51 protein-coding genes and 1 other RNA gene (2 of these 52 only partly in view) are annotated in these 57671 nt (G+C 65.4%); 12 read left to right on the top strand and 40 right to left on the bottom strand.

Annotated elements, in window-relative coordinates; genetic code table 11:
- Both FY036_RS11380 and FY036_RS11375 read right to left on the bottom strand, forming a co-directional pair.
- Positions 1-2179: the 5' portion of an AsmA family protein gene (locus tag FY036_RS11380; RefSeq protein WP_268932172.1), read on the bottom strand. It extends 1802 nt beyond the left edge of the window; 2179 of the gene's 3981 nt are visible here — the first part of the coding sequence; it begins with the start codon at positions 2177-2179; its stop codon lies off the left edge, out of view.
- Between the two features lie 77 nt (positions 2180-2256).
- Positions 2257-3675 carry an FAD-binding oxidoreductase gene (locus tag FY036_RS11375; RefSeq protein ID WP_148914846.1) on the bottom strand — a complete coding sequence of 473 codons (1419 nt, stop codon included), beginning with the start codon at positions 3673-3675 and terminating at the stop codon, positions 2257-2259.
- Positions 3676-3811: 136 nt separating this feature from the next.
- Between FY036_RS11375 and FY036_RS11370 the strand changes: the two genes are divergently transcribed.
- The 4 genes from FY036_RS11370 (at position 3812) to FY036_RS11355 (ending at position 8769) form a co-directional block, all read left to right on the top strand.
- Positions 3812-4297 (top strand): thioesterase family protein, encoded by a 486-nt coding sequence (locus FY036_RS11370; protein ID WP_148914845.1) that lies wholly within the window; start codon positions 3812-3814, stop codon positions 4295-4297.
- 144 nt (positions 4298-4441) lie between these two features.
- Complete coding sequence (locus FY036_RS11365; RefSeq protein WP_235897638.1) at positions 4442-4672, top strand: hypothetical protein; 231 nt, start codon at positions 4442-4444, stop codon at positions 4670-4672.
- Between the two features lie 119 nt (positions 4673-4791).
- Positions 4792-7401, top strand: coding sequence for an ATP-dependent helicase (locus FY036_RS11360; protein WP_148914844.1), 2610 nt, complete (start codon positions 4792-4794; stop codon positions 7399-7401).
- A 294-nt stretch (positions 7402-7695) separates the two neighbouring features.
- The gene (locus FY036_RS11355; protein ID WP_148914843.1) at positions 7696-8769 is read left to right on the top strand and encodes a hypothetical protein; all 1074 of its coding nucleotides are present in this window, start codon (positions 7696-7698) and stop codon (positions 8767-8769) included.
- 39 nt (positions 8770-8808) lie between these two features.
- Here the strand turns inward: FY036_RS11355 and FY036_RS11350 are convergent, their stop codons facing one another.
- From FY036_RS11350 to FY036_RS11340, 3 genes are all read right to left on the bottom strand, one after another.
- On the bottom strand, positions 8809-9123 hold the full coding sequence (locus FY036_RS11350; RefSeq protein ID WP_148914842.1) for a hypothetical protein: 315 nt from the start codon (positions 9121-9123) through the stop codon (positions 8809-8811).
- A gap of 200 nt (positions 9124-9323) precedes the next feature.
- Positions 9324-9944: a DapH/DapD/GlmU-related protein gene (locus FY036_RS11345; protein WP_235897637.1), complete on the bottom strand. Its 621-nt coding sequence runs from the start codon at positions 9942-9944 to the stop codon at positions 9324-9326.
- Positions 9945-9975: 31 nt separating this feature from the next.
- Positions 9976-10479 carry a cytochrome b gene (locus tag FY036_RS11340; RefSeq protein WP_148914841.1) on the bottom strand — a complete coding sequence of 168 codons (504 nt, stop codon included), beginning with the start codon at positions 10477-10479 and terminating at the stop codon, positions 9976-9978.
- A 91-nt stretch (positions 10480-10570) separates the two neighbouring features.
- On the opposite strand from FY036_RS11340, the gene FY036_RS23920 reads away from it, so the two are divergent.
- From FY036_RS23920 to FY036_RS11330, 3 genes are read left to right on the top strand one after another with little or no spacing between them, the layout of a single operon-like run.
- Positions 10571-10729, top strand: coding sequence for a hypothetical protein (locus FY036_RS23920; protein ID WP_201744745.1), 159 nt, complete (start codon positions 10571-10573; stop codon positions 10727-10729).
- Positions 10730-10771: 42 nt separating this feature from the next.
- The gene (locus tag FY036_RS11335) at positions 10772-11347 is read left to right on the top strand and encodes an SCO family protein (RefSeq protein WP_148914840.1); all 576 of its coding nucleotides are present in this window, start codon (positions 10772-10774) and stop codon (positions 11345-11347) included.
- A 17-nt stretch (positions 11348-11364) separates the two neighbouring features.
- Positions 11365-12240, top strand: coding sequence for a 50S ribosomal protein L11 methyltransferase (locus FY036_RS11330; protein WP_148914839.1), 876 nt, complete (start codon positions 11365-11367; stop codon positions 12238-12240).
- 66 nt (positions 12241-12306) lie between these two features.
- On the opposite strand, the gene FY036_RS11325 is transcribed toward FY036_RS11330, so the two are convergent.
- Positions 12307-12495, bottom strand: coding sequence for a hypothetical protein (locus FY036_RS11325; RefSeq protein ID WP_148914838.1), 189 nt, complete (start codon positions 12493-12495; stop codon positions 12307-12309).
- Between the two features lie 216 nt (positions 12496-12711).
- On the opposite strand from FY036_RS11325, the gene FY036_RS11320 reads away from it, so the two are divergent.
- A complete protein-coding gene (locus FY036_RS11320; protein WP_148914837.1) occupies positions 12712-14538 on the top strand; it encodes an aminopeptidase P family protein in 1827 nt (608 codons plus the stop codon).
- Here FY036_RS11320 and FY036_RS11315 read toward each other — a convergent pair.
- The 22 genes from FY036_RS11315 to mraZ form a co-directional block, all read right to left on the bottom strand.
- Positions 14533-14826 (bottom strand): AzlD family protein, encoded by a 294-nt coding sequence (locus FY036_RS11315; protein WP_148914836.1) that lies wholly within the window; start codon positions 14824-14826, stop codon positions 14533-14535. The two genes, FY036_RS11320 and FY036_RS11315, sit on opposite strands and share 6 nt — an antisense overlap.
- A complete protein-coding gene (locus tag FY036_RS11310; RefSeq protein WP_148914835.1) occupies positions 14823-15548 on the bottom strand; it encodes an AzlC family ABC transporter permease in 726 nt (241 codons plus the stop codon). Before FY036_RS11310 ends, FY036_RS11315 begins: the two co-directional genes overlap by 4 nt.
- A gap of 87 nt (positions 15549-15635) precedes the next feature.
- Positions 15636-17810, bottom strand: a complete 2175-nt coding sequence (ligA, locus tag FY036_RS11305) for an NAD-dependent DNA ligase LigA (protein ID WP_148914834.1) — start codon at positions 17808-17810, stop codon at positions 15636-15638.
- A 68-nt stretch (positions 17811-17878) separates the two neighbouring features.
- On the bottom strand, positions 17879-19564 hold the full coding sequence (gene recN, locus FY036_RS11300; RefSeq protein WP_148914833.1) for a DNA repair protein RecN: 1686 nt from the start codon (positions 19562-19564) through the stop codon (positions 17879-17881).
- A gap of 11 nt (positions 19565-19575) precedes the next feature.
- Positions 19576-20442 (bottom strand): outer membrane protein assembly factor BamD, encoded by an 867-nt coding sequence (locus tag FY036_RS11295; protein WP_148914832.1) that lies wholly within the window; start codon positions 20440-20442, stop codon positions 19576-19578.
- A gap of 207 nt (positions 20443-20649) precedes the next feature.
- Positions 20650-21600 carry a UDP-3-O-acyl-N-acetylglucosamine deacetylase gene (gene lpxC, locus FY036_RS11290; RefSeq protein ID WP_148914831.1) on the bottom strand — a complete coding sequence of 317 codons (951 nt, stop codon included), beginning with the start codon at positions 21598-21600 and terminating at the stop codon, positions 20650-20652.
- 335 nt (positions 21601-21935) lie between these two features.
- Positions 21936-23612 carry a cell division protein FtsZ gene (gene ftsZ / locus FY036_RS11285; protein WP_148914830.1) on the bottom strand — a complete coding sequence of 559 codons (1677 nt, stop codon included), beginning with the start codon at positions 23610-23612 and terminating at the stop codon, positions 21936-21938.
- A 67-nt stretch (positions 23613-23679) separates the two neighbouring features.
- Positions 23680-24993: a cell division protein FtsA gene (gene ftsA / locus FY036_RS11280; protein WP_148914829.1), complete on the bottom strand. Its 1314-nt coding sequence runs from the start codon at positions 24991-24993 to the stop codon at positions 23680-23682.
- A complete protein-coding gene (locus FY036_RS11275) occupies positions 24990-25925 on the bottom strand; it encodes a cell division protein FtsQ/DivIB (RefSeq protein WP_148914828.1) in 936 nt (311 codons plus the stop codon). The genes ftsA and FY036_RS11275 overlap by 4 nt, the downstream gene beginning before the upstream one ends.
- On the bottom strand, positions 25913-26842 hold the full coding sequence (locus FY036_RS11270; protein ID WP_148914827.1) for a D-alanine--D-alanine ligase: 930 nt from the start codon (positions 26840-26842) through the stop codon (positions 25913-25915). The genes FY036_RS11275 and FY036_RS11270 overlap by 13 nt, the downstream gene beginning before the upstream one ends.
- A 224-nt stretch (positions 26843-27066) precedes the next feature.
- Positions 27067-28032, bottom strand: a complete 966-nt coding sequence (murB, locus tag FY036_RS11265) for a UDP-N-acetylmuramate dehydrogenase (protein WP_148914826.1) — start codon at positions 28030-28032, stop codon at positions 27067-27069.
- Complete coding sequence (gene murC / locus FY036_RS11260) at positions 28029-29429, bottom strand: UDP-N-acetylmuramate--L-alanine ligase (protein WP_148914825.1); 1401 nt, start codon at positions 29427-29429, stop codon at positions 28029-28031. Before murC ends, murB begins: the two co-directional genes overlap by 4 nt.
- On the bottom strand, positions 29426-30550 hold the full coding sequence (gene murG, locus FY036_RS11255; protein WP_148914824.1) for an undecaprenyldiphospho-muramoylpentapeptide beta-N-acetylglucosaminyltransferase: 1125 nt from the start codon (positions 30548-30550) through the stop codon (positions 29426-29428). The genes murC and murG overlap by 4 nt, the downstream gene beginning before the upstream one ends.
- 1 nt (position 30551) lies before the next feature.
- Positions 30552-31706, bottom strand: coding sequence for a putative lipid II flippase FtsW (gene ftsW / locus FY036_RS11250; protein ID WP_148914823.1), 1155 nt, complete (start codon positions 31704-31706; stop codon positions 30552-30554).
- Entirely contained in the window at positions 31706-33106 is a 1401-nt protein-coding gene (gene murD / locus FY036_RS11245; RefSeq protein ID WP_148914822.1) for a UDP-N-acetylmuramoyl-L-alanine--D-glutamate ligase, read from the bottom strand. The genes ftsW and murD overlap by 1 nt, the downstream gene beginning before the upstream one ends.
- Before the next feature lie 4 nt (positions 33107-33110).
- Positions 33111-34193 (bottom strand): phospho-N-acetylmuramoyl-pentapeptide-transferase, encoded by a 1083-nt coding sequence (gene mraY / locus FY036_RS11240; RefSeq protein ID WP_148914821.1) that lies wholly within the window; start codon positions 34191-34193, stop codon positions 33111-33113.
- 18 nt (positions 34194-34211) lie between these two features.
- Positions 34212-35657 (bottom strand): UDP-N-acetylmuramoylalanyl-D-glutamyl-2,6-diaminopimelate--D-alanyl-D-alanine ligase, encoded by a 1446-nt coding sequence (locus FY036_RS11235; RefSeq protein ID WP_148914820.1) that lies wholly within the window; start codon positions 35655-35657, stop codon positions 34212-34214.
- The gene (locus tag FY036_RS11230) at positions 35654-37105 is read right to left on the bottom strand and encodes a UDP-N-acetylmuramoyl-L-alanyl-D-glutamate--2,6-diaminopimelate ligase (protein WP_148914819.1); all 1452 of its coding nucleotides are present in this window, start codon (positions 37103-37105) and stop codon (positions 35654-35656) included. The genes FY036_RS11235 and FY036_RS11230 overlap by 4 nt, the downstream gene beginning before the upstream one ends.
- 42 nt (positions 37106-37147) lie before the next feature.
- Positions 37148-38860 carry a peptidoglycan D,D-transpeptidase FtsI family protein gene (locus FY036_RS11225; protein WP_148914818.1) on the bottom strand — a complete coding sequence of 571 codons (1713 nt, stop codon included), beginning with the start codon at positions 38858-38860 and terminating at the stop codon, positions 37148-37150.
- Positions 38857-39231, bottom strand: a complete 375-nt coding sequence (gene ftsL, locus FY036_RS11220) for a cell division protein FtsL (RefSeq protein ID WP_148914817.1) — start codon at positions 39229-39231, stop codon at positions 38857-38859. Before ftsL ends, FY036_RS11225 begins: the two co-directional genes overlap by 4 nt.
- Before the next feature lie 5 nt (positions 39232-39236).
- Positions 39237-40253: a 16S rRNA (cytosine(1402)-N(4))-methyltransferase RsmH gene (gene rsmH, locus FY036_RS11215; RefSeq protein ID WP_148914816.1), complete on the bottom strand. Its 1017-nt coding sequence runs from the start codon at positions 40251-40253 to the stop codon at positions 39237-39239.
- A complete protein-coding gene (gene mraZ / locus FY036_RS11210) occupies positions 40250-40717 on the bottom strand; it encodes a division/cell wall cluster transcriptional repressor MraZ (RefSeq protein WP_148914815.1) in 468 nt (155 codons plus the stop codon). The genes rsmH and mraZ overlap by 4 nt, the downstream gene beginning before the upstream one ends.
- A gap of 396 nt (positions 40718-41113) precedes the next feature.
- Between mraZ and FY036_RS11205 the strand changes: the two genes are divergently transcribed.
- Complete coding sequence (locus tag FY036_RS11205; protein ID WP_148914814.1) at positions 41114-42226, top strand: cystathionine gamma-lyase; 1113 nt, start codon at positions 41114-41116, stop codon at positions 42224-42226.
- Positions 42227-42229: 3 nt separating this feature from the next.
- Here FY036_RS11205 and rnpB read toward each other — a convergent pair.
- The 10 genes from rnpB to FY036_RS11160 all read right to left on the bottom strand — a co-directional run bounded on the left by rnpB (position 42230) and on the right by FY036_RS11160 (position 49804).
- An RNA gene (gene rnpB / locus FY036_RS11200) (RNase P RNA component class A) lies at positions 42230-42633 on the bottom strand.
- A gap of 51 nt (positions 42634-42684) precedes the next feature.
- Positions 42685-43302: a lytic transglycosylase domain-containing protein gene (locus FY036_RS11195; protein ID WP_148914813.1), complete on the bottom strand. Its 618-nt coding sequence runs from the start codon at positions 43300-43302 to the stop codon at positions 42685-42687.
- A 184-nt stretch (positions 43303-43486) separates the two neighbouring features.
- A complete protein-coding gene (locus FY036_RS11190; protein WP_148914812.1) occupies positions 43487-44251 on the bottom strand; it encodes an N-acetylmuramoyl-L-alanine amidase in 765 nt (254 codons plus the stop codon).
- Entirely contained in the window at positions 44248-44958 is a 711-nt protein-coding gene (locus FY036_RS11185) for a J domain-containing protein (RefSeq protein WP_148914811.1), read from the bottom strand. The genes FY036_RS11190 and FY036_RS11185 overlap by 4 nt, the downstream gene beginning before the upstream one ends.
- A 192-nt stretch (positions 44959-45150) precedes the next feature.
- The gene (locus FY036_RS23915; protein WP_201744744.1) at positions 45151-45315 is read right to left on the bottom strand and encodes a hypothetical protein; all 165 of its coding nucleotides are present in this window, start codon (positions 45313-45315) and stop codon (positions 45151-45153) included.
- Positions 45316-45427: 112 nt separating this feature from the next.
- Entirely contained in the window at positions 45428-46348 is a 921-nt protein-coding gene (locus FY036_RS11180) for a hypothetical protein (RefSeq protein WP_148914810.1), read from the bottom strand.
- A 13-nt stretch (positions 46349-46361) separates the two neighbouring features.
- Positions 46362-46880, bottom strand: coding sequence for a winged helix DNA-binding protein (locus FY036_RS11175; RefSeq protein WP_148914809.1), 519 nt, complete (start codon positions 46878-46880; stop codon positions 46362-46364).
- Positions 46881-46906: 26 nt separating this feature from the next.
- The gene (locus FY036_RS11170; protein ID WP_148914808.1) at positions 46907-48211 is read right to left on the bottom strand and encodes a TRAP transporter large permease; all 1305 of its coding nucleotides are present in this window, start codon (positions 48209-48211) and stop codon (positions 46907-46909) included.
- A gap of 3 nt (positions 48212-48214) precedes the next feature.
- Positions 48215-48745, bottom strand: coding sequence for a TRAP transporter small permease (locus FY036_RS11165; protein ID WP_148914807.1), 531 nt, complete (start codon positions 48743-48745; stop codon positions 48215-48217).
- A 78-nt stretch (positions 48746-48823) separates the two neighbouring features.
- Positions 48824-49804: a TRAP transporter substrate-binding protein gene (locus tag FY036_RS11160; RefSeq protein WP_148914806.1), complete on the bottom strand. Its 981-nt coding sequence runs from the start codon at positions 49802-49804 to the stop codon at positions 48824-48826.
- Between the two features lie 169 nt (positions 49805-49973).
- Here FY036_RS11160 and FY036_RS11155 point away from each other — a divergent pair, with 169 nt between their 5' ends.
- A complete protein-coding gene (locus FY036_RS11155) occupies positions 49974-53675 on the top strand; it encodes a hydantoinase B/oxoprolinase family protein (RefSeq protein WP_148914805.1) in 3702 nt (1233 codons plus the stop codon).
- A 50-nt stretch (positions 53676-53725) separates the two neighbouring features.
- Here the strand turns inward: FY036_RS11155 and FY036_RS11150 are convergent, their stop codons facing one another.
- Positions 53726-55087, bottom strand: coding sequence for a serine hydrolase domain-containing protein (locus FY036_RS11150; protein WP_148914804.1), 1362 nt, complete (start codon positions 55085-55087; stop codon positions 53726-53728).
- 212 nt (positions 55088-55299) lie between these two features.
- Between FY036_RS11150 and FY036_RS11145 the strand changes: the two genes are divergently transcribed.
- Together FY036_RS11145 and FY036_RS11140 are read left to right on the top strand one after the other, a co-directional pair.
- Positions 55300-56133 carry a glycoside hydrolase family 25 protein gene (locus FY036_RS11145; protein WP_148914803.1) on the top strand — a complete coding sequence of 278 codons (834 nt, stop codon included), beginning with the start codon at positions 55300-55302 and terminating at the stop codon, positions 56131-56133.
- Between the two features lie 69 nt (positions 56134-56202).
- Complete coding sequence (locus FY036_RS11140) at positions 56203-57375, top strand: lytic murein transglycosylase (protein ID WP_148914802.1); 1173 nt, start codon at positions 56203-56205, stop codon at positions 57373-57375.
- Positions 57376-57393: 18 nt separating this feature from the next.
- Here FY036_RS11140 and FY036_RS11135 read toward each other — a convergent pair whose 3' ends face one another.
- Positions 57394-57671, bottom strand: partial view of an alanine racemase gene (locus FY036_RS11135; RefSeq protein WP_148914801.1) — the 3' end only. The gene runs 943 nt beyond the window's last position; only the last 278 of its 1221 coding nucleotides appear in the window; its start codon lies off the right edge, out of view — the gene reads right to left on this strand; its stop codon occupies positions 57394-57396.

Raw genomic sequence — 57671 nt, 5'->3', positions numbered from 1 at the left:
ACAAGCGCGCGGCGCCGCCGTCCTGCGGCACGCCTTCGAACGCAAGCTCCAGTTCGCCAGCCCCAAGCATTCCCAGCGGCAGCACCGGAAGGCCCATAAGAGCGTAGAGCGCCTCGGCCTCTTCGTTGCGCGCAGACAGCTCCAGCGTAACGGGCGTCGTGGCAAGCGCGCTGCTTCCGTCTTCAGCGCTGCCGGTCAGCGTGAAGCTCGTGCCGCCTGCCTCGCCGGTCGCGCTCAGCGCAAGGCCGCTCGTCCCGTCGCCATTGGCGGCCGCGCTGGTGACGACCCGTATCGAGGCCTCCTCCAGCAGGCCCGGATAAAGCGCGGCACGACGGGCCATCTCCTGCGCGAGCCGGTTTTCGGGGAAACGCTCTGCAAGTGTCGCGGCCAGCGGTTCAAGGTCCGTCGCGATCACCGTTGCGTCGAGATTGCCCGTCGGCCGGCTGTCGAAGTCCTTGATCGAGCCCGTCGCGCTGATGTTTGCGCCCGCAAGCCCGCCGATCGAAAGCCTGTCGATCTCGAGCTGACCATCCTTGAGCCGAAGCGCGGTGTCCAGCGTCTCCGCCGCAAGCCCCTCCGCCGTCACCGGGCCGGCCGTGATTTCGAAGGCAATGTCGCGATCCTGCAACCGCGTCTCGCCGCTGTCACTAACGAACAGCGAGGCGAACGCCGTCATGCCTTCGACATCCAGCCTGTCGCCGTCGAGCTTCAGCGTCATGGAAGGTTCTTCACCCGCCGGCGTCCGGCTGTCGATCTCGCCGCGAAAGCGAGCCGAGCCCAGCACCAGTTCGAGGTCGCGGAATGCCTGCCGCTGGCTACTCAATTCCACCTGCGCGCTAAAGCCGGCAGCAGGGAGCCGGCGTATGGCGTTGTCTACGTCGCGCGCCAGCCACGTCGCGAAGCCCGAGGGCTGCCCCACCGCCAGCAGCAGCGACCCTGTAAAGCCGAGTTCGTCGGCGACGGCCAGTTCGCCACTTGCTTCAAGCGTCGTTCGGCCGGGCAGCGTGGCGCCGAGCGAGGCAACCGTCCAGCCGGCCTCGGACGGCTCGGCCGCCAGATGAATGTCGCGCACCGTCGTGTCGCCCGCCACGATCGCCGGCAGGTTGACGGCGACGCGGCCGGGAATGGCCGGGCGCGGCATGTCGAGCAGGAACTCGCGCACCGCCGCCAAGCGCTGGTCGAGCGCGGCACCCGCGCCGGCCTCGCCGCCGGCAGCATCCTCGAAACGTATCTGCGCGCCATCCGCCCTTATGTCGAAGCGGGGCTCCGCGCCGAGCACGAACTGCGCACTTCCGTCGGCCGTGTAGGGGTCCTCCAGCGTGCCGGTCTCGAACCGGAACTCGGTGATGTCGAGCATCCTGTGGTCGAAATCGAACCCACCGCTCACCCTGTAGGCGGGTGGCTGCTGCGCGCCCTGCTGCTGTGCCTGCTGAAGCTGCGCGGCAGTGGATGCGTTGACCCGGAACTGGCCGGCATAGCGTGCGCCGCCTTCCTCGATCCGCGCCGCGCCGTCGGTTTCCAGCACGAACGGGAATCGCTCGGGCTCGGCCCGCACGCGAAGCCGCATACGGCCGCTCTCGTCCACCGCGCCCGTCGAGACCTGCAACGCCGTGCGCATCCCGTCCAGCCGCAGCGATCCGTCCATCCGCCACGGGCCGGTCAGGGCGCGCGCCGATATGTCCGCATTGATTTCGGTGAGTTGGTGCGTACGGCCGCTCTCTGCATGCTCTATCGAAACCCGGCCTTCGGTGATGGTCAGCTTCTCGAGCGAGATGTGGCTGGCGCCGATGGGTGCCGAAGGCCGCATCGACCAGTCGACTGCCCCGTCGTCGCCGACGCCGATGCGGATGTCCGGGCGCACCAGACGCATGTCGAAGATATGCAGATCACCTTGCATGAAGGGAGCCAACTCCGCATCCATCGAGAAGGTCTCGACGGTCATCGCGGTTTCGCCGGGATTCACTCCGGCGACCACCACGTCCGTGAACGTGACCGATGGAAACGGCAGCAGGCGGGCATTCGCACTACCCTGCACCTTGACGTCACGACCGAGAATACGGCTGGCCTCGCGCTCGAAGTCGGCGCGATATGAAGTCCAGTCGATGAAGTAGGGTGCGACCAGCGCCACGGTCAGCGCCAGTACGATGAACCCTCCAATGACGACGAATAGCCGGGCCAGTCTCTTTCTCCCGCCTGAATCCCCAAGCTCCCCCGCACTTTAGCGGCAATACGGTGACGATAAAGTGGCAATCGGCCCTATGTCACAGCCGCAGGGAGAACCTTGCCGGGGTTCATGATGTTGTGAGGGTCCAGCGCCTGCTTGATTGAACGCATGATGTCCACCCCCACGCCAAGCTCGTGCGGCAGGAAGGCGATCTTGCCCTGCCCGACGCCGTGCTCGCCCGTGCAGGTTCCTTCCATGGAGATTGCGCGCATGTTGAGGCGCCCCACGAAAGCCTCCGTCGCCTCGATCTCTTTCGGGTCGTCGGGGTCCATCAGTACCAGCACATGGAAGTTGCCGTCGCCCACATGCCCGACGATCGGCGCGATCAGGCCCGAGCGGGCGATGTCTTCTTCCGTCTCGTTGATGCATTCGGCGAGCCGCGAGATCGGCACACACACATCCGTCGACAGCGCCTTGCAGCCCGGCCGCAGCGAGAGCCCGGCCCAGTAGGCGTCGTGCCGCGCCTTCCACAGCTTTGCGCGCTCCTCGGCGACGTTGGTCCACCGGAAAGGCCCGCCGCCGAACTCGGCGACGATCTCGCCGAACGTCTCGGCCTGTTCCTTCACGCCCGCCTCGCTGCCGTGAAACTCGACGAACAGGCACGGCGTCTCGGGATAGCCAAGCTGCGAATAGTTGTTGAGCGAGCGCATGCCGAGCCCGTTGATGAGTTCTATGCGCGCGACCGGCAGGCCCATCTGGATGGTCATGATGACGGCGTTGCACGCCGCATCCACGCTGGGGAACGGGCAGACCCCGCCCGATATCGCCTGCGGGATGCCGTAGAGCTTCAGCGTCAGCCCCGTGATCACGCCCAGCGTGCCCTCCGAGCCGACGAGCAGTCGCGTCAGGTCGTAACCGGCGGAGGACTTTCTGGCGCGTTTGGCCGTGGTGACGGCGCGGCCGTCGGCCATCACGGCGGTCAGCGACAGGACGTTCTCGCGCATGGTGCCGTAGCGCACGGCATTGGTGCCCGACGCGCGCGTTGCGGCCATGCCCCCGAGGCTGGCGTTCGCGCCGGGGTCGATCGGGAAGAACAGGCCCGTGTCGCGCAGATGCGTGTTCAGATCCTCGCGCGTCACCCCCGGCTCGATGGTGCAATCGAGGTCTTCCGCGTGGACGGCGAGCACACGGTTCATTTGGGTGAGGTCGATCGAGATGCCGCCGCCCGGTGCATTCACATGGCCCTCGAGCGACGTACCTGTCCCGAACGGGATCACAGGCACCCGATGCTCGGCGCAGGCGCGCACGATCTCCTGCACTTCCTCGGTGGAATGGGCGAACGCCACGCCGTCCGGCAGCTGCGAGGGAATGTAGGTCGTGGTATGCGCATGCTGGCCGCGAATGGCATGGCCGGTCTGGAAACGGTCGCCGAAACGCTGCTTGAGAATGCCGAGCACCAGCGCGATGCCCGCATCGTTCCTTTCCACCGGCTGCAGATCGGCCAGAGCCATGACATTCCTCCGTGGATCGGCCGCCGCACGTCTTGTGCACGCAGACCCTTTGGTTTTCTCTGTCGGCAGACAGCAAATGGCGCACGGTTTGTCCAGCGATCCGCCGCGACCGCCCGTTCAAAAACAGGAAACCGCAATGTCCAGCCCCGCCCCCTTCGTCTCGCGCGTCCTCGAGATCGAGAAGGATTGGATCGACTATAACGGCCACCTCAACATGGCCTACTACAACGTCCTGTTCGACCGCTGCGCCGACGAGGCGTTCGAGCTTCTGGGCATGGGGCCGAAATATGCCGAAGAGCGCCGGCTGACCACCTACACCGCAGAGGTCCACGTCTGCTACGTGCGCGAACTGCATCTGGGCGACAAGGTGACATGCACCTTCCAGTTGCTCGATCACGACGAGAAGCGCTTCCACGTTTTCCAGGAACTGCACCATGCCGAAGGCTGGCTTGCCGCGACCTCCGAGGTGCTGACGCTGCATGTCGACATGGCGGGCCCGAAAGTCTGCCCCTTCCCGCCCGATGTGCTCGCCAACCTTCAGGCGATGCGCGCCGCCCATGCAGCCCTGCCCGTGCCGGAACGGGCCGGCCGCTCCATCGGCATCCGCCGCAAGCCGGGCTGAAAACAGGGCTTTTCGGCCTCGTTCGTCCGGTTTTGCACAGCTTGATGCCCCGTTCGCCTTGATCGGCGTCCCCCTCTCCCGACAATCGCCGATGAAACGACTCACCGAAACGAGTCCCTCGAAGACCCGGCTCGGAGGCATGCAATGACGAACGGCGAAACCAGCGACGTCGCCAACCTGTCGAGCACGCTCGCGCTCGATACCGCCTACAGCGACTATGACCTGTGGCGGGCGCACAAATCGCTGGACGACGAGCTCTACAAGCTGGAACGCGAGCATCGGCCGATCCCCATCGACGTACTGTACGCGCGGCGCATTCTCAGCGTCGCGCGCACCAAGCGCGCCGAGGGACACGCGACGGGCCGGCATTCCTGACGTACACGGCATTCAGCGCGGTTGGAGAACAGCGCCGAAGCGCAGTCACGTCAGTTGATCTTGGATGAACGTTACGGGAACGCTGGTCTTTCCGTCCCGAATCACTACATTCCCTCGAAATGTCCGGATTCCCAGACGACATCCCGTTCTTCGACGAGGACGATGCACCGCGCCCAAACAGCCAGCCCGCCCCTCGACCGGCCGGCGGCGGCATCGCCGCGCGCGCCATGGCGGCACGTGGAGGCAACCGCGCGCCCGACTATCTGGCGGGCCTGAACCCCGAGCAGCGGCTGGCCGTCGAGACGACCGAAGGCCCGGTGCTGGTGCTCGCCGGCGCCGGCACGGGCAAGACCCGCGTGCTCACCACCCGCATCGCCCACATTCTGGCGACTGGCCGTGCCTACCCCTCGCAAATCCTCGCGGTGACCTTCACCAACAAGGCCGCGCGCGAGATGAAGCACCGCATCGGCGTGCTTGTCGGCGAGGCGGTGGAGGGCATGCCGTGGCTCGGCACGTTCCACTCCATCGGCGTCAAGCTGCTGCGCCGCCATGCCGAACTGGCCGGCCTGCGCTCGGACTTCACCATCCTCGATACGGACGATGTGATCCGCCTCATCAAGCAGTTGATCCAGGCCGAAGGGCTGGACGACAAGCGCTGGCCCGCCCGCCAGTTCGCGCAGATCATCGATGGCTGGAAGAACAAGGGCCTCGGCCCCTCTGAAATCCCCGAAGGCGATGCGCGCGCTTTCGCCAACGGCAAGGGCCGCGAGCTCTACAAGGCCTATCAGGACCGGCTGACCACGCTGAACGCGTGTGATTTCGGCGACCTGCTGTGCCACCCGATCCGCATCTTCCGCGCCCATCCCGACGTGCTGAAGGAATACCACCGCAAGTTCAAATACATTCTCGTCGACGAGTACCAGGACACCAATACCGCCCAGTACATGTGGTTGCGGCTTCTGGCGCAAAGGCCGGAAGCCAGAGGTCACGTTCCGGCCGGTCAGACCGCCGTCGCGGAGGGCCAGTCGCCGCAGGCGGCTGTGCGGCCCGTGAGTGAAAACCAGGTCAACATCTGCTGCGTGGGCGACGACGACCAGTCGATCTATGGCTGGCGCGGCGCGGAGGTCGACAACATCCTCCGCTTCGACAAGGATTTCCCCGGCGCGACCGTCATCCGGCTCGAGCGCAACTACCGCTCCACAGCGCATATACTCGGCGCCGCCTCGCATCTCATCGCTCACAATGAGGGGCGATTGGGCAAGACGCTGTTCACCGAAAAGGCCGACCCCGACGACGCCAAGGTGATGGTCCACGCGGCGTGGGATTCGGAAGAGGAAGCCCGCGCCGTCGGCGAGGAAATCGAGGCGCTCCAGAGTCGCAGGCACAACCTCAACGACATGGCGATCCTCGTGCGCGCCTCGTTCCAGATGCGCGAGTTCGAGGACCGGTTCGTCACGCTGGGGCTGAACTACCGCGTCATCGGCGGTCCCCGCTTCTACGAGCGGCAGGAAATCCGCGACGCGATGGCCTATTTCCGCGTCGTCGCGCAAGGCGCGGACGACCTCGCCTTCGAGCGCATCGTCAACGTGCCCAAGCGTGGTCTGGGCGAAGCAGCGATCCGGCAGGTGCACGACACCGCCCGCGCGATGCGCGTGCCGATGCTGGAGGCTGCCGGCAAGCTTGCCGAGAGCGACGAGATGAAACCCAAGCCGCGCGCCGCTTTGCGCGAAGTCGCGGCCAATTTCGCACGCTGGCAGGGCCTCATCGACACGACGCCGCATACCGAACTGGCCGAGATCATTCTGGAAGAATCCGGCTACACCGAGATGTGGAAGAACGACAAGTCGGCGGACGCCCCGACGCGGCTCGAAAACCTCAAGGAGCTTATCCGCTCCATGGAGGAGTACGAGTCCCTGCGAGGTTTCCTCGAACACGTCGCGCTGGTGATGGATGCCGAGCAGAACGAGAATCTCGACGCCGTTTCCATCATGACGCTTCATTCGGCCAAGGGGCTGGAGTTCGACACCGTCTTCCTGCCCGGCTGGGAGGAAGGCCTGTTCCCGCACCAGCGCGCGCTGGACGAAGGCGGCCGCTCCGGCCTGGAGGAAGAGCGCCGGCTTGCCTATGTCGGGCTCACACGCGCCAAGAAGAACCTGCACCTGTGGTTCACGTCCAACCGCCGCATCCACGGCCTGTGGCAGTCGACCATTCCGTCCCGCTTTCTCGACGAGTTGCCAGAGGCGCATGTCGAGGTGGCAGAGGCCGGCTCATCCTATGGCGGCTACGGCATGGGCGGGTTCGGCGAGCGGCAGGCCGGGCGCCAGAACCCGTACGGTGCGTCGCGCTTCGACAATGTCGGCAGTGGTGCGGGGTCGTTCTCCAACACCTACGCTACGCCCGGCTGGCAGCGCGCGCAGCAGAACCGCACCGAAGCGACAGACCGCAACTGGGGCTCGCGCTCCGGCCACTCGGTCGAGCGCATCGGCTATGGCGAGGTCGATTCCGGCTACGGAGCAGGTCGTGGCTCGGTCAAGGGCCGCACCATCGAGGGCGAGCTTGTCGCCAAGTCGGTCTCCGACAGCCCTTCCCCCTTCAAGGTCGGCGACCGCGTGTTCCACCAGAAATTCGGCAACGGCAACATCGCCGCCGTCGAGGGCAACAAGCTGACGATCGACTTCGACAAGGCCGGCCAGAAGCGCGTGCTCGACGGGTTCGTCACTACCGCTTAGGCAACGTTCGAGACATACAACCGGACACACCTCAAAATTGCTCATGCACGTAAAGCAACCTTTGCGTGTATCGCTGTAGCTTGTTCGTGCAGGCAATGGTGCCTGTACCTTCCGCTTCCGAGCGGTTTACCTCCGGGCCCCTTCCGTTTCACCCACCCCCGCGACGGAAGGGGCGCCTTTGCCGCTCAGGAGGTCGCGCTGCATCCCGTTCGTATCACCATTGCGACCGTCGTTCTGGGGCTCCTTGCGACGGACGCGCGCGCGGGCGAAGCCGAAGGCTCCCACAAGGCCACGGTGACGCTCGCGCGCCACTACACCACGAATGCCCTGGACAGCGACCTCCCCTTCGAGGACTGGTACACCGCTCTGCGCGGCTCGCTGGAAAGCGCCGTCGGGCACGAGCTGAGCACGACGAAGCTGACCGCAGACTTCGAGCTGCGCCGGTACGACACCTACGACATCGAGGACGACAGGGCATTCGGCATTGCGGCCGAGACGACCATGAGGCCCTCAGCGACGACCGAGCTGCGGGGAACGCTTTCCCTGCGCACCATCTCCGACGGCGACGACTTTCCGATAGAAGATTTCATCCTCGGCACCCGCACGCGCAAGACAATACTTGGCGGCGCATTGCAGGCCGGCTTTCTGGTCGGGGCTGATACGACACTGGTGCTGGAAGGCGCGGCATCGCGCGAATTTGCGGGTCGCACCCATTTCCAGCTCGGCGCGATCGAACCAACAAAGCTCGAACCCGACCGTGACCTTCTGCGCGTTGGAACAACCCTGATCCGGACGACCGCACCCTACAGCTACGGGGGTTCGGTGGTCGCAGGCTTGCGCCGCTCCCATGCGGTCCAGCCGCTGCCGGAACTCCTGCTGTCGGAATACTCGGCAAAGCTTCAGGCCGCCGCCAGTTTCTCCAGTGAAGCGACGATCAGCGGTGCGGTCGGCCTGCAGGTGCTTCACCTGCTCAACGGCACGTTCACCGAAATTCGACCGACCGTCGAGCTGGCGGCCGCAATGCCTCTGGGTGAAAAATTCTCGCTGCGCGGATCGTTCCGGGCTGCCTACGACACGACGTCTACCGACGACCCGCTGGCCGTATGGGTGCGCCGCGCCGAGGCGGAGCTCGGCTACCGGGCTAGCCCCACCGTCACCCTCGCTCTGGGCGCGTTCGACGAGCGTCGTGACAACGTCGCCATAGGAAACCGGGACACGGTGTACGGTCTCTATGCGCAGACCGGCTGGCAGGCGAACGAGAGCACCGCCGTCATTCTCCGCATCGACGCCCGACGGCGGCTCATCTCCGTCTTCGACATCGAAAAGCGCACCATTGATGCGCAGATCGCCGTAACCAGGAGCCTGTAGCGAAGGGGCAGGAGGCGCGACCCGCCTGCCCCCGCAATATCAGCGGCGATGGCCGCGACGGCTGTTGCTTTCGGGCACGGCAATCACGTTGTTGAGAAGGCCGGTGCCGGAGCCGAGGATGCCCAGGCCCAGATTGTTGCCCGACAGGATCGGCGAGTTGTTGAGGATGCCGATGCCGCTGAGGACATTCAGATTGCCGGTACGAACCGTCGGCGAGACGTTGACCAGCCCGCTCGAATAGTTGTTGCCGTTATGGTTGCTTGTCGTATTGGACCGCCAGCCATTGGCTTCCGCCGACACGACGGAAAACGAGAACGCGGTAGCGATTGCTGCGAGAGCGGCGAGTTTCTTCATGAGACTTCTCCCTTGTCATGAAGTCCCTCCGCTTCCTTTCGGTCTATCTCCGCGAACCAGAAAGCCACCTATGCGAGAGAATTGCAACCTGCAATCGCAGTATTTCGTTAAGCAGAACCGAAAACGGTACGTTAAGGATAAGCTTTTTCCTTAATTCATAAAACAAGGATAAAATTGTAATGAGATCAGCGGCTGGATGATTACTCCCATTTGGCGAGAAAATCACCGATCGCCAGCGTCTGCATGTCCGGTATCGCTTGAGCGAGCTTTTCAGCGGGCCAGTCCCACCATGCCAGAGCCTGCAACCGGGCGGCGACTTCTTCCGCAAACCGCATCCTGAGGCGTCTGGCGGGCATCCCCGCCACGATCTCGTAGGGTGCGACGTCTTTGGTCACCACCGCGTTCGCGCCCACCACCGCGCCGTCGCCCACGTTAACGCCGGGCATGATTACGGCACCGTGCCCGATCCAGACATCGTTGCCGATACGCACCTGCTTCGCCCGCCGCCTCTCGCGGAACGTCTGGTCGACGCCGAGAAACTTGAAATATTCGTTCGGCCGGTACGTCACCTTGTGCGTCGTCACGCGCTCCATCGGATGCTCCAGCGCATTGATGCGCACATTGGCTGCTATGGAGCAGAACTTGCCGATGGAGGTGTAGATCGCCTCGCCATGGCGCTCGAAATAGGAATAGTCGTCGACCGTCACCTCGCGCAGGATGACCCGCTCACCGATGGAAACGTGGCGGCCGAGCCTGCACGACTTGAGATCGGCGGTCGTGTGGATGCGCGGGTCGCTGTCGGTGGGCAGGAAATCGGCCATGCGCAGCCCATACCTTGCCGTTCGCCGCCGCTCAATCCTTCGTCATCAGCATCCGCGTCAGCGCATCGGATTTGAAGACGAACACCTGCACCAGCGCGCCGATTATGTGCAGCACCGCCAGAATGAACAGCAGCGCGCGAAAGACGCCATGTGCGGCCGACGCCGCCTCGCTGGCCAGAAACCAGGCCGCCGCGCCCGAAAGCGGCGTCAGCACGATCAGCGCATAGAGCGCGATATGCGTCCCCTCGGCAACCTTGCGCAGGATCGGCGGTTCGTTACCCGGCGCCGGCGGGACGCCGCGCGAAAAGCGCAGCGCGATGCGCCAGAGCGCCAGCACCAGAATGGTCATCCCGATGATGATGTGCACGTTGGCCGCCGCCATCTCATCAGCCTCGACGCCCTCGCCACGCATGAAACCGCGAAAGGCATCCTCGATCCCGTCATTGATGAAGAACTGGAACACCACCAGCGTGGCTACGCTCCAGTGCAGCATGATCTGCGTTGCCGAATAGCCCTGCGGTCTTGTCGCGCTCATCGTTCCCCCGGACGTTCACATTCGCGTTGATGCTCTCTCCAGCGTCAAGATGCCATCTTTCGCGCGCTGGCGCGAGGCGGTACAAGCGGACATGTTCACTGCGCGCCACTCCATCGCCCAGCTTGCCGCATTCGCCCTCGTGGCGCTCGCGCTTTCGGCGACGACAGGCCTCGCCTTTGCAGGCTGGATGGAGCACGCGCCCGGCATCTTCACCACGCTCATCGAATCCGGCCTGTCGTGGTGCTTCTGACAAACCTGGCCGCCTGACGCTCACCCACGCTGGATCTCCATCATGATGCGCTCCATCCTCGTCGGAATTCTGCTTGCCATGGTCGCCGGCGTCGGCTGGCTCACCTTCGACTGGTATCGCACGCAAAACAGCGCACGCGCGTTCGGCGAGCCCTTCACATTGGTCCAGGGCGACGGCTCGGAAATCACCGAGACGGCCTTCCGCGGCTCGCCAACCGCCGTCTTCTTCGGCTTCACCCATTGCCCGGAAGTGTGCCCCACCACCCTCTTCGAGCTGGACGGCTGGCTCGCCCAACTCGGCCCCGAGGGAGAGAAGATCAAGGCGTATTTCGTCACCATCGACCCGGAGCGCGACACGCCGGAAATGGTCGACACCTATGTCGGCAACGTGTCGGAACGCATCACCGGCATCTCCGGCGAGCCCGACAAGGTGTTCGCCATGGCCAAATCCTTCGGCATCTACTGGAAGAAGGTCGATCTGGAGACGGGCGACTACACGATGGACCACACCGCCTCGATCCTTCTGCTCGATCGCGCAGGTGATTTCTGGGGCACCATCGCCTATGGAGAGAATCCCGACAACGCGCTGGCGAAGCTGAAGAGGCTGGCCGCCGGCTGATCCACCGGAACCCTCTCTTGTCACAGACCCGTCTGCACTTCATCGCGACCCGGCCGGCCTCGACCGGGTTGTTTGCCGCCCTCGAGACCGAGTTCGAGGACGACGGACTGCCGATCGCCATTATGGAACTCGATGAAGATGCGGGCACCGACGAGATTTCCGTCTATGCGGACGACGGCACGACGCAGGAGGTCGAGCGACGCATCCTCGCCATTGCCGCCCGTCACGATCTCTCGCCTTCGCTCGAGCAAGAGGTGCTGCCCGACATCGACTGGGTGACGAAATCGCTCGAGGGGCTGAAGCCAGTCCGGGCCGGGCGCTTCCTCGTCCACGGATCGCATGATCGCGACCGGCGCCGCACCGGCGATATAGGCATCGAGATCGAAGCGGGGCTGGCCTTCGGCACGGGCCACCACGGCACGACGGCAGGGTGCCTCGAGGTGCTGACCCAGGTGGTGCGCCGCGAATCTCCGCGCAACGCGCTGGATCTGGGCACCGGCAGCGCCGTTTTGGCGATCGCGCTGGCCAAGATGGCGCGCATCAGCGTGCTGGCGACCGACATTGACGCGGTGGCGACTGCCGTGGCGAAGGAGAACGTCAGGCTCAACGCCGTTTCGGCCTATGTCGAAACCGCAACGGCCGCCGGCTTCCAGAACCCGGTCTTTGCCCGGCGCGGCCCGTTCGACCTGATCGTGGCAAATATACTGGCGCGGCCATTAATGAAGCTGGCGCCGCAGATGGCAGCCCATCTGCTGCCGGGCGGCTCGCTCGTGCTTTCGGGCATACTGGATCGCCAGCGCGATGCGGTAGTGGCGGCCTATGCCGGCCAGCGCTTCCGCCATGTCCGCACGCTTCACCGCGAAGGCTGGGTGACCATCCACCTCAAGCGCTGATACGAAAAAGGCGGCCCGTCTCCGGACCGCCTTTTTGTTGTTCCGTATCGCGTCACCCCACGCAACTCAGAACAGATGAGGAATTCCACCGGTGCGCTTCAGTTCGGCGCGGCTGAACCCGCTCGCCTTGAGCGTCTCGTCGTCCAGCGCCAGCAGCGCGTTGGCCACATAACGCTGGGCCTGCTTCTCGCGGGCGGCAACCATGGCGTCGAGGGCATTGCGGAAAAAACCACGCTTTGCAGAGTTGTGTCCCATTTCACGTCTCCAATGAGCAAGTTGTCCTCCACGCTCAAAAGGTAAGCAATGTTGACCTAATCTACCAGCGCCGTTTCCGCATGGGAACCATGCGTTTTCGCATATGCGAAATGGAATGCTGCAATGCACTAGACGACCGGGCAGCCGGCTGCGCGTTGCAACCGCCCTTTGGCAGGGCTACAGCAGCATGCGGCAAGTTACGAAAGCGAGGAAATCATGTTCCAGTCGTTCGACGCGCGTACCGATCCCGCCCAGGGCATCGAGAGGGTGGCGCGATTGCGCGAACGTCTGGCAGCAGACGGCCTCGACGGCTTCCTCGTGCCGCGTGCCGACGAGCATCAAGTCGAATATGTCGCTGCCCGGTCGGAGCGGCTGCAGTGGCTGACCGGCTTTACGGGTTCTGCGGGCGCAGCGCTCGTGCTGGCCGATCGCGCCTTGCTGTTCGTCGATGGCCGCTACACGCTTCAGGGCCGCACGCAGGTGGATGCGAACACTTTCGAGATCGACAGTCTTGTCGAGAACCCGCCGGCCAAGTGGCTGGCCGCCAACGCGCGTGCAGGCATGAAGATCGGCTTCGACCCGTGGCTGCACACCGTTTCCGAGGCCGCAGCACTACGACAGGCGCTGGAAAAGGCCGGCGCGGCGCTCGTGGCGGTGTTCAACAATCCCGTCGACGCCATCTGGGCTGACCAGCCGGCGGCACCGTCCGAAAAGATAGAAATCCAGCCCATCGGTTTTGCGGGCGAACTGGCGAAGGACAAGATCGTCCGGCTAGCGGATGCCCTGCGTGCGCAGGGCGCAACCCATGCCGTGCTGACCGATCCCTCGTCGCTGGCGTGGGTGTTCAACATCAGAGGCCGCGACGTGCCTCACACGCCGCTGGCTCTCGGCTTTGCGCTGCTTTCCGCCGAAGGTTTGCCGAAACTGTTCCTGTCGCGCGACAAGCTGACCATCGAGACCGACGCCTACCTGACCCAACTGGCCGACGTGATGGAGCCCGATGCGCTGGAAGGCGAGCTTGCCCGCATCGCCACCGCCGGCGCCCGCGTAGCGCTGGACCCGGTGCTGGCCGCTGAAAAGCTGCGCATGATCGTGGATGCGGCCGGCGGCACCGTGCTTCACTTTGCCGACCCCGCCCGCCTGCCCCGCGCCACCAAGAACGCCGCCGAGCTTCAGGGCAGCCGTGCCGCGCACCGCCGCGATGGCGCGGCGATGGCGAAGTTCCTGTGCTGGCTGGATGCGCAGCGGGCCGGTTCGGTGGATGAGATCGCCGCCGTCGAGGCGCTGGAGCGCTTCCGCGCCTCCACCGGCGAGGAGGTACAGATGCCGTTGCGCGACATCTCGTTCGACACCATCTCCGGCGCCGGGCCCAACGGCGCGATCATCCACTATCGCGTCACGACGAAGACCAATCGTCCGCTTGGAGCGGGAGAGCTCTATCTGGTTGATTCGGGCGGCCAGTATCAAGACGGCACCACCGACATCACCCGCACGGTAGCCATCGGCAAGCCGACCCGGGAGATGTGCGAGCGCTACACCATCGTGCTCAAGGGAATGATCGACATTTCCATGCTGCGGTTCCCGTCGGGCACGCGCGGCATGGACATCGACGCGGTCGCAAGGCTCGCCCACTGGAAGGCCGGCCTCGACTATGCCCACGGCACCGGCCACGGTGTCGGCTCGTTCCTCTCGGTGCACGAGGGCCCTCAGCGTATCGCCAAGACGGGGACGCAGGCCCTGCTGCCCGGCATGATCCTGTCCAACGAGCCCGGCTACTACAAGGAAGGCGCATACGGCATCCGGCTGGAAAACCTGATCGTGGTGACGGAGCCCGAAGCGATCGCGGGCGGCGATATGCCGATGCACGCCTTCGAAACGCTGACGCTCGCCCCCTTCGACCGCAGGCTGATCGTGACGGACATGCTCAGCCCCGACGAGCGCGCCTGGCTGGACGCTTATCACGCGCGCGTCAAGGCCGAGATCGGTTCGATGGTGGATGGCGAGGTGCAGGGCTGGCTGGAAGCCGCCACCGCGCCTCTATAGCGTATTGCGCAGCACGATCAGCACGACCGCCCCGGCCACGAACATCGCCGACAGCCCGCCGCGCAGCGCGACGATGCCGGCAACGATCAGTGCGGCCCATTCAGCCGGCCCTCCGGTCGTCGCCACAGGCGCGACCAGCGTGGTCAGAACCGCTGCCGGCACCGCGTTCAGCCCGGCCTCGACGCGCGGATGGATGCGCTCGAACCGCGACAGCACGAGATGCCCGCCGATGCGCGACAGATAGGTCGCGACCGCGCCGGCGAGGATGATCCAGACGGTCGCGCTCATAGGCTAGCACCCCTTTTCGCAGGCGTCAGCGCGGCGGCCAGCGCGATGCCTGCGGCCGCACCGATGGAGACATGCCACGGCGAACCGACGAGATAGAACGCCGCAATCGACACCGCCGCGCTGATCGCCACGACAGGCAGCCACAGCGGCCGCTTGCGGAAATCCATCACGAGACCGAGGAAATAGATCGGCAGCAGGAAGTCGAAGCCCAGCGCGTGCGGGTTGGGCACGAGGTTGCCGAAAGCCGCGCCGATGCCGGCTTCCACCACCCAGAAGATATAGATCGGCGTGGCCATTCCCATGAACCACGCGAACGAAAGCCCGCCATTCAGCGCCTTCTTCTCACCCTCCGCATATTGCGGATCGGTCAGGAAGAAGAAGCCGAACGCCCGCTGGAACGGCGTCCAGTGCGTGACGCGTCGTCCTAGCGCTGCGGAATAGAGCACGTGGCGGAAGTTGACCGCGAAGATCGAAAGCACGATCAGCCACGGCGCGATCGTCTGGCCGAAGAGTTCGAGGCCCACCATCTGGCTCGCGCCGGCAAACACCGTCGCGCTCATCAGCACCGCCTCGCCGACGCTCATGCCGTTCTGCGCCGCAAGCGCACCGAACAGCAGGCCGAACGGCATGGAAGCCAGCAGCACGGGCAAGCCGTAACGCATGCCGTCGAGAAATTCCCTCCGCCGGTCGGGTTGCGTTTCGGTCAGTTCTGCTGTGGACATGGGGCCTCGCGATGCGCCTGTTTAGGTCAGCATCGCTGCCCTGTCACATCAATTCGGTTGAGCCAAGGGATCAGCGGGACGGATGCGCTACTGGCCCACCCGGACGAACCAGGCATCCTCATCGATCACCTCGATGCCCAGTTCGGTCGCCTGCTTGAGTTTCGAGCCGGCCCCCGGCCCCGCCACGACGAGATCGGTTTTCTTGGACACGGACCCCGCGACCTTCGCGCCGAGCCGTTCGGCCATCGCCTTGGCCTCGTCGCGCGACATGCGCTCCAGCGCGCCGGTGAATACCACCGTCTTGCCTGCAACCGGCGACGAAACATCGCCAACCGGCTCTTCATTGATGGGTGTCACTTCTTCCAGCAGGGCATCCAGCGCCTTGACGTTGTGCTCTTCGGCAAAGAACTCCACCAGCGCCTCGGCGACCACGGACCCGATCCCGTTGATGCCGACGAGTTCCTGCCATGCGGCGTTGCCCGGATCGCCCTTGCCTTTTGGCATCACGGCCTCGCTCGCCCCTTCGCGCAGCTTTGCAAAGGACAGATAGTGCCGCGCCAGCCGTTTCGCGTTCGTCTCGCCGATATGGCGAATGCCCAGCGCAAACAGGAAGCGCGAGACGGCTACTTCGCGGCGGCTGTCGATGGCGGCAAACAGCTTGTTGACCGAGGTTTCGCCGAACCCTTCGACTTTTTCCAACCTGTCCAGCGAGCCTTCCAGCGTGGCCGGCAACGCTTCCTGACGCTTCTTCAGCGTAAAGATTTCGGCCGGCGACCTGATCTGCTGCGCAGCCTTTTCGTTGTTGAAAAAGAACTCGATCTGCTTCTCGCCCAGCCCCTCAATGTCCATCGCGTTGCGCGAGACGAAATGGCGGATGCGCTCCACCGCCTGTGCCGGGCAGATGAGGCCGCCGGTGCAGCGCCGCACCGCCTCGCCCTCTTCGCGCACCGCGTGGCTTCCGCAGGCCGGGCAAGTCTCGGGAAATTTGTAAGGCTCGGCCCCGGCCGGACGCTTTTCGGGCACGATGTCCAGGATTTGCGGGATCACGTCTCCGGCGCGCTGAACCAGCACCGTGTCGCCGACCCGGATATCCCTGCCCTCGCGGATCGGCTGGCCGTCGTTCCCGATACCCTTGATGTAGTCCTCGTTATGCAGCGTGGCGTTGGTCACTACCACCCCGCCCACCGTCACCGGCTCCAGCCGCGCTACTGGCGTCAGCGCGCCGGTACGCCCCACCTGTATCTCGATGGCGCGCAGAACCGTCGTCGCCTTCTCGGCCGGAAACTTGTGCGCGGTCGCCCAGCGCGGGCTGCGCGAGCGAAAACCCAGCCGCTCCTGCAGGGCAAGATCGTCGACCTTGTAGACCACGCCGTCGATGTCGTAGGGCAGGCTCGCGCGCTCCGCCTCGATGGCGCGGTAGCGGGCCAGCATCTCGTCCAGCGATTTGCACAGCCCCATATGGTCGTTGATGCGGAAACCCCACTTGCCCAGCCGCTTCACCGCCTCGAACTGCGTTTCGGCCAGCGGCTCACTCGTCTCGCCCCACGCATAGGCGAAGAATTTCAGGGGCCGCTTTCGGGTGTTTTCCGGGTCTTTCTGGCGCAGGCTGCCCGCAGCGAAGTTGCGCGGATTGGCGAAGACGCGGCCGGTCTCTTCCGCCATGCGCTCGTTGAGCGCGAGGAAGTCGTCTCGGCGCATATAGACCTCGCCGCGCACCTCCACCACCTCCGGCGCATCGCCGGGCAATTCCTGCGGTATCTCGTCTATGGTGCGGATATTGGCTGTCACGTTCTCGCCCGTCGTGCCGTCGCCCCGCGTCGCCGCCGTCACCAGCTTTCCGCGCTCGTAGCGCAGTGACATCGAAAGCCCGTCGATCTTGGGCTCGGCGGTAAAGGTTACGTCCTGCCCCTCACGGAGCGCCAGAAACCGCCGCACGGACGCGACGAAATCGCGAACGTCGTCGTCCGAAAACACGTTGTCGAGCGACAGCATCGGCCGCGCATGCACGACCTGCCCGAACGCGCCGGACGGTGCTGCGCCGACGACGGCGGAGGGAGAATCCGTGCGGATGAGTTCCGGAAACGCAGCTTCGATTTCCGCGTTGCGCAACCGCAGCGCGTCATAGTCGGCATCCGAGATGGTCGGCGCATCCTCGGCGTGATAGCGCCGGTCGTGTTCGGCGATCTCGGCCGAAAGCAGGGCCAGTTCTTCAGCCGCCTCTTCCGCGGAGAGGTCTTCTACAGGCTTGCGAGAACGGGACATGGCGCGAATCCGGACTTGTACTGGAGCGCCACACTAGCGCCCCTGCCCCGCCGCTCAAGCCCCCACTGTCAGGAGACCGAGGCGTTCTCGCGCAGCAGCCGCTCGGCGGCAGCCCTGGCCTCGTCGGTGATGGTCGCGCCGGCCAGCATGCGCGCGATCTCTTCCTGACGATCGTTCTTAGCAAGCGCAGCAACCCCCGTCGCCACCTTGTCCGCCCCGCCCGACTTGGAGATGAGGTAGTGCGTGTCCGCCCGCGCGGCCACCTGCGGCGCATGCGTCACAGACAGCACCTGGATGCGGCTTGCAAGCCGCGCCAGCCGCTGGCCGATGGCGTCCGCCACGGCGCCGCCCACGCCGGTATCGATCTCGTCGAAAACCAGCGTCGGCGCCGAGCCCCTGTCCGCCAGCGCCACTTTCAGCGCCAGCAGGAAGCGCGACAGCTCGCCGCCAGACGCGACCTTCATGATCGGCCCCGGCCGTGTGCCGGGGTTGGTGCGCACCCAGAACTCGATCTGGTCAATACCCGTCTCGGCGCGATCGTCCGGCTCGGATGAAATCTCCACGATGAACTCGGCCCGCTCCAGCTTCAGCGCGGGAAGCTCCTTCATCACCGATTTAGCAAGCGACGCAGCCGTGCCTCTGCGCAGTTCGGAAAGGTGCGCGGCCGCCTCGTCATAGGCCACGCGCGCGGCGCGTGCCTCGTTTTCCAGCCCGGCCAGCCGTTCCTCGCCCGCATCGAGATCGGCGAGGTCGGCCGCCATGCTGTCGCGCAGCGCAGCCAGATCGTCCACCGCGACCGAATGCTTCCTGGCCACCGCCCGAAGCGCAAACAGCCGCTCCTCGGCGTCTTCGAGCGCCTTCGGGTCGAACTCGGCGGCTCGCATCGCTGCATCCACCGCCTGCTGCGCATCGTCGAGCGAAATCAGCGCCTCGTCCAGCGACTTGATGATGTCGTCCAGCAGCCCAGGCGCGGCCTCCGCCTTGCGCTGAAGGCGGCGTAGCAGGCTCGCGAGCTGCGGAACGGCTGAGCCCTGCCCGGCCAGCACGTCCTGCGCGTCGGAAATGTCGGAGGCGATCTTTTCGGCGCGCATCATCGCCGCGCGCCGCTCTGCGAGGTCGGTTTCCTCGCCGGGCTGCGGGTCGAGCTTGGAAAGCTCGTCCACGGAAGCGCGTAGATAGTCGGCCTCGCGCGCCGCCGCCTCGACCTTGGCGCGGTGCCGTGCCAGCCCCTGCTCCGCCTCGCGCCACGCCCGCCATGCGCGCGCAACGGATTGCGCGGCGCCGACGTGACCGCCGAATGCGTCCAGCAGGTCGCGATGCGCGGCCGCATCCACCAATGCGCGGTCGTCGTGCTGGCCGTGGATTTCGACCAGCGCGCGGCCGATCTCGCGAAGAAGCGAGACGCTGGCAGGCTGGTCGTTGACGAAGACGCGGCTCCGACCGTCGGCCGACTGCGTGCGCCGCAGGATCAGGTCGCCGCCCACCCCCTCGCCATCGTCCAGCGCGTTGGCGCGCAGGATTTCGCGTGCGGGATGGTTGGCCGGCACGTCGAAGATCGCGGTGACGTTGCCCTGCCCCGCGCCGTGGCGCACGAGCGAGGCGTCGCCGCGCGCGCCAAGCGCCAGAGACAGCGCATCGAGCAGAATGGATTTGCCGGCGCCCGTCTCGCCGGTTAGTACCGACATGCCAGCCGAAAAATCGATGTCGAGCCGTTCGATCAGAACGATATCGCGGATCGACAGGTGCGCCAGCATCTAGGAGATAATCAGCTTCCGGCGATCAGCGCGCCGGCCCGGCTGAGCCACGATCCCTGATTTTCGCGCGGCGAAAGCCCTCCCGACTGCAGCAGCGCATAGGAGTCCTTGTACCACTGGCTCTCGGGGAAATTGTGCCCGAGCACGGCAGCGGCGGTCTGCGCTTCCGAGGCGAGGCCCATCGCGTAATAGGTCTCCGTCAGGCGTGCCAGCGCCTCCTCGACATGGCGCGTGTCACCGTAGACTTCCACGACGTTGCGGAAGCGCTTGACACCGGCGATGTATTCGCGCCGTTCGAGATAGTAGCGGCCGATCTGCATTTCCTTGCCGGCGAGCTGGTCGCGGGCGAAGCGGATCTTTGCCTTCGCGTCGTCGACATATTCCGAATCGGGCCAACGATCCACCACCTCCTGCATCGCCTCGACGGCGCGGCGCGATTCGCGCTGGTCGCGCGTCACGTCACGGATCTGGCGGAAATAGGAGAGCCCGACGATATACTGCGCGTAGGCTGCGTCGTCCGTGCTCGGATAGAGCGAGACATAGCGCTGGCCGGCGGTGATGGCTTCCTCGTACTTGCCCTGACGGTAATTGGCGAAGGCGTTCATCACCATCGCTTTGCGGGCGTGCTCCGAATAGGGATGCTGGCGATCCACCGCCTCGAACTTGCGGGCGGCCTCGGTCATACGGCCGGATTCGAGGTTGGCGAGGCCCTGGTTGTACAGGGTGTCTGCCGGCTCCACGCTGTCGACATAGGCGGCGAGGTCGACGTCGCGATCGGACGCGCAGGCCGATACCATAAGCGGCAACGCAACCGCGCACGCCAGAAGGCCCAACGCGCTGCGTGGCCTGGCGGAAGCGGCTCTGCGGAATTCAGTCATGACGGACGTTCGCCCCTCTGGCTTCGATCAATTCGCTGTGCACCGAACCATCCGAGAGACGCAAACGCCTTCGGCCCGGTGCCTGAATGTGCGGCAGTCATAGTTGAACTGTCGCCCCTCGGCAATCTTGTTGCCGTGCAATGGCACTTTTTTGTGGCGACAAACAGCAAGAAACACCGCGCAAAACCGGCGCTTGCGCGTTCCCTGTCAGATCATCCAGGGCGCGTAGACGGGCGCGTTCACCGCGATCATCTCGGCCTTGCGGCCACGCTCGCGCCGCGCGGTCTCGACGATCTCGAAAGCGGTACGATCGGAAAGCAGCCTGCGCAGTGCGGATGCGTTCAGCCGGTGGCCGCCACGGTAGGAGCGGAAGCAGCCGATGAACCGCGCCCCTGCCAGAGCCAGATCGCCCATCGCGTCCAGCATCTTGTGGCGCGCGAACTCGTTGGAGTAACGCAGGCCTTCCATATTGATGACCCGGTCGTCGTGACCGATCACGACGGAATTCTCAAGCGAGGAGCCAAGCGCATAGCCGGCAGCCCAAAGGCGCTCGACGTCCTTCATGAAGCCGAAGGTGCGCGCCCGCGCGATCTCCTGCCGGAAGGTGTCGGGCGTGATGTCGGCGGTGAAATACTGACGGCCGATCACCGGCGTCTCGAAATCGATCTCGACCTCGAACCGGGTGCCGTCATACGGCCGGAACTCGGCCCAAGAAGCGCCGCTCTCGATGCGAACCGGCTTGACGATGCGGATATAGCGCCGCTTCACGGCCTGCTGGCGCAGCCCGGCGTGATCGAACGCCTCGACGAAGGGAGCCGCGCTGCCGTCGAAGATAGGCACTTCGTTGCCATCGATCTCGATCAGCACATTGTCGATGCCGAGAGACGAAAGTGCCGCCAGCAGGTGCTCGACCGTGGCGACGTGGACGCCTGCGGGATCACCCAGAATGGTGGAGAGGTCGGTGCCGCCCACTTCGGCAACAAGCGCGCGAAGCTCGACAGTGCGGCCGGAGCCGTCGGTCCGAGAGAACACGATGCCGGTGTCGGCGTCGGCCGGATTGAAATGGATGGAGACAGGCTTTCCGCTGTGGACGCCCGTGCCGGACAACGACACGCGCGACTTGAGCGTGGTCTGGTAGTCGTGCAAGTCGATCCCCATAAACCCGTCCCGGTTATGCCCGACAGATCGGAATGCCGATCATGGCTTCTACTTTCGGCTCAGGGGCTCTCATCCCCACGAATCCCTGACCGTTTTGATTGTTGTCGAAGATAATGTTGGGAGTAAGAGAGTCCAAATCACGGTTTCTTACCCTCCGTTACAGCATTGGCCGACTTACACTCTTGCTGCAACCCTTTGTTATCCCTAACATTTCCTTAACGGAAAGCGAGCGCCGAAGCGCCCGCCTGTAACATTCCGTGAAGCAGAAGGAAAGGGCCGTGATCGGCGCGGCGGATGGTTTCGCCCTGCCCCGCCACCACGGCCCTTTTCCGTCGTCAGTTCGCCTGCCGGCGCAGGAAGGCCGGGATTTCAAGCTGGTCGTCTTCCTGATGCGTGCGCGGCTGGACCGAAACGCGTCCCTGCTGGTCGAGCTGTCCGCGCTGCGGTGCGTAGAGCTGCGCGTCCTGTGCAGGCGCGCGGCGCTGCTCGGGTGCAGGCTGGCGCAGGCGCGGCTCGCGCGGCTGTGCGGGCTGCAGACGTGCCGGCTCTTCCTCGCGGCGGGAGGACAGGCCCTGCGTCAGGCGCTTGAGCAGGCCCATGGGGCCGCGCTCTTCATGGTCGTGCGCAAGCGGGGCTTCCAGCTCGGCACGAACGACCGGCGGGAAGTCTTCCACACGCGGCATGCGCGGCTGCACCGGCGCGGGTGCTGCGGCCTGCTGCACCGGAGCGGCAACCGGCGCTGCCGGGCGAGCGAACTCCTGCTGGACGACGGGCTGCGCGACAGGCTCTGCCGCCGGCTGCGCGAACAGCCTGCTCTGCGGCCGGAACTCCTGCTCGGCGGCGGCGCGCGGCGCGGCTGCCAGTTCGGCGTTCATTTCCGCGATGCGGATAGCCTCGGCAACCGGATCGCTGGCGCGCGGTGCTTCCGGCTGTACCGGGGCTGCCGCCACGGCCGGGCGGATTTCGACCGGACGCTGCTGCATGGGCTGCTGTACCGGCTTCTGCGGCGGGCGGATGGAGATCGGCGGGGTGTTGATCTCCGCTGCCGACTTGTCGATCCCGGTCGCAACCACAGACACGCGGATGACGCCCTCCAGTTCCTCATCGAAGGTCGCGCCAAGGATGATGTTGGCGTCCTGATCCACTTCCTCGCGGATGCGGGTCGCGGCTTCGTCGACCTCGAACAGCGTCAGGTCGCGACCACCGGTGATGGAGATCAGCAGGCCGCGTGCGCCCTTCATCGAGGTCTCGTCGAGCAGCGGGTTGGCGATCGCGGCTTCGGCTGCTGCCATCGCACGGCCCTCGCCCGAAGCTTCGCCCGTGCCCATCATGGCCTTGCCCATCTCGCGCATCACCGAGCGAACGTCGGCGAAATCGAGGTTGATGAGGCCTTCCTTGACCATCAGGTCGGTGATGCAGGCCACACCCGAATAGAGCACCTGATCGGCCATCGCGAAGGCGTCGGCGAAGGTGGTCTTGTCGTTGGCGATGCGGAATAGGTTCTGGTTCGGGATGACGATGAGCGTATCGACGCTCTTCTGCAGTTCCTCGATACCCATATCCGCTGTCTTCATGCGGCGCTGGCCTTCGAAGTGGAACGGCTTGGTCACGACGCCGACGGTCAGGATGCCCTTCTCACGTGCCGCACGCGCCACCACCGGGGCAGCGCCCGTGCCCGTGCCGCCGCCCATGCCGGCGGTGACGAAGCACATATGGGTATTGGACAGATGGTCCATGATCTCGTCGATGCACTCTTCGGCCGCCGCGCGGCCAACCTCGGGCTGCGAGCCGGCGCCAAGGCCTTCGGTGACATGCGCGCCGAGCTGGATCATCCGCTCGGACTTCGACATGGTCAGCGCCTGCGCGTCGGTGTTGGCCACGACGAACTCAACGCCACGCAATCCCGCGGTGATCATGTTGTTCACGGCGTTGCCGCCACCGCCACCGACACCGAACACGGTGATCCGGGGCTTCAGTTCGGTGATGTCCGGCTTCTGCAGATTGATGCTCATTGTCCTCGTCCTTTTCGCCTTTCCCGCCGCTTCGCCGCTGCGGCTGCGTGGGGCTTGCCCCTGCTGTTTAGAAACTGTCCTTGAACCACTGGCCGACACGCTGAAGCCTGCCGCCCGTCCCCGTGCCCTTGAAACGCAAGGCACCGCCTTTTCCGTACCTGCTCTCCACGCCTGCAACCTGCGGATAGATCAGCAGGCCAACCGTTGTGGCGAAGGCTGGTCCCTTCGCCGCTTCCGGCAACCCTGTCACGCCGAGCGGCCTGCCCAGCCGCACGTTGCGTGCGAGAATGCGTCGTGCCGCTTCCGGCAGTCCGGCAAGCTGGCTGGCGCCGCCCGTCAGCACCACACGCTTGCCGATCACGCCTGCGAAGCCCGACTTGTTGAGTCGGTCGCGCACGATCTCCAGCGTCTCCTCGATGCGCGCGCGGATGATCTTGTTCATCACCGAGCGCGGCGCATGCTGCGGCATCTCGCCATCATCCGGGCCGATCGGCTGGATGGTCACCATGTCGCGGTCGTCGTCGATCGCCGGCAGCGCGGAGCCGTGCATGACCTTCAGCCGCTCGGCATGTTCGCGCCCGGTCGAAAGACCCTTGGCAAGGTCCATCGTCACGTGCCCGCCGCCTATTGGCAGCACCTCGGCATAGACGAACTTGCCTTCCGCGAAGATGGAGATGGTGGTCGTGCCGCCACCCATGTCGATGCAGGCAGCGCCCATTTCCGCCTCGTCGTCCACCAGCGCGGACAGGCCGCTCGCATAAGGCGTCGCGACCATGCGCTCGACCGAAAGGTGCGAGCGGTTGACGCAAAGCTCCAGATTGCGCAGCGGCGCGGCATCGGCCGTCAGCACGTGCATGTCCACGCCCAGCACGTCGCCGATCATGCCGCGCGGGTCGCGCACGCCGCGCTCGGCATCCAGCGAAAAGCCCACCGGCAGCGAATGCACCACTTCGCGCTCGGCGCGCAGCGCCTGCTTGGCGCCGGCCGCCAGGACGCGCTTGATGTCGCCCTCGCCCGCCTCGTGGCCGCCCAGGTTCACCGACGACGAGAAGATCGAGCTCTTCATCCGTCCGGCCGAAACGTTCACGAAAAGCGATTCGACGGTCAGGCCTGCCATGCGCTCCGCGGCATCCACCGCCAGCCGCACCGCCTGCTCGGCACGATCCAGCTCCACGATGACGCCGGACTTCACGCCCTGCGATTTCTGGTGGCCGATGCCGATCACCTTGATCTTGTGCGTACGGCCCGGCAGCCGCTCGCTCTCCTCGCAGGGCTTCAGCTGGCCGATGACGCAGCAAACCTTGGTGGAACCCACGTCCAGCACGGTGACGATGCCGGAACGCCCGGCCGCCGTGTCCTTCTGTCCGCCAAGCCAGCTCATATGTTACGCTCCGCCGGCTTGTAGTTCTTGCCCAGACGCTCCTTCAGCGCGGCCTCGCGTGCCACCGCCGCATCGGGCGACAGCTTGACGACGAGCCGGTCGGCAAAGCGCATGTCGACAGTTTCGATATCGCGCGACAGGAGCCCCTGCTGCGCATCCAGCGCGACCAGTTCCTGCAGCGCCTTGTCCTCACCGCGCTCCGGCAGCTTCACCGTCACGCCGTTCTCCAGCCGCAGGTCCCAGCGACGCTCGGAAACGCGCACATAGCCGCGCACGCGGCTGGCCAGCTCCGGATAAGCCGCAACCTTGGCGATGAAACCGGAAGCGACGTCCTCGGCGCCCATGCCGACGACCAGCGGAAGCGAATGATGCCGCGCGCTTGCCAGCGGCGCGATCAGCCTGCCGTCCTGCTCGATCAGCGAAAGCCGCGTGCCCTGCTGCCAGATGGCGTAGGGCGTGCGCTCGGCGATCTTCACCTCCAGCGTGGACGGATAGATCTTGCGCACCGAAACGCCCTCGACCCATGGAAGGCTGGCGATGCGGCTGCGCGCTTCCTCGACATCGAAGCCGACCAGCGAGGTCCAGCCGTCGAGGCCGACCCGGTCGAACACGTCGATCTCGGAAGTCTCCTGATTGCCGCTGACGCGAATCTCGTTGATCGCAAAACCGGTTCTCGCGGTCACGCCCTGCACCACAGTTGGCATGTGTCCGCCGAGAACCGCTCCGTAGAGCGAGAAGCCGCCGACGAGCGCGGCGCTCAGCATCGCCATCGCATAGGGCGGAGCCTCGATCTCTCCCGACGCGAAACGCGAGAAGGCGCGCACCGGCTTTCGCAGCCAGCGCGGAAGGACAAAACCGCCGGACGCCAAGGCCCAGCGCCCGCGCGCATCGGCGCCAGCCCCACCACCTCGTCCTGAGGTCAACGCGAACAAGAAGCGTCCTCCACCATCCAACTCAGAAGCTCACCAAAACCATGCCCCGCTTCCGCGGCGATCTCAGGCACCAGCGACGTTGGCGTCATGCCCGGCTGGGTGTTCACCTCCAGCCAGACCAACTCGCCATTCTCGGAATAGCGATCGTCGTAGCGGAAGTCCGACCGGGAGACGCCACGACATCCAATTGCTTGGTGTGCCTTGAGCGCCAGTGTCTGTACTTTTTGGTAAATAAAGGGTGAAACTTTTGCGGGGCATTCGTGTTTTGAGCCGCCCGCGACATATTTCGCATCGTAATCGTAGAACGAGTGGCCGACGGGGATGATCTCGGTCACGCCCAGCGCCACATCGCCCATAACCGCGCAGGTCAGCTCGCGCCCGTGAATGAAGCGTTCCACCATCACCGTATCGCCATATCGCCACTCCGACGAGGTGATGATCTGGGGCGGATGCGACTGGTCTTCCTTGACGATCACGACCCCGAAACTCGACCCCTCGTTCACCGGTTTGACGACGTAGGGCGGCTTCATCGGGTGAGCGTTACCGATATCGAAACGATTCATCACGCGTGATTCGGCGACGGGAATCCCCACCGACTTCGCCACCCGCTTGGCCTGCTCCTTGTCCATCGCCAGCGCCGAGGCCAGCACACCCGAATGGGTGTAGGGGATCTGGAGGTATTCGAGGACGCCCTGGATCGTGCCGTCCTCGCCGTAAGGCCCGTGCAGCGCGTTGAAAGCGACGTCCGGCTTCAGCTCCGCAAGCACACTCGAAACGTCGCGCCCCACATCGACGCGGGTGACGCGGTAGCCTTCCTTTTCGAGAGCGTCTGCACAGGCGTTTCCGGACGAAAGAGAGACCGGCCGCTCGGACGAAAACCCGCCCAGAAGAACGGCAACGTGCTTCTTTTTCTCCATGCCCGGAAATCCCCTCATGCTCGGGCCTTAGACGTGTTTCGTCAGGTTTGAGTCAGAGTCTTCCGGCGAGCGACTCGCCGGCGTCCGCACACTCGACTCAAAACAAGGAAACGATTCTGACCCCAAGGAATCAGACTAACGATTCCGTGACAAGGCCTTGAGATTCGATGGGATTCACTTTTTGCAACAAAGCCGGTGCGAGGGCCGGAAATGCTGGACTTGGGTCAGAGCAGCTGGCCCAGAAATTCCTGCACCTCGTGGCCTGGCTTGAAGTCGCCGATGCGCTTGATCTCCCATTCGAGCCTGATACCCGAATGCTCCAGAACGCGTGCACGCACCGTCTCGCCGAGATACTCTAGATCGTATCCCGTCGCCGAGCCGGTATTGATCATGAAGTTGCAGTGCATGGGCGATATCTGCGCCCCGCCGATCATCAGACCGCGGCACCCTGCCTTGTCGATTTCCTTCCAGGCCGACGTGCCCTCGGGATTTTTGAAGGTCGAGCCGCCGGTCTTCTCACGGATCGGCTGGACTGTCTCGCGATGCGTCTGCACGGCGTCCATCGCGGTCCGGATCGCGTCGCGGTCCTCCGCATAGCCCTCGAACTCGGCGCTGACGAAAATCAGATCCTTCGGCGCGGAGGAATGGCGGTAGGCGTAGCCCATCTGCGCGTTGGAGAACTCGCGAACCTCGCCCTGGCGGTCGATGGCTCGCACGCTCACCACACGCTCCCGCGTCTCGACGCCGTTGGCGCCCGCATTCATGCGTAGCGCGCCGCCGATCGCACCGGGGATGCCATGGTAAAAGTGGAACCCACCGATGCCGACCTCTAGCGCCACGGCCGCGACCTTCTTGTCGGGTACCGCCGCCCCGGCGCGAATCGTGTTGTCGCCCGTGGCTTCGGCCTGACCGAATCCCTTGGCCGACAGCCGGATGACCACGCCGCGAATGCCGGCCTCGCGCACCAGCAGGTTGGAGCCGACACCGACCACGGTTATCGGAACATCGTCCGGCAAAGCCTTGAGAAACGAGGACAAATCCTCTTCGTCTGCGGGCTGGAAAAGCAACTCCGCCGGCCCGCCCGCGCGAAACCACGTGATCGCGTCCATCGGCGCGTCGGGCGTCAGCCTGCCGCGCACGTTCGCCGCAGCATCCCCAAGCCTTCGCAGCAACGCCCCGCCATCCGTCATTCCGCCTCCAGTTCCTTCGGCAGCGCGTAGGCCCATTGGGTGATGTTGCCCGCACCCAGGAACACGACGAAATCGCCGTCCTTCGCCAGTTCGCTTACAATTGGCGCAATCGCAGCCGCCCCTTCGATGTTGCGCGCGTCGCGATGCCCGCCAGCGCGGATACGCGCGACCAGCGTCTCGGCGTTCACGCCCTCGATCGCGTCTTCGCCGGCGGCATAGACCGGCGCGATCATCACCGTGTCGGCGTCGTTGAAGCAGGCTGCGAAATCATCGAACAGGTCGCGCAGGCGCGTGAAACGGTGCGGCTGTGCAATCGCGATCACGCGGCCCTTGCACGCCTCGCGTGCCGCCCTCAGCACCGCCTTTATCTCGACCGGGTGATGGCCGTAATCGTCGAATATCTCGACGCCGTTCCACGAGCCGGTATGCGTGAAGCGCCGCTTCACGCCGCCGAACGACGAGAGCCCGCGCCTGATGTCTTCCCCGGACATGCCTAGTTCGTGCGCCACCGCAATCGCCGCGGTCGCGTTGGAGACGTTGTGGCGGCCGGGCATCGGCAGGCGCAGGCCCTCGATGTCCTCCACCATGCCCGTCTTGCGGTTGCGAATCGTCACGTCGAACACCGACGTCGCGCCATCCATGCGCACATTGGAAAAGCGCACGTCGGCCTGCTTGTTCTCGCCATAGGTGACGACGCGGCGGTCCTCGATGCGAGACACCAGCGCCTGCACCTCGGCATGGTCGATGCACATCACGCCAAAGCCGTAGAACGGCACGTTCTCAACGAAATTGGCGAATGCCTCGCGCACCTTGTCGAACGAACCGTAATGGTCGAGGTGTTCGGGGTCGATGTTCGTCACCACGGCAATGTCGGCTGGCAACTTGAGGAAGGTGCCGTCGCTCTCGTCGGCCTCCACCACCATCCACTCGCCCTCGCCCATGCGCGCATTGGTGCCGTAGGCGTTGATGATGCCGCCATTCACCACCGTCGGGTCGAGCCCGCCTGCTTCGAGCAGCGTGGCGACCATGGAGGTCGTCGTTGTCTTGCCGTGCGTGCCGCCGATGGCGATCGCGTTGCGGAAGCGCATAAGTTCGGCCAGCATCTCGGCGCGGCGAACGATAGGCAGCAGTTTCTCGCGCGCAGCGATCAACTCCGGATTGTTCTTCTTCACCGCCGTCGATACGACGACCACCTCGGCATTGCCGAGGTTTTCGGCGGCATGGCCGACAAAGCAGGTGATTCCCTTGTCGCGCAGGCGCTGCACATTGGCGCTGTCGGCCTGGTCGGAGCCCTGCACCGCATAGCCCAGATTGTGCAGCACCTCGGCGATGCCGCTCATGCCGATGCCGCCGATGCCGATGAAATGCACGACGCCGATTGTCTGCGGCATCTTCATGCCTGCACTCTCCTTTTGAACGCTTCGACGGATTCGCCCGAGGCAATAGCCTCTGCGAGGTCCGCGAGCAACCTCGTCGCGTCCGTACGCCCTGCCGCCTTCGCCGCAGCGGCCATGGTTGTAAGCTGCCCCGGCTGTTCCACCAGCCCGCCGACAAGCTCTGCGATCCGCTCTGGCGAAAGCGTGGATTGAGGATGCACCTGCACCCCGCCGGTAGCCGCCAGCGTCGCCGCATTAGCCGCCTGGTCGTGGTCGAGCGCATGCGGATAGGGAACCAGCAGCGCCGGCCTGCCTATCGCCGCGATCTCGGAGACGGTCGATGCGCCGGAACGTGAAATCACCAGATGAGCATCGGCAATGCGCCGCGCCATATCGGTGAAGAACGGAGAAACATCAGCCCTCACGCCCAGCGCCTCGTAACGCGCCTTCACCTTTGCCTCGTCTTCCGGCCTTGCCTGCTGGGTCACCTCGATCCGCGCGCGCTGCGCGGGTGTAAGAAGCTCGATCGCGCCAGGAATCGCATCGGAGAAGAACTGCGCGCCCTGGCTGCCGCCGAACACCAGAAGGCGGAACGGACCCACTCCCTCCGGCGCGCGATAGGTCGTCCTGGCTGCCTCGACCACTGCGGGCCGCACGGGGTTTCCGGTCTCGACGATCTTTGCGCCATGCGCGCCGGTCGCGGCGAGGAACCCGCCGGCAATCGCCGTCACGCGCCCGGCCAGTGCCCGGTTGGCGCGTCCCATCACCGCGTTCTGCTCGTGAACGATGGTAGGCAGGCCGCGCCGTGTCGCCGCCCAAAGCGGCGGCAGCGTGGGATAACCGCCGAAGCCTATCACGGCCTTCGGCCCGATCTTCTCCATCACCCGGCCCGCCTCCCGCGCGCCCCGCCAAATGGTCCAGAACGCGCGGGCGAGCGCGAGCGGATTGCGGGAGCCGATGGTCGACGACGGAATCGCATGGATCGCGGATGCAGGGAACGACCCCGCATAGCGCCCCGCCCGGCTGTCGGTTGCCAGATGCACTTCCCAGTCGCGCGCCGTCAGTTCGTGCGACAGTGCCTCGGCGGGAAACAGGTGTCCGCCGGTCCCCCCGGCGGCAAGAAGGATAACGCCTTTCGCCATGCTATTCCGCCGGCTGGACCGAGCGGATGAAGGGCGAAGAACCTATCCGCCCCCGCTTCTGCGGATCCTTGCGCGTCAGCGCCAGCACCATTCCCATCGAGATCGCCATGGCGATGAGCGACGAGCCGCCATAGGAGATGAACGGCAGCGTCATGCCCTTTGCCGGCAGAAGTTGCAGGTTCACGCCCATGTTGATGATCGACTGAAGGCCGAACAGCACCACCAGCCCCGCCACCGCGTAGCGCGAGAAGTCGTCGCTCTCGCGCATGGCTCGCGACAGACCGCGCAGCACAACGAAGGCGAACAGGCCGGCGATCAGCAGGCAGACGACGATGCCGAACTCCTCCCCGGCGACCGCGAACACGAAGTCGGTGTGGCTGTCCGGCAGGATACGCTTCACCGAGCCTTCGCCCGGCCCCTGGCCGAGCCACCCGCCACGCACCAGCGCCTCGCGGCCCATGTCCACCTGGAACGTATCGCCCTCACCGGTCAGGAAGCGATCGATGCGGCCTGCCACGTGCGGGAAGGTCGTATATGCCAGAAGGCCCACGCCCGCCGCCGCGCCGCCCAGCACCAGTATCCAGAACCAGGGCATGCCGGCCATGAAGAACATGACGCCCCAGGTCGCCAGCACCAGCACCGTCTGGCCAAGGTCGGGCTGCGCCACCAGAAGCGCCAGCACGAGGCCCAGCAGGATGATGGCGAACAGGTTTCCCGGCACGTCCGGCCGCCTCGCATGCTCGGAAAAAAGCCATGCGCAGATGACGACGAAGGCGGGCTTCATGTATTCGGACGGCTGCACCGAGATGCCGGCTACGTGAATCCATCGGCGCGAGCCCTTGATCTCGACGCCGAAATAAAGCGCTGCCACCATCAGCACCAGCGAGCCGGCCAGCATCACCAGCGCCAGCCGTCTGACATGCCGTCCATCGAGGAAGGAGACACCGATCATCACGATCACGGCGGGCAGCATGAACATCATCTGCCGCGTGACGAAATGATAGCTGTCGAGCCCGATGCGCTCCGCGACCGCCGGGCTGGCGGCGAAGGACAGCACGATCCCCAACCCCATGAGGGTGAGGAATGCCGCGAAGAACCAGCGGTCGACTGTCCACCACCAGTTGGCGACCGGGCCTCTGTCGATACGACTGACCATCAGCGTTTCCCTCCGAAAGGCTCGATCCCCTCGAGCGCCAGCACCGCCTCGCGAAAGGCGTCACCCCTGATTTCAAAATTCCTGAACTGGTCGAAGCTGGCGCATGCCGGCGACAGCAGCACCACCACCTCGCCTGTCTCGTCGCGCGCCGCGTCGGCAGCGGCATGGCCGAGCGCGGCCTCCAGCGTGCCGGAAATCTCATAGTCGGCCGCGCCACCCAGCGTCGCCGAGAATGCGGGTGCTGCCTCGCCGATGAGATAGGCCTTGGCGACACGCGGGAAAAACGAGCGCAACGCGTCGATGCCGCCTTCCTTGGCCAGCCCTCCGGCTATCCAGTAGATGCGCGGGAAGCTCGACAGGGCCGGTGCGGCGGCGTCGGCATTGGTCGCCTTGGAATCGTTGACGAACAGCACGCGACCGCGCCTGCCAACCTGCTCCATGCGGTGCGCCAGACCCGGAAAGCTTTCCAGACCCGACTGTATCTCGCCGAGGTCCAGCCCCACTTTCAGGCAGGCGGCAACGGCTGCAAGCGCGTTCTGCGCATTGTGCGAGCCGCGCAGCGAGCCGATGCCTTCCAGAAAGCCGATGCGCTCATACTGCCCCTGCACCGCCTCCATCAGGTCGGTGCTGTCGGCGAAATAGCCGTCTGTCAGCGGCAGGCGCTTGGAGATGCGCACCACCTCCTTGCCGACACGCTCAAGCTTGTCGGCGATCTGCACGCAGAAAGCATCGTCGACGCCGATGATCGCCGTGTCGCTGCCGGCTACCAGCCGTTCCTTGATCTCGGCATAGCGCTGCATGGTGCCGTGCCGGTCGAGATGATCGGGCGTCAGGTTCAGGAGGATGCCCGCGCTCGGGTTCAGCGAGGGCGCAAGCTCGATCTGGTAGGACGAGCACTCGACCACGTGAAAGCGGTCCGGTGCCGGCGGATCGAGCGTCATCACCGCACGGCCTATGTTTCCGCCCATCTGCGTATCGCGGCCCGATGCCGCCAGAATGTGCGAGATCAGCGCGGTCGTCGTCGACTTGCCGTTGGTGCCGGTCACTGCGATGAACGGTGCATCCGGCGCACGCGCCGCGCGCTCGCGTGAGAACAGCTCGATGTCGCCGATGATCTCCACGCCCGCGCCGCGTGCGAAGTCCACCGTCCAGTGCGGCTTGGGATGCGTCAGCGGCACGCCCGGCGACAGCACGAAGGACGCGAAGCCGGCCCAGTCCACGCCGCGCAGATCAGCAACCGCGATGCCTGCCGACTCCGCCTTTGCGACGCTTTCGGGGTTGTCGTCCCACGCCGTCACCACCGCGCCGCCTTCCGCGAGCGCGCGCGCAGTCGCAATGCCGGACCCGCCGAGCCCGAAGAGTGCGACCTTGCGTCCGTTGAGGGTGGTTGCCGGCGTCATGGCGCTATCTCAGCTTGAGCGTCGAAAGGCCGATCAGCGCGAGGATCACCGCGATGATCCAGAAGCGGATGACGACCTGGCTTTCGGTCCAGCCGAGCTTTTCAAAATGGTGATGGATCGGGGCCATCAGGAAGACGCGCCTGCCCGTCAACTTGAACCACGCGACCTGGATGATGACCGACATGATCTCGACCACGAAAAGCCCGCCGATGATCGCCAGCACGATCTCGTGCTTTGCGGCAACCGCGACTGCGCCAATCAGGCCGCCGAGCGCCAGCGAGCCCGTGTCGCCCATGAAGATCGCGGCCGGCGGCGCGTTGAACCAGAGGAAGCCCAGCCCGGCCCCGATGACCGCCCCCAGCACCACCGAAAGTTCGCCCGTGCCCGGCGTGAAGTGGATTTGCAGGTAGTCGGCGAAGACGGCGTTACCGGCCAGGTAGGCGATCACGCCGAACGAAGCCGCAGCCACCATCACCGGCACGATGGCCAGCCCGTCCAGCCCGTCGGTGATATTCACGGCATTGCCCGCGCCCACCATCACGAAGGCCGCGAACGGCACGAAGAAGATGCCGAGGTTCAGCACGAAATCCTTGACGAACGGAAATGTCAGCGACGACGAGAACGGCGCGGCTCCGCTCCGCATGATGACGTAGGCCGCGATGCCTGCGATGACGAACTCGGCCGCCAGCCGCGCCTTGCCGGAAAAGCCCAGATGTGACTGCTTGGTGACCTTCAGATAGTCATCGTAGAAACCGATCGCACCGAACCCGAGCGTCACCATCATCACGACCCAGACCAGCGGGCTGGCGAGATTACCCCAGAGCAGCACCGATCCTATGATGCCCGACAGCATCATCAGCCCGCCCATGGTAGGCGTACCGGCCTTCTTGAAATGCGTCTGCGGCCCGTCGGCGCGGATCGGCTGGCCACGCCCTTGCCGGATGCGCAGAGAATTGATGATCATCGGTCCGAACATGAAGACGATCAGCGCCGAGGTGATGAGCGCGCCGCCGGTGCGGAAGGTGATGTAGCGGAAAACGTTGAAGGCCGAAATCTGGTCGGCGAGTCCAGCAAGCAGCAAGAGCATTGGCGGCGTCCCCCGACGTCAGACGTGTTCGTTTGCGCGTACCGAAGCGGCGGCAGCGGGATATTTCGCGACGAGTGCCTCGACCAGCTTCGAAAAGCCGATGCTCTTGGAGGATTTGATCATCACGACATCGCCCGGCCGCACCGTCTCCAGCAGCAGCGGTTTGAGTTCTTCGGCGCTGGTACGGTGCTGCGTCGCGGGCCCCTGCGGCATCGCCGCAGCCAGCGCCTGCATCTCCGCGCCGCCCAGCAGCACCACATCGGCCTTCGCATCGACGACTGGCTTTGCCAGCGCCTCGTGCAGCTTCTGCGAATGAACGCCCAGTTCCAGCATGTCGCCCAGCACGGCGATGCGCCTGCCGCCTTCCGGCAGATCGGCCGAGCGCAGCAATTGCAGGGCCGCCTTCATCGATGCCGGATTGGCGTTGTAGCTTTCGTCGATCAGGACGATCTGGCCGCCTGCGGGGTGGCTCAGCACATAACGCCGCCCTCGCCCCTTCTCGGCCTGGAAACCCGAGAGTGCGGCTGCCGCTTTAGACGCGTCGGCGCCGGCCAGATAGGCCGCGCCCAGCACCGCCAGCGCGTTCTGCACCATATGCCGGCCCGGCGCGCCCACGGTCGCGGCGATCTCCTGCCCGGCCATCTTCACGGTGATGCGGGAGCTCTCGCCGCCAAGCTCGCAACTGGCGAGCCGGAATGTCGCGCGCGCATGCTCGCCGAAGCTCCACACATGCTCCACGCCTGCGTCGCGCGCTGCCTTTTCCAAGAGCTTCCACTGGCGGTCGTCGCGGTTCAGCAGCGCATGCCCGCCCCGCTCGATGCCCTCGAAGATTTCCGCCTTTGCACGGGCAATCTCTTCCATGCTTTTGAAGAAGCCCAGATGCGCCGGCGCTATGGCGGTGATGAGCGCGATGTGCGGGCGCACGAACTTCACCAGCTGGCGGATTTCGCCGGGATGGTTCATGCCGATCTCGAAGACCGCGTAGTCGCAATCCTCAGGCATGCGCGCCAGCGTCAGCGGCACGCCCCAATGGTTGTTGAACGACTGGTCCGAGGCGTGCACGGTGCCGACCGCTCCCAGCGCGCAACGCAGCGCTTCCTTGGTGGTCGTCTTGCCGACGGAGCCAGTCACGGCGATGATCTTGCCCTTGGCGCGCGCACGCGCGGCGATGCCGGTAGCCTCCAGCGCCTGAAGCACGTCCGGCACGACGATCAGCGGCGCGGCGATGCGCCCCATCGCCGGCAATTTGCCCTCGGCGACCACCAGAAGCCCCGCGCCGGCCTTGATGGCGGCGGTGGCGAAGTCGTGCCCGTCGAACTGCTCGCCCTTGATGGCAAAGAACGCCTCGCCGGGCTTCAGCGTGCGGGTGTCTATGGAAATGCCCGTCACGCCCTGCGGCAGCGTGCCGACCGGCCGGCCGTTCATCGCGCCTGCAAGCGCCTGGCTGCGCCACAGAATGCTCATGCCGCCTGCTCCCGAAGCGCGGCGCGCACTTCCTCATGGTCCGAGAACGGCAGCGTCACGTCGCCGACCGTCTGGCCTTCCTCGTGCCCCTTGCCCGCAACGATCAGCGTGTCGCCCGCGTGCAGCATGGCCACCGCCTCGCGGATCGCGCTACGCCGGTCGCCGATCTCGATGGCGCCGGGGGCGGCTTCCATGATGGCGGCGCGGATGCTCCCCGGCTCCTCGGAGCGCGGGTTGTCGTCGGTGACGATGGACACGTCCGCCAGCCGCGTAGCGATCTCTCCCATGATCGGGCGCTTGCCCCGGTCGCGGTCGCCACCGCATCCGAACACGACGACCACGCGGCCGGTGGTGAAGGGACGCACCGCCTTCAGCACGTTTTCCAGCGCGTCGGGCTTGTGCGCGTAGTCGACATAAACCGGCGCGCCGTCGGGCGTCGTGCCGACGAGTTCGAGCCGGCCGGACGCACCTTTAAGCTTTTCCAGCGCGCGCAACGCCTTGCCGCCTTCGAGCCCGGTCGCGATTGCCAGCCCTGCCGCCACCAGCGCATTGGCGATCTGGAAGTCGCCGGCAAGCGGCAGGTCGATCTCATGAAGCGTCCCGTCGGCCTCGATTTCGGCGCGCTGGCGGAAGCGCTCGTGCTCGACCCGCTTCAGTTGCAGGAAGGAGCCCTTGCGTCCGACCGTCAGCACGTCCATCCGGGCAGCCTTCGCCGCGTCGATGGTGGCCGCCGACCACGGATCGTCGGAGAAGATCACGGCCGGCGCACCCTGTGGCAAAAGCTCCGCAAACAGGCGCATCTTGGCGGCGTGGTACTCCTCCACCGTCGCGTGGTAGTCCATGTGGTCGCGACCCAGGTTGGTGAAGCCGCCGGCCGCGAGCCGCACGCCGTCGAGGCGGCGCTGGTCGAGCCCGTGGCTCGACGCTTCCATCGATGCATGGGTCACGCCGGCATCGGCCAGTTCGGCCAGCAGCGCGTGAAGCGCCACCGGGTCCGGCGTCGTGAGCGATCCATATTCCTCGCGGCCGGGTGCGATCACGCCTGTCGTGCCGATAGAGGCTGCGGCAAAGCCCGCCTGCTCCCATATCTGGCGCGTGAAGGAAGCGACCGATGTCTTGCCGCTGGTGCCCGTCACGGCGACCATTGTTTCGGGCTGGTGGCCGTAGAAGGTGGCCGCCGCAAGCGCCAGCGCGCGGCGCGGGTCGTCCACCACGATCACCGGCACGCCGGGAACTTCGCTCAACGCTCCGGGTGCCGCGAGGATGGCTACCGCGCCCTTCTGCGCCGCATCGGCGGCGAATACCGAGCCGTCAGTCTTGGTCCCGCGCAGGGCGGCGAACAGGTAGCCGGGTTCCACCCGGCGCGAATCCGAAGAAACCCCGGTCACCTCGATTTCCCCCAAGGGGCCGAGGTTGGGAAGAACACCGGAAAACTGGCTGAGCTTCATCGAAATCCATTGGTCCGAATATGTGGATGCCCCCCGGCAGAATCACCTTGTGGAAACCAGCAGGGCATCACTTTCATGGCCGAAATCGGGCTTTACGCCAAGAAGCGCGGCAGACCGGCGAATGATGCTGTTGACCATCTGCGTGGTGTTGATACCCGCCGTTGCGCCCATGCCTGGCTTTTCGGGCTGGGGCTCGTCCAGAACCGCCAGCACGATGTATTCGGGGTCGTTGACCGGGAACCCGGCAAGGAACGCATTGAAGCGCTTGCCGCTGACGTAGCGGCCGTTCACGACCTTCTCGGCCGTGCCGGTCTTGCCGCCCACGAAGTAGCCCGGCACCTCCGCGCGGCGGCCCGATCCCTTCTCCACGTTGAGCCGGAACAGGTAGCGCATCATCTCGCTCGTCTGCGGTTTGATGACCTGCAGCGCCGAAGCCTGTGCCTGCGCCTCGTTGCGTGGCAGGAAAGTCGGCTGGATCAGCTTGCCGCCGTTCAGCATCGCCGCGCCCGCCATTGCGGTCTGCAACGGCGTGGTCGCGACACCGTGGCCGAACGAAATGGTGATCTGGTGGATGCGCTTCCATTCCGACGGTTCGGTCGGTCGCGCCACTTCCGGCAGTTCGGTGGTCATGCGGTCCAGCAGGCCGATCTGGCGGAAGAAGGCACGATGCTCTTCAGCGCTGACCGTCTCGGCCATGCGCGCCGTGCCGATGTTGGAGGAATAGATGAACACTTCCGGCACGGTCAGCACGCGGCCCTTGCCGTGGAAGTCGCGGATCGTGTGTCGCGCGATCTGGATCGGCCGCGTGGCATCGAAACGGCTGTTGAGGTTGGCCGTGCCCTTCTCCAGCGCCATCGCCAGCGTGAAGCCCTTGAAGGTCGAGCCCATCTCGTAGACGCCCGCCGACATGCGGTTGAGGCGATCCTTCTCATGCGCATTGAACGGGTTGTTCGGGTCGAAGTCCGGCAGCGACGCCATGGCGAGGATTTCGCCGGTGCGGGCATTCAGCACGACGGCTCCTGCCGCGATCGCATGATAACGCTCCATCGCGCGCTCAAGCTCGTCGCGCACAATGTGCTGGACGCGAAGGTCCATGGAAAGGCGCACCGGCTCGAGATCGCGGGCAACCGCCAGCCCCGAGGCCTGCAAATCTGCAAGCCCCTGGTCGTCGACATATTTCTCCATGCCGGCGATGCCCTTGTTGTCGACGTTGACGAGGCCGACGATATGGGCGGCCGTCGGCCCGCCGGGGTAGAAGCGGCGCTTCTCCGTGCGGAAGCCGATGCCCGGAATGCCCAGTTGCATGATGGCCTGCTGCTGGCGCGGCGATAGCTGGCGGCGCAGCCAGATGAAGCCGGCGTCGCTTTCCAGCCGGTTGTAGGTCTGCTCGATGTTGAGGTCGGGCAGCACGGTCAGCAGCTTCTCCAGCGCTTCGTCCGCATCCACGATCCGGCGCGGCTCGGCAAAGAGAGACGCGGTGTTGATGTCGGTCGCCAGAACCTCGCCATTACGGTCGACGATGTCGGGTCGCGAGGCGGTCACGCGCGACGGGGCGGGTCCGCCCTGCTCCAGCTCCTGAAAGCCGAGATAGGCGAGCCTTCCGGCGATGACGCCGTAGACGGCGAAGAACACCGCCATCGTCATTATGATGCGCGTGCGCGCACGCCCGCCGGTGGACTTGGCGATGCCCTCCACCACGATGCGCTCGGAAGTTTCCGCCGAAGTTTCCTTCCGCCTGCGCCAGCGACCGATCATTGCACCACCCCGCCCGTGATGATTTGTTCAATGCTGGTCTCGGCCATGCCGCCCAGCGGTTCGTCTGCAAACTGCTCGATCGGCAAAGGCCTGACCGGCAACTCGTCGATCCTGCCGATCTGGTACGCCTCGACAGGCACCAGTTGCAGTTCGCTTTGGTAGGCCTCCGCCAGTCGCTGCAGCCGCGCCGGCTGCGTCAGGAGGCTCCAGTCGGCCTTCAGCACGTCGATGGTCTCTTCCTCGAAACGTATCGCCGCTTCCAGCCTGCGCAGTTTGGAAAGCTCTGCCTCCGCGCCGTGCTTGGTCGTGTAGGTAAACGCTGCCGCCGAAACCATGACCGCGATCAGCACTATGTCGGTCGTCCTGAACATTGCGGCTACCTTTCTGTGACCGGGCCGAGAGACGGCAGCACCGGCAATCCGAACAGCGAAAAATCTTCGGCCCGCGCCGGCGCGTCGGTGCGCACCGCGGCGCGCAGCTTGGCCGAGCGCGCACGCGGGTTGTCGCGCGCTTCGGCTTCCGTGGCGGCGACCACCTTGCCCACCTTGTCGAAGGTCGGCGCCTTTTCGGCGACGGCGGGCATGTGGCGCGAGCCGGAAGCCTGGCCCGCGCGGTCGGCGATGAATTTCTTGACGATCCGGTCTTCCAGCGAGTGGAAGGTGACCACCACCAGCCGCCCGCCCGGCTTCAGCGCCCGCTCGGCCGCAAACAGCGCGCGGGCGAGTTCACCCAGTTCGTCGTTGACGAAGATGCGCAGGCCCTGAAACGTGCGCGTCGCCGGGTGTATCTTTTCCTTCGGGTTGTTGCCCAGCACGCCTTCGATCGCATCGGCGAGCTGCCGCGTGCGCTCGAACGGGCGCACCGCGCGGCGCTTCTCGATCATGCGGGCGACGCGGCCCGCATGCCGTTCCTCACCCAGCAATCCGATGATGCGTGTGAGGTCGGCGGCCTTGAACCGGTTGACCACGTCGGCCGCGCTGACGCCTTCCTGCGCCATGCGCATGTCGAGCGGCCCGTCGCCGCGAAACGAGAACCCGCGCTCCGCCTCATCCAGCTGCATCGAGGAAACGCCGATGTCGAGCACCACGCCGTCGACGGAGGCTTCAGCCACCTCGTCCAGATGCGAGAACCGCTCGTGCACCAGCTTCAGCCGACCGCCGAACTCTTCCACCATCGCCCGGCCGGCGGCAATCGCGTCGGGGTCGCGGTCGATGGCGACGACGTTGGCTCCAGTTTCCAGAATGGCGCGCGTGTAGCCGCCTGCACCGAACGTGCCGTCGATGACGGTTTCGCCGGCCTGCGGACGAAGCGCCGCAAGCACTTCAGCAAGCATTACCGGAATGTGGCGGGCCGGTCCGCCATCGGCGATCCCCTCGCCGTGGCCCGCCATCATTCCGAGCCCCCGCCCGGTGCGCCCGTCATACCCGCCTGGCGCAATTTCATCAGCCGCTCGCGCACCTGCGCCCCGTAGGCGGCAAGCTGCGACGGCTCCCACATCTGAAAGAACGTCCCGCGCCCCACGAAAGCCACGTCCGTCGTGATGCCCGTATGGCCGCGGATAAACTCCGTCACCGTTATGCGCCCGTCCTGGTCGAGCTTCAGGAAGTCGCTGTCGCCATGCACGAAGTAGGACATGTCGTCCGCCGTCTGCAGGAAGGGGTCTTCCATGGCGATGCGCGTCTCGTAGCGATCGAGAAGGTCCAGTCCGCCCACATCCAGAGCCGGCCGGTCCAGCGCCTTCAGCGCATACAGTTCCTGATAGCCCCGGCGCTGCACGACCGAGCGGAAATGCGCGGGCACCGATACCCGCCCCTTGGCGTCGATCCTGTTTACGGCACTGGATAAAAAACGGTCCATGACCCGATGCTGTCGATCCCTTGGCGACCGCCTGCCCGCTTTCGCGCATGCGTTGAAATGCTTTCCCTGACCCCGTCCCGCCGCAGCACGCAGACCAAACGAACCCGCTCCGATGCGCCGCTCTGGCGCTCGGTTTTGGGGACGCTTCACCCGGAACTGAACCGAAGTCGTGATTGTGTTCAAGGGATAACATGGGCCTATATGGGCGTCAACGGGAACAGCCTGCACAAACCGCCTAAAGGGTCATCAGAACGGGCGCGCAGGCACGATTCTAAATTTATGCTCTGTTAGGCTTAACGAACGGTTAGGAACCCGCATCCATAGGGCCGCACGGCTTGCGCGAAGCCTGTCGTGAGACTAGCGTTCGGGCCTTCCAGACATCCCGGGAACGCATCCATGACCGACAGCCCGTCCGCGCGCGCAGCGCAAGTCGCCCATCTCCGCCGCGCCGAACTCGCGAAGGGCGATCCGGTTGCACTACCGCTCACCATGGCGAGCATGTTTCACCTGCCCGGCGACCCCGCCGGCTACGCGCAGTATGGCCGGTTCTCGAACCCCACCTGGGACGCCCTGGAGAAGCTGTTGTCGCATCTGGAAGGTGCGCCGGCGCTGGGCTTCCCGTCAGGCATGGCGGCCAGCGCGGCGGTGTTTTTCGCGCTGCTGAAGGCCGGCGACCGCATCCTGCTTCCCTCCGACGGCTACTATACGACGCGCGTCCTGACGGAACGATTCCTCACACGCCTCGGCGTCACCTATGACACGAGGCCGACCTCGACTTTCCTGGATGGCGGCTTCGATGGCTATCGGCTCGTCTTCGTCGAGACGCCGGCAAATCCCAGCCTCGACATCTGCGACATCTCTGCGGTCGCAAGCGCAGCACACGCCGCAGGCGCCCTCGTCGTGGCCGACAACACCACCATGACGCCTTACGGCCAGCGCCCGCTTGATCTCGGTGCCGACATCGTCGTTGCTGCCGACACCAAGGCCCCGAACGGACATTCCGACGTGCTTTTCGGCCACGTCGCCAGCCGCGACGCCGAGGTGATGGCCGCCGTATCCGACTGGCGCAAGCTGGCCGGCGGCATCCCCGGCCCGTTCGAGGCGTGGCTGGTCCATCGGGGGCTCGAGACGCTGCACGTCCGCTTCGAGCGCATGTGCGACACTGCCGAGGCCATCGCGCCGCGGCTGGTGGCGCACAAGGCGGTCAGGGCCGTGCGCTTTCCGGGCCTTGCGGATGACCCGTCGCACAATCTGGCGCGGGTGCAGATGGAGAGGTTCGGATTTCTGATCGGGCTGACGCTCGGCTCGCAGGAACAGGCCGAGCGGTTCATCGACGGCTGCGCGCTGATACAGCCCGCCACCTCTTTCGGCGGCGTGCACACCACGGCCGAGCGGCGTGCCCGCTGGGGCGACGCCGTTGATCCGGGGTTCGTGCGGCTTTCCGTCGGCTGCGAGCCCACGGAAGAGTTGTGGGCCGCAATCGAGGACTCGCTGAACCGTTCAGCCTGATGAAGTGCCAGCCGGCCTGTAAGCCGGGTTCTGTATGGCCACGCCGTCCTTGCGGGCGGCGCAACGTGGCGGCCATTCGTCTTGGGCGGACGTTGCCGCCCGCCTCATGCAACCTACCCGGATGACTGGGCCGGAAACCGCCCTGAGGGTCGCCCCTCGCGTCATCCCTATTCGGTTTTGCTCCCGGTGGGGTTTACCATGCCGCTCCTGTTGCCAGTCGCGCGGTGGGCTCTTACCCCACCCTTTCACCCTTGCCCTGTCGTGAAGACGGGGCGGTCTGCTTTCTGTGGCACTTTCCCTGGGGTCGCCCCCGCCGGCCGTTAGCCGGCACCGTGTTTCCCTGGAGCCCGGACTTTCCTCACCTGCAACCTTTCGGTTCCCGCCGGTGCGGCCGCCCGGCCGGCTGGCAGGGCGTATAAAGGGTTTCGCCGCGCAAAACGCAAGCTGAAACCGGCGTATTACGCACCCGCGAGGTGCTGCTTGACCTTGGCACAGTAGGCCGCCGAGATCTTGTTCATGCGCTTTGCCGCGTGGCCGGCATTGTAGCGCAGGATTGTGCCGCAGGTGTCGCCGCCACCGAGCTGATGCGCCTGGCCGAGATAACGCATGCCGTAGCGGATGTTGGTTTCAGGGTCGTAGAGCCCCTTCACGCTGCCCGAATAGCCCATCGAGCGGGCCGTCGCTGGCTTGATCTGCATCAGGCCGACTTCACCTGCACGGCCGCGCGCGCTGGGACGGAAGTTGCTCTCGATGCGCACCACCGCATGGGCTAGCGCCACCGGAACTCCGTTCTTCGCGGCATACTTCGCGATGATCGAGGAATAATCGCCGCCGCCCTTAACGGCCACCGCGGCCGTCGGCTTGGTGCTCGCAGCCGCCTTCTTCTTGGCCGCCGGTGCCTTGGTGCCTTGTGCGGCCTCATCGGTCGGGATCGAGGCGGTGGTGGTCTTGTCGACGTTGCGGAGCGCCTGCGCCTCTTTCATGAGGGCCTCGTGGGTGTCACGGTTCTCGGCGTGAGCGGCAATAGTCGTCAGGCCGGCGGCAAGGGCCGCCGCCGCAATGATCAGTTTGTTCATGCTTTCCAGTTCTTCAGATATGCCGCAGCAAGGCTCTCGCGGCTGTTTCACCAAGCGGCCGGCGTATGGAGAGCGCCGCCGGCCACGCGAAGGCCGGGATGTGCAGGTGGAGTTGGCGGCAAAAATGACCTCGGCGGTCACTTTGCATGACACTTTGTTACAGTGTCAGCTAATTTACGCTGCGTCAGGCGGGGATCGATGGCAGCGCCTTCAGCAGGCGATGCAGCGTCTCGATGGTCGACTGGTCCGCGACGCCGTCCACGCGCGCCGGCCGGAAGTGGCGCTGAAAGGCCTCCACCGCCGCTCTCGTAGCTTCATCGAACAAGCCGTTGATTTCTATACCGTATCCATAGAGCGACAGCATCGATTGGAAGGCTTCGACAGGCTCGCCTCGATCACCCATGGCCAGGAACCGGCCGCCGCGCACCGCAGACGGTTCGACGTAATGTCCGATCCCCATTTCGGCGAGCCGGCTCCACGGAAAGGCTTCTCCGGGGTCGGATTTGCGTCCCGGCGCCACATCCGAATGCGCCAGCACGCGCTCCGGAACGATGCTCCATCGGGCGCAAATGTCGCGGGCCAGCAATGCAACCGTCTCGATCTGGCCATCCGGAAAGGGCGGAAAATCGGCCAGAGGCCCCGGATTGACGATCTCGATGCCGATGGAAAACGAGTTGACGTCGGAAACGCCCTTCCACGAACCTCGGCCGGCATGCCAGGCACGGTCGGCCTCTCGAACCATCTGCACGATGCGGCCGTCCTCATGCACCAGATAGTGCGACGACACCTCGCTCTCAGGCGCGCAGAGCCATGCTTCGGCGGCCTCGCCGGTTTCCATTCCCGTGTAATGCAGGATCAGGCAGTCGGGCGACATGCCCTCCCGGCGCGGGCCGAAATTGGGCGAAACCCGCACATCGGCACCGGCATGGTCGGGCGCAAAGCCGCTCATGTGCGCTGCATGCTCCGTTCGATGGCTTCATACGCGCCGTTGATGGCGGCCAGCCTGCTGTTGGCGATGGCGAGGAATTCCTCCGGCACGCCGCGCGCGATCAGCCTGTCGGGATGGTTGTCGGCAACCAGCCGCCGATAGTGGCTCCGCACGGCGTCGAACGGCGTGCCGCGCTCCAGCCCCAGCACCCGCCAGGGATCGTTCTCGCCCAGAATGGCGTGCCGCGACAGGATGCTCTCGAAATGGGTCTCGTCGATCTCGAAAATCTCGGCAACGCGGCGCAGGAACGCCACTTCGCGCTCATGGATATGCCCGTCGGCCTTGGCGATATGGAACAATCCGTCGAGAATATCTTCCAGCATCGCGCAGTTGCGCTGGCCGGAACCGCAAAGCCCAGCCATCTGATGCGCATAGGCCTCGAAACCGGCGACGTCCTGCTTGGCGAGGTCGAACAGCAGCGCCACATTCCTGGTCTGGTCGGGCGGCACGACGAATATCTGCTGAAAGGCTCGCACCTCGGCCTGAGTGACGATGCCGTCGGCTCGCGCCATCTTTGCCGATAGCGCGATCAGCGCGATCGAGAACGCCACGCGCCGGCGCAATTCGGGATTGCCTTCGAAGACCGTTCGCACGGCCTCGATCAGGTTCGACAAGGCGTTTGCCGGTACCGTTGTGAGAAATTCGCTGATGCGCGCCCAGATCGACATTGGGGCTTATTAGAGCATCGGGCGGAAAAGTGGAAACCGGTTTTCGGCATGGCGTGGCGTTCATCGACCACCATCGCGTCCGCGCACAAAGATTACGCCGCCCAAAAGAAAAAGGCCGGATGGGGACCGGCCTTTTTCCGCTTGGGCTGTGATCGCTACGGGAGCGCTCTCAGCCCCTGCAGCAAACCTGTGTTAGTCGACCGGAGCCGGCTCAGGTGCCGGGGTCGCCGGCTCAGGAGCCGCCATCGGGGCTTCCTGCTCAGGAACAGCCTGGGTGGTGGTCCCATCCGTATCGCTACAGGCGGCAAGGCCCATCAGCGCAATAGCGGACGCGGAAGCGAGGATCAGCTTTTTCATTTTCAATCTCCTTCTTCATCGACCGCCCAACCTGTTCGATCAGGCGTTCGAGAGAGAAATGCCCGCCGCGCCATACCGTTTCATAACGTTGTGTGACTCTTTGTAAGAGGAATCACCTTCGATAGAAGCGCCCCAGCACTGCCGGGGTGAGGTACATCGGTATCTGGTAGCATCCGATGAGAAGCAGGATGGGATCGACAGTCTCCGCCGGCAGAACCGTCAGAAACAGCGCGACGTTCCTGTTCCCCGCCACGATGCCCAGTGCGGCGGCCCGGCCGTCATGGCCGGCCCGGCGCGCGAGGGTCGCAACGACGATCTGGATGGTGAAGTTCACCGCGCATACGAGAAGAAGCATGCCCGCGAAGATCAGCGGCGTCTCGCGCATCGCCGGCCCCACCGCCGACATCAGCCCGATCACCACGACGGCCATGGCGATCGCCGAAACGCCGTCTATCGAGCGAACGGCGCGCTCGCTCGGGTTTTTCAGCACTGTGGCCCGAAGCAGGAACGCGGCCCCCGTCGCCAGCGCGATGAGGGCCATCAGCCCGCCTGCGGCCGCAAGCACGTCGCCTGCGCGCCCGAACGACGGCGTCAGCCAGAAGACCGGAACCACCGTCAGCGGCAGCAACGCTGTGCCCACCACGATCTGCCGCAGGGCTGGTGCCGGATCGTTACCGCTCATGATGGTGAGGTTGGGGCTGCCGGTCACCGGTGCGGCCGCCAGCATCAGCACGAAGAACGTGGCGATTGCCGCCCCCGTCATCCCGGTCACCGCAAAGAGCGCTATGGCGGCCAGCGGCAGCACCACCTGGAACAGCATCGCCAGGCCGACCGACGCGCCCAGATCGCCCAGCGCCCCGACGGCCTGCTTCGGCCCGACCCGCAGCGCGGCGAGAAAAAGCAGACCCGCCACCATCTCGCCGATCCATGGCCGCATGGCCAGCGCCAGTCCGGGCAGGGCGATGCCGGCCGCAAGCCCGAGCACCAGCACCAGCCTGCCATGACGTGCGGCTGTGGCGAGAAACCCGTGCACGGGAGTTACGCGCTCACAGCGAGGCTGCGGTGCGCGCCGCCTGGTCGTAATGGCCCGAAAGCGCCCTGAGCGTGGCCGCCACGGTGGAGATCGCCTTTGGGTCGAGCCCCAGGCCCTTGACCGACTCGACCAGCAGCGCCTCGCGCACCGCGCGATAGCGTATGCAGGTCTCGACACCCTTCGGCGTCGCCCCCACGAGCTTCTCCTTGCCCGCGCGCGTGCTTTTCACCAGCCCGCGCTTTTCCAGCTTCTTGATGGCGTAGATGACGATGTGCGTGTCTTCTATGCCCAGCATGATGCACAGGTCGGAAAGCCGCTTGGGCCGCCCGCGATGATTGGACGAGTGCAGAACCTGCACGTCGATGGGCGTCAGCCCCGCCTCGCCAGCTGCCGTCATGCACCTTACCATCCAACGCTCGAAGGCGTTGCCGGCCAGCGTCATCCCGAACTCCAGTTCCGAGAGTGCGGGCAGTGCTCCGTCGGCCAGATGGGCCGACGAGACGATGGGACCGAATTCCGGTTTTTCCGACATAAGCTGCCCTCCTCCCTTGGCTTGCCTTACGCTGAGAACATCGTGCGCGGCAGCCACAATGCGATATCGGGAAACAGCGCGAGAAGCACCACCATAAGCAGCAACAGGAAGAAGAACGGCAGGGCCGCCCGCGCGATGGCGAAAAGATCCCTCCCCGTCAGCCCCTGGATCACGAACAGGTTGAAGCCCACAGGTGGCGTGATCTGCGCCATTTCGACGACCACGACGAGATAGATGCCAAACCAGACGAGGTCGAAGCCCGCCGCGACCACCAGCGGCATGATGACCGCCGTGGTAAGCACGATCATGGAGATGCCGTCGAGGAAGCAGCCGAGGATGATGAACAGCAGCGTCAGCGCGGCCAGCAGCATCATCGGCGACAGGCCGAGCTCGCCGATCCACGTCGCCAGCTGGCGCGGCAGGCCGGTGAACCCCATGGCCGTCGTCAGAACCGCCGCCCCCGCGAGGATGAACGCGATCATGCATGAAGTGACGGTCGCGGCCAGCAGCCCCTCCTTGAAGCGCAGCCAGTCCAGCGCGCCCTGCATCCGTGCCAGCACGAGGCTCAGTGCAACACCGACCACGGCAGCCTCGGTCGGCGAGGCAAGCCCGCCATAGATCGAGCCGATGACGCCCGCGATGAGCACCACGACAGGCAGCAGTTCGCGGATTGCCTGAAGCTTCTGCCTCCACGGCACCCGCGCCTCGCGCGGCGGCATCTTGTCGGGGTTCAGCAGCGCCCACACCGCGACGTAGCCCATGAAGAGCGCACCCAGCATGAGGCCCGGAATGACGCCGGCCACGAACAGGCGCGCGATCGATTCCTCCACCGCCGCGCCATAGACGATCAGGATGATCGACGGCGGGATGAGCAACCCCAGCGTGCCGGAGCCCGCGAGGCTGCCGATGGCAAGCCGGTCGTCATAGCCGCGCTTCTGGAGTTCCGGCAGCGAGATTTTGCCGATGGTCGCCGTCGTGGCGGCAGACGAGCCCGAAACGGCGGCGAAAACCGTGCATCCCAGCACGTTCACATGCGCCAGCCGGCCCGGGATTCGCCGCACGAAGGGCGAGATGCCGGTGAACATGTTCTCCGAGAGCCGCGACCTGAACAGGATTTCGCCCATCCAGATGAACATCGGCAGCGCGGTCAGGTCCCACGAGATCGACGCGCTCCAGAAGGATGTCGCCATGACTTGTGCGGCAGGCAGCGCAGGCTTGGACGCCAGCGCAACGAGCGCGACCGCCGAGAGCGAGAACGCGATCCAAAGGCCCGTCGCCAGCGCCACCAACATCACGATGATGAGAAGTATCGAGAGTTCGAAGATACCCATGGTTCAGGCCTCCGAGCTCTGTACGTATTTCCTGTGCAGCCAGGCGCGAAGGGTCACATCCACCAGCGCGATCGTCAGGATCGCGAGGCCGAGGGTCATCGCGCCTTGCGGCAACGCCAGCGGCACCGGGATGAAGCCGTAGGAAACGTCGTTGAAGTTCCAGCTGCGCAGTGTCAGCCGTGCCATTGCGACCGTCATATAAAGCGAGAGCGCGATGGCGCAGAGCCCCACCACCACCTCGAAGACGTGGCGCACGCGCGGACCCACGCGGTGAAGCAGCAGGCTCACGCGGATGTGGCCGCCGGTCGTCAGCGTATAGGCCAGCGCCAGAAAGCTCGCGGTTGCAAGTAGGAAGCCGCAGATTTCCGCTATGGAGGGGATGATGAGACCCAACGGTCGCTGGCCCGCCAGCCGCAGTCCGGCATCGAGCAGCCGCGCCGAGACTTGCAGCCCGACCAGGGCGAAGATCATGAAGATCGAGATCGCCGCCGCCCAACCGGCATAGCGATAGAGCGCGTCGAGAAAACGCCGCATGGGACCGTCCCTTCAAAGAGCGTTGAAGCAGGGGCCGGACGGCCTGCGCCGCCCGGTCCGCCGTCACATGCGGTCGGCTCAGTTGCCGCCGTAGGTCTGGAGCAGGGCCTCGCCGTCGGCGCCTGCGCTCGCCTTCCACTCGTCGGCGATCTTGGCGCCGATTTCCGCGAAGCCGGCCTTCAGCTCTTCCGAGGGCGCCACGACCGTCACCCCGTTGTCGGTCAGCGCCTGGGTCTTTTCGGCCGTCTCGACCTGCGACATCTCCCAGCCCCGGGTTTCCGCCTCGGCCGCAGCTTCCAGCACCGCCGCCTTCACGTCGTCGCCCAGCGCGTCGAACGCCGCCTTGTTGACGATCACCATGTTGCGCGGCAGCCAGGCCTGCGTGTCGTGGTAATGGGTCAGGAAGTCCCACACCTTGGAATCGACGCCCGTAGACGGCGAGGTGATCATCGCCTCGACGCGGCCGGTGGCGAACGCGGTCGGAATGTCGGAAGCCTCGATCTGCGTCGGCACCATGCCGGCCAGCTCCGCCACGCGCTCGGTGCCGAGGTTGTAGGCGCGGAACTTCATGCCTTCCATCTCGGAAAGCGAGGTCACTTCCTTCTTGGCGTAGATGCCCTGGGGAGGCCAGGCGACCGAGAACAGCAGCTGCAGCCCCTGCTCTTCCAGCAGTTTCTCAAGATAGGGGCGCTGGGCGTCGTAGAGCTTCCTCGACAGTTCGTAGCTGGATGCCAGGAACGGCACGGAATCGACGCCGAAGATCGGGCTCTCGTTCTCGAGGCGCGAAACAAGCAGCTCGCCTGCCGGCACCACGCCGTCGCGCACGGAGGTCTTGATGTCGGGGTGCTTGATCAGCGACTGGTTGGCGTGGACCGTGATTGTCAGCTCACCGCCCGTCTTCTCGCCGACTTCCTCGGCAAACTGCAGGATGTTGCGGGTGTGGAAATTGCCGTCCGGATATGGCGTCGGCATGTCCCAGGAGGTCTGGGCAAACGCTGCGCCCGTCGCGAAAAGTCCCGTTGCGAGCACGCCCGCAGCAAATGGCATCGTGTATTTCATGTCGTTCCCCTTTTCGTCGTTATGACGTGATGCTTCGACTTCTGTGTCCGGAGCATGCCGTTTGAACTCCGGCAGAACCCAACGTTGACAGTTTATCGAGAAATCGTCAATAACTTTTGACGTTGGGGCATCGGATGGCCGCTGCCCCCCGCGAGAGGGAGATGGTTCCATGACCGGCAATTGGGATTTCTGGATAGATCGCGGCGGCACGTTCACCGACGTCATCGGGCGCGATCCGCAGGGTGGGCTGCACCCGCTGAAGCTGCTGTCGGAAAACCCGGAAGCCTATCGCGACGCTGCGATTGCCGGCATTCGCCGCCTCCTGCAGGTCTCCGCTGACGCGCCGATTCCGGCTGGCAGCATCGGCGAGATCAAGATGGGCACCACGGTAGCCACCAATGCGCTGCTGGAGCGCAAGGGCGATCGCGTCCTCCTGCTCATCACCAAGGGCTTTCGCGATGCCCTGCGTATCGCCTATCAGGCTCGCCCAGACATCTTCGCCAAGGAAATCATCCTTCCCGAACAGCTTTACGAGCGCGTCATCGAGGTAGACGAGCGCGTGCGCGCCGACGGCACGGTCGAGGCCGCCTTCGACCCCGCCACGGTTCGCGATGCGGTGGCACAGGCGAAGGCAGACGGCATCGACGCAGTCGCCATCGTCTTCATGCACGCATGGAAATATCCGCAGCATGAGGAAATGGCCGCAAGCCTCTGCGAAGAATCCGGTTTCTCGCAGATATCGGTCTCCAACCGCGCTTCCCCGCTGATCAAGCTGGTGGGCCGCGGCGACACCACCGTCGTCGACGCCTACCTCTCGCCCATCCTGTCGCGCTACGTCGCCCAGGTTGCAGGCGAGCTTGGCGCAGACCGATCGGTCGAAGGCCGCAAGCCCGACCCGGCGTCGGCCGGGCAGGCCGCCCCGGCGGAGGCCAGCGAGCGAAGCGAGCGCTCGGCCGCGAGCCCGAGATTGATGTTCATGATGTCATCCGGCGGGCTCACCGCGGCCGACATGTTCCAAGGCAAGGACGCGCTTCTGTCCGGTCCTGCCGGCGGCGTAGTCGGCATGGTCGAAACGGCGCGGCTAGCGGGCTTCGACAAGGTCATCGGCTTCGACATGGGCGGCACGTCGACCGACGTTGCCCATTATGACGGCGAATACGAGCGTGCCTTCGACACCGAAGTCGCCGGCGTTCGCGTCCGCGCGCCGATGATGCGCATCCACACGGTCGCGGCCGGCGGCGGTTCGGTCCTCCACTACGAGGCCGGGCGCTTTCAGGCAGGCCCGGATTCGGCCGGCGCCAACCCCGGTCCCGCCTGCTATCGCCGCGGCGGCCCGCTCGCCGTCACAGACGCCAACGTCATGCTGGGCAAGCTGCAGCCCGACTTCTTCCCCGCCATCTTCGGTCCCAGGCAGGACCAGCATCTGGACACCGAGGTTGTGCGCGACAGGTTCGCGGCCATGGCCGGAGAGATCGGCGACGGACGCGCGCCGGAAGCCGTGGCCGAAGGCTTCATCACCATCGCGGTGGAAAACATGGCCAACGCGATCAAGAAGATATCGGTCCAGCGCGGCTACGACGTCACCGAATATCTGCTCAACTGCTTTGGTGGCGCCGGTGGCCAGCACGCCTGTCTGGTGGCCGACGCGCTGGGCATGGAAGCGGTGCTGATCCATCCCTTCTCCGGCCTGCTTTCGGCCTACGGCATCGGGCTTTCGGCCATCTTTGCATCGCGCCAGCAGGCGCTGCTCGTCCCTCTTGCACAGTCCGCGCTGGGCGACATCGAAACCGCCATCGCCACCCTGCGCGGCGCGGTTGCCGGCGAACTCGTCCGGCAGGGCGTGCCCGAGGATCGCATCGGCTGGAAGCCCATGCTCCAGATCCGCTACGACGGCACCGACACCGCCCTTCCCGTCAATTTCGACGCCGGCATCGACGAGGCCCGCAAGGGTTTCGAGGCCGCGCACAAGGCGCAGTTCGGCTTCGTCTACGACGACAAGCCCATCGTGGTGGAATCGATCAGCCTCGAGGGCGTCGACACCCGCAGTTCCGGCCGTGACGAAACCGACGCCGCAACTCAGGAAGCAGACGCGCGCGTGACCGAAACGCGCCGCGTGTTCTTCGAGGGAGAGTGGCACGAAACCGCCATCCACCGCCGCGAGAACCTGGCACCCGGCCACCGCATCGCCGGCCCCGCTCTGCTCATCGAGAGCCACCAGACCATCGTCATCGAGCCCGGCTGGCAGGCTCAGATCACCGCGAAGAACCACGTCCTTCTGCGCCGCGTCGAAAAGAAGAAGCGCCTCGCCGCGCTCGGCACCGCCGCCGATCCGGTCATGCTGGAGGTTTTCAACAACCTTTTCATGTCGATCGCCGAGCAAATGGGCGTGACGCTCCAGAACACCGCCTATTCGGTCAACATCAAGGAGCGGCTGGACTTCTCCTGCGCCGTTTTCGACCGCACCGGCGCGCTGGTGGCCAACGCTCCGCACATGCCGGTACATCTGGGCTCGATGGACCGCTCGGTGGAGACCATCATCCGGCTCAACGAAGGCGACATCCATCCCGGCGACGTGTTCGCGCTCAACGCGCCTTACAATGGCGGCACTCACCTGCCCGACATCACCGTGGTGACGCCGGTGTTCGACGACGCCGGCAAGGAAATCCTCTTCTATGCGGCCTCTCGCGGCCACCATGCCGATGTCGGCGGCACCGCGCCCGGCTCGATGACCCCGCTTGCCACCACGGTCGACGAGGAAGGCGTTCTGTTCGACAATTTCAGGCTGGTCGAGCGCGGCCGCTTCCGTGAGAAGGAACTGCACCACCTTCTGACCGACCACCCCTATCCGGCCCGCAACCCGCATCAGAACGTCGCCGACCTCAAGGCTCAGATCGCCGCCAACGAGAAGGGCGTGGCCGAATTGCGCAAGATGGTCACGCATTTCGGGCTGGAGACGGTCGAGGCCTATATGGGCCACGTGCAGGACAACGCCGCCGAAAGCGTGCGCCGCGTGCTGGAGCGCCTGCCCGACAGCAGCGAATACGAATACCCGACCGACACCGGCCAGACCATCAAGGTGAAAATCACCGTCGACCGCGACAGGCGCGAGGCAACGGTCGATTTCACCGGCACCTCGCCGGTGATGAAGAACAACTTCAACGCCCCTGAGCCGGTCGCCCGCGCCGCCGTGCTCTATGCCTTCCGCGTGATGGTCGAGAACAACATCCCGATGAACGCCGGCTGCCTGCGGCCAATCAACATCGTCATCCCCGAAGGCTGCATGCTGCGGCCCTCCTACCCGGCCGCCGTGGTCGCCGGCAATGTGGAGACCTCGCAGCACGTCACCAACGCGATCTTCGGGGCCATGGGCGCGCTCGCCAATTCGCAGGGCACCATGAACAACCTCACCTTCGGCAACGAGACCTACCAGTATTACGAGACGATCTGCTCGGGCTCTCCTGCCGGGCGCATGAATGACGGGCGCGGCTTTGCCGGTACGTCTGGCGTCCACGTACACATGACCAACTCGCGCCTGACGGACCCGGAGATTCTCGAGCTGCGCTTCCCGGTGCTGCTGGAGGACTTCCACATTCGCGAGGGTTCGGGCGGCAAGGGCAAATGGAGTGCCGGCGACGGCACCAGCCGCACCATTCGTTTCCTCGAAGGCATGGAATGCGCGATACTGTCGTCGCACCGCGGCGCGCCGCCACGTGGCGTCGATGGCGGCGGCGACGGCGCGGTCGGCGCAACCAAGGTGCGCAGGCTCGGGGGCGAGGTGGAAACGCTCAAGGCCTGCGACCAGACCACGCTGGAGGCCGGCGAGGCGGTGATCCTGACTACGCCGACGGCCGGCGGTTTCGGCAAGGCCTGATAGGCCGAAAGACGGTGTGAAGGGCGCGCCTTGGCGCGTCCCTCAATCGCCTACTCGAAATGCCCCACCAGCGCCTCGACCATCCGCTGCGGGCGATAGGCGAGCCGCGACGGCGTCAGCCCCAGCCTGACCACAACCAGATTGCTGGAAGGCACGACCGCGATCGTCTGGCCGTCATGTCCGCGCAGCCAGAACGTGTCGGCGGGCAACGTGCCGTTTTCTTCCAGCCCGCCCGGCCCTGCCAGCCATAGCTGCCCGCGCCCGTATTGGCCTTCGGAAGCAGGTGCTTCCTCCCGCATCCATTCGGCAAAACCTTCCGGCAGAACCTGCCGGCCCTGCCATGCCCCGCCGTCCAGCAGCATCTGGCCGAAGCGTGCCCAGTCGCGTGCAGTGGCGTAGAGATAGGACGAGCCTACGAACGTGCCGCTGGCGTCGGGCTCCAGCACCGCGCTGCTCATGCCCAGCGGGCCGAAGATCGCCTCGCGCGGATAGGCATAGGCAGCCTCCGCATTGTCGAACGCATTCTGCCATATGCGCGAAAGCAGCACCGACGTGCCGCTCGAATAGTTGAACACCTCGCCCCGCGCGCCGGCCAGCGGCTTGTCGGCGGCAAAGGTCGCCATGTCCGCCTGCAGATAGAGCATCCGCGTCACGTCGGTCACATCGCCGTAGTCCTCGTTGAACTCCAGCCCGCTCGACATCGCCATCAGGTCGGCAAGCGTGATCTCCGCCCGCTCATCGACGGTCCATTCCTCGAAAAGCCCGTCCTGCTCGAGCGAGAGCCTGCCCTCCTCCACCAGCGTACCGATGATCGCGGCGGTGACCGTCTTGGTCATCGACCAGCCCAGCAGAGGCGTCCCGGCCGAGAACCCGTCACCGTAGCGTTCGCCGACGATGCGGCCGTTCTGCACCACCACCACGGCGCGCATCCCGTCGCCCGTCAGCGCGCTGTCGTCCAGTATTGCCGCCAGTGCCGGGTCCTGCGAGGGCTGCACGCCATCGCCCACCGGCCACAGTGCGTTGGCGTCGTTCTGCCGCGGCGTGGCGAATGCCGGCACCGCGGAGGCTTCCGCGCCCGCCGGCACGCTGCTGCATCCCGCACCCTCGCGATAGATCGCGCGGCTCTCGCCGAACGCGCCCAGCAGCCTTGCCGAAACGCTGCCCTCGCCCTGGTTGACGTCCACGGAGATGTATTTCAGCAGCCAGTGGCCCGGCGCCTGCACGTCCAGCGCCAGCACGGCGTCCGCCGGCCTGCCCGAAACGAAGTGGCTGGAACACACGATCTTGGCCGAATAGGCCGTGCCGACGCGGATCAGCGCCGGCGGTGAAAAATAGAGCCAGCCGGCAATGCCCGCCACGACCACAACCACGAGCGCCAGCAGCGCTTTCAGCAATATCCCCAACAGCCGCACGTCGCCCCTCCGCTCCCGCTTCGCAAATCGCCATCGGCGCCCGATGACTTTGCCGTGAACTCTTGTGCAGCCGAGGCCGAAAAATCAATGCCTTCAGCGCAAGTGCCGACGCTGCGGCCATTCCGGGCGGTGACGGGGCAGCACTGTTCAACTATTGCTGGCTGCAATCCGTTGATTCGAACGCCTGCCGGCGAAAAAACCTTGGGGGGAACATGCTGCGACTTGCGGCCCTTGCATTGACCGCGCTGCTCGCCGCCTGCACCAGCGTCAGCTACGATTTCGGCGACATCGCTCCAGGCGCGTCCGCCTCCCCTGCGGCATCGCGGTCCGCCGCGTCTCCCCATCGCGTCGCGGTGCGCAATCCCCGCTTCGGCGACCGCAAGCCCCATCCCTGGGATGGCCGTGCCCCATGGACCTACGCGGTGCACGGCACGGACGTGTCCAAATATCAGCGTTCGGTGAACTGGCAGGAAGCGAAAGCTGCCGGCATCTCCTTCGTCTTCATCAAGGCGACGGAAGGCGGCGACATGTTCGACGAATTCTTCAACGAGCACTGGCGCGGCGCAAAGGCGGCCGGCATTCCCCGCTCCGCCTACCACTTCTTCTATTTCTGCCGCTCGGCACGCGAGCAGGCGCAATGGTTCATCCGCAACGTGCCGAAGGAGGCCGGCGTCCTGCCTCACGTCCTCGACATGGAATGGAACCATCTCTCGCCGACCTGCCGCCTGCGTCCGCCGGCCGCCACGGTGCAGAGCGAGATGCGCGTCTTCCTCGACATGATCGAGCGCCACTACGGCAAGCGCCCGATCATCTACACCTCGGTCGATTTCTACCACGACAACCGGCTGCACGAGTTCAAGGGCTACGAGTGGTGGCTGCGCTCCGTCGCAAACCACCCCGACAAGATCTACAACAACGAGCGGTTCCTGTTCTGGCAGTACACCGGAACCGGCGAGGTTCCCGGCATCAGGGGCGACGCCGACATCAACGTTTTCAACGGCAGCGAGGCCCAATGGCAGGCGTGGCTGCGCGAGAATGCGCGGTAACGCCGAATTTATGCCCTTATCGGGCGGTTGATGGCTAAAAAACTCGATCCCATTTGCCGGAGAAGCCCGATGAGAACCACCACAGCCGCCCTCGCCCTTGCGCTCGCGACGGCCACCCCGGCAATCGCGCAGGAATGCGGCGGCGACTTCGCGGCGTGGAAGGCCGTCATCGCGCAGGAAGCGCAGGCCGCAGGCGTAGGCCAGCGCGGCATGGCGGCGTTGCAGAATGCGCGCGCAGACCAGCGGGTTCTCCAGCGCGATCGGGCACAGGGCGTCTTCACGCAGACCTTCGCCGAGTTTGCCGGCCGGATGATCAGCAGCTACCGGCTCGAACAGGGCGCAGCACTCCTGCGCCGGCATGGCGATCTGTTCGCGAAGGCCGAGCGTGACTACGGCGTCCCCGGCCCCGTCATCGCAGCCTTCTGGGCGCTTGAGACGGATTTCGGCGCCGTGCAGGGCGATTTCAACACGCTCAACGCGCTGGTCACGCTGGCGCACGATTGCCGCCGGCCGGAACTCTTCCGCCCGCAGGTCGTGCCCATGCTGACGCTCATCGACACCGGCACCCTGCCCGCCGACACGCAGGGTGCATGGGCCGGCGAGATCGGCCAGACCCAGATGCTCCCCTCCGACATCCTGCGCCTGGGCGTGGCCGGCGACGGCGACGGCGTGGTCGACATGCGCCGCAGCGTCCCCGACGTGATTCTCACCACCGGCCGCAAGATTCAGGCACGCGGCTGGCGCGCCGGCGAGCCGTGGATGCAGGAAGTGCAGCTTCCCGAAAACCTTCCGTGGGAGCAGACCGGCCGCTCCAACAAGCTGCCGGTTTCGCAGTGGGCCGCATGGGGCGTCACCAAGCGCGACGGCAGCCCACTCGACCAGAACGCGCCCGAAGCCGGCCTCGCACTCCCGATGGGTCACAAGGGCCCGGCCTTCCTGGTCTACCCGAACTTCGACATCTATCTCGAGTGGAACCAGTCCTTCACCTACACGCTCACGGCCGCCAACCTCGCTACCCGCCTTGCCGGCGCGCCGCGCTTCGAGGCGCGCACGCCCGAACAGGGCCTCACCGGCGACGCCATGAAACTGCTCCAGCAGAAGCTGCAGGACCGCGGACACGATGTCGGCGGCATAGACGGCATTCTGGGCGTCATGACGCGCGAGGCGGTGCGCACCGAGCAGCAGCGCCTCGGCCTCGTGGTCGATGGCTGGCCCACGCCTGCGCTGCTGTCGAATCTGTGAGTTCCAGGCGGATTCCGCTCAATCCGCCATCGTCTCCAGACTTGCAAAGCCTTCCGGTGCCTTGCCTTCGTCGAACGGTGTCGTCACCTCGACGAAAGTGTCTGGATAAAATCCGTTGAACCGGCTGCGCAGCGACAGGGAATAGGCCCCGATATGGCCGATCTCGATCCAGTCGCCGGTGTCCACGGTCTCCGGCAGCCAGAACGGTCGTGACAGGATATCGACGCTGTCGCATGTCGCGCCGCAGACCTTGAACGGCACGATCTTTTCCTTGTCGCCATTGCGGTTGCGGATGG

The organism is Neoaquamicrobium microcysteis, from assembly GCF_008180155.1.
GTDB classification, from domain to species: Bacteria; Pseudomonadota; Alphaproteobacteria; order Rhizobiales; family Rhizobiaceae; genus Aerobium; species Aerobium microcysteis.
Note: the sequence above shows the minus strand (reverse complement) of the source record. Positions and strands in the feature narration are given on the sequence as shown.

Bases quoted from the DNA above. Each gene is read 5' to 3' on its own strand.
- FY036_RS11205 (WP_148914814.1), top strand. From the start codon at position 41,114: ATGACCGACAGCCCGTCCGCGCGCGCAGCGCAAGTCGCCCATCTCCGC.
- FY036_RS11235 (WP_148914820.1), bottom strand. From the start codon at position 35,657: ATGAGCATTCTGTGGCGCAGCCAGGCGCTTGCAGGCGCGATGAACGGC.
- ftsW (WP_148914823.1), bottom strand. From the start codon at position 31,706: ATGGTCAGTCGTATCGACAGAGGCCCGGTCGCCAACTGGTGGTGGACA.
- FY036_RS11190 (WP_148914812.1), bottom strand. From the start codon at position 44,251: ATGAGCGGCTTTGCGCCCGACCATGCCGGTGCCGATGTGCGGGTTTCG.
- murB (WP_148914826.1), bottom strand. From the start codon at position 28,032: ATGACGGATGGCGGGGCGTTGCTGCGAAGGCTTGGGGATGCTGCGGCG.
- FY036_RS11165 (WP_148914807.1), bottom strand. From the start codon at position 48,745: ATGCGGCGTTTTCTCGACGCGCTCTATCGCTATGCCGGTTGGGCGGCG.
- FY036_RS11350 (WP_148914842.1), bottom strand. From the start codon at position 9,123: ATGAAGAAACTCGCCGCTCTCGCAGCAATCGCTACCGCGTTCTCGTTT.
- FY036_RS11145 (WP_148914803.1), top strand. From the start codon at position 55,300: ATGCTGCGACTTGCGGCCCTTGCATTGACCGCGCTGCTCGCCGCCTGC.
- FY036_RS11325 (WP_148914838.1), bottom strand. From the start codon at position 12,495: ATGGGACACAACTCTGCAAAGCGTGGTTTTTTCCGCAATGCCCTCGAC.
- FY036_RS11345 (WP_235897637.1), bottom strand. From the start codon at position 9,944: ATGGCCGATTTCCTGCCCACCGACAGCGACCCGCGCATCCACACGACC.
- ftsZ (WP_148914830.1), bottom strand. From the start codon at position 23,612: ATGAGCATCAATCTGCAGAAGCCGGACATCACCGAACTGAAGCCCCGG.
- FY036_RS11270 (WP_148914827.1), bottom strand. From the start codon at position 26,842: ATGGAGAAAAAGAAGCACGTTGCCGTTCTTCTGGGCGGGTTTTCGTCC.
- FY036_RS11365 (WP_235897638.1), top strand. From the start codon at position 4,442: ATGACGAACGGCGAAACCAGCGACGTCGCCAACCTGTCGAGCACGCTC.
- ftsA (WP_148914829.1), bottom strand. From the start codon at position 24,993: ATGAGCTGGCTTGGCGGACAGAAGGACACGGCGGCCGGGCGTTCCGGC.
- FY036_RS11160 (WP_148914806.1), bottom strand. From the start codon at position 49,804: ATGAAATACACGATGCCATTTGCTGCGGGCGTGCTCGCAACGGGACTT.
- FY036_RS11155 (WP_148914805.1), top strand. From the start codon at position 49,974: ATGACCGGCAATTGGGATTTCTGGATAGATCGCGGCGGCACGTTCACC.
- mraY (WP_148914821.1), bottom strand. From the start codon at position 34,193: ATGCTCTTGCTGCTTGCTGGACTCGCCGACCAGATTTCGGCCTTCAAC.
- FY036_RS11195 (WP_148914813.1), bottom strand. From the start codon at position 43,302: ATGAACAAACTGATCATTGCGGCGGCGGCCCTTGCCGCCGGCCTGACG.
- FY036_RS11140 (WP_148914802.1), top strand. From the start codon at position 56,203: ATGAGAACCACCACAGCCGCCCTCGCCCTTGCGCTCGCGACGGCCACC.
- FY036_RS11370 (WP_148914845.1), top strand. From the start codon at position 3,812: ATGTCCAGCCCCGCCCCCTTCGTCTCGCGCGTCCTCGAGATCGAGAAG.
- FY036_RS11170 (WP_148914808.1), bottom strand. From the start codon at position 48,211: ATGGGTATCTTCGAACTCTCGATACTTCTCATCATCGTGATGTTGGTG.
- FY036_RS23915 (WP_201744744.1), bottom strand. From the start codon at position 45,315: ATGAAAAAGCTGATCCTCGCTTCCGCGTCCGCTATTGCGCTGATGGGC.
- FY036_RS11230 (WP_148914819.1), bottom strand. From the start codon at position 37,105: ATGAAGCTCAGCCAGTTTTCCGGTGTTCTTCCCAACCTCGGCCCCTTG.
- FY036_RS11340 (WP_148914841.1), bottom strand. From the start codon at position 10,479: ATGAGCGCGACAAGACCGCAGGGCTATTCGGCAACGCAGATCATGCTG.
- FY036_RS11315 (WP_148914836.1), bottom strand. From the start codon at position 14,826: ATGAGCGCGACCGTCTGGATCATCCTCGCCGGCGCGGTCGCGACCTAT.
- FY036_RS11320 (WP_148914837.1), top strand. From the start codon at position 12,712: ATGTTCCAGTCGTTCGACGCGCGTACCGATCCCGCCCAGGGCATCGAG.
- FY036_RS11295 (WP_148914832.1), bottom strand. From the start codon at position 20,442: ATGACTGAATTCCGCAGAGCCGCTTCCGCCAGGCCACGCAGCGCGTTG.
- ligA (WP_148914834.1), bottom strand. From the start codon at position 17,810: ATGTCCCGTTCTCGCAAGCCTGTAGAAGACCTCTCCGCGGAAGAGGCG.
- FY036_RS11375 (WP_148914846.1), bottom strand. From the start codon at position 3,675: ATGGCTCTGGCCGATCTGCAGCCGGTGGAAAGGAACGATGCGGGCATC.
- ftsL (WP_148914817.1), bottom strand. From the start codon at position 39,231: ATGTTCAGGACGACCGACATAGTGCTGATCGCGGTCATGGTTTCGGCG.
- FY036_RS11175 (WP_148914809.1), bottom strand. From the start codon at position 46,880: ATGTCGGAAAAACCGGAATTCGGTCCCATCGTCTCGTCGGCCCATCTG.
- FY036_RS11335 (WP_148914840.1), top strand. From the start codon at position 10,772: ATGATGCGCTCCATCCTCGTCGGAATTCTGCTTGCCATGGTCGCCGGC.
- FY036_RS11185 (WP_148914811.1), bottom strand. From the start codon at position 44,958: ATGTCGATCTGGGCGCGCATCAGCGAATTTCTCACAACGGTACCGGCA.
- FY036_RS11310 (WP_148914835.1), bottom strand. From the start codon at position 15,548: ATGTCCACAGCAGAACTGACCGAAACGCAACCCGACCGGCGGAGGGAA.
- FY036_RS23920 (WP_201744745.1), top strand. From the start codon at position 10,571: ATGTTCACTGCGCGCCACTCCATCGCCCAGCTTGCCGCATTCGCCCTC.
- murD (WP_148914822.1), bottom strand. From the start codon at position 33,106: ATGACGCCGGCAACCACCCTCAACGGACGCAAGGTCGCACTCTTCGGG.
- rsmH (WP_148914816.1), bottom strand. From the start codon at position 40,253: ATGATGGCGGGCCACGGCGAGGGGATCGCCGATGGCGGACCGGCCCGC.
- murG (WP_148914824.1), bottom strand. From the start codon at position 30,550: ATGGCGAAAGGCGTTATCCTTCTTGCCGCCGGGGGGACCGGCGGACAC.
- lpxC (WP_148914831.1), bottom strand. From the start codon at position 21,600: ATGGGGATCGACTTGCACGACTACCAGACCACGCTCAAGTCGCGCGTG.
- FY036_RS11225 (WP_148914818.1), bottom strand. From the start codon at position 38,860: ATGATCGGTCGCTGGCGCAGGCGGAAGGAAACTTCGGCGGAAACTTCC.
- FY036_RS11360 (WP_148914844.1), top strand. From the start codon at position 4,792: ATGTCCGGATTCCCAGACGACATCCCGTTCTTCGACGAGGACGATGCA.
- murC (WP_148914825.1), bottom strand. From the start codon at position 29,429: ATGAAGATGCCGCAGACAATCGGCGTCGTGCATTTCATCGGCATCGGC.
- recN (WP_148914833.1), bottom strand. From the start codon at position 19,564: ATGCTGGCGCACCTGTCGATCCGCGATATCGTTCTGATCGAACGGCTC.
- mraZ (WP_148914815.1), bottom strand. From the start codon at position 40,717: ATGGACCGTTTTTTATCCAGTGCCGTAAACAGGATCGACGCCAAGGGG.